Here is a 57,671-nt window from a genome sequence, read left to right as displayed (position 1 = left end):
CCACCGGCGGGGGCGTGCCCCCCGCCGCCTGCAGCCCACCCCGAAGCGGTTCAGCGACCATCAGCCTCTCCCGTCGCTCGTTCGATCCCTGTGCTGTGTTGACCGACCCCGTGTGGACCGAGCCCGTGCGGGCCCGCGCCGAGCTGGCCGGTCCCGTGCCGGCCGCCTGGGGCGTTCGCCCGGCGCCCGTCCCCGGGTGCTCGCGCCCCGGGGCTGCGATGACCCGGACCCTGAGGCCCCTGTGCCCGCGCGCCGGAGCCGCGCGCGGGCGTGGGCTCGCCCTGTCCTCGCCTGGTGAAGCGGGGTCGCGCCGCGCCAGTCGGACCGCGCCGTCGACGCCGCACGGCGGCGGGCGGCCGGGCGGCGGCCAGCCGGTCCCGCACGGGGCCGAGCACCCCGGTGACACCGGTGATCTCGGGGGCTCGCAACGCCGCGGCCAGGGCGAGGAAGGACAGCAGTCCCGCGAGCGTGCCGAGCACCAACGGCGGGAACGCCCCCACGGCGTCCAGGCCCGGGATGTTGGCGGCGAGCCAGGCGGGCACGGCGGCACCCGCCGCGGCCAGCAGCAGCCGCAGCTGGCCGCCGAGGACGGCGCGCGGCCGCACCGGGATGCCGCGTGCCCGCAGGGCCCTGAGCAGCAGGACGGCGGTGACGCTGATGCCGGTGGCGTTGCCGGCCGCGAGCCCGGCCGCGCCTACGTGGGGCGTCAGACCGGCGGCGACCGCGATGGTCACCAGCAGACCGGCGCCCATCGCCCAGATCGGCAGCCAGTCCGTCCGGTCGAGCGGGCGGGCGCGGCCCTCGCCGCCGAAGCCGACCGCCGGACGGGCCGCGAGGTAGGGGCGGATCAGCGCGCCGACCAGGCCCTGGGCCAGCAGGCCGAGGCAGTAGACGCGCATCAGCAGCGCCGTCGCGGCGGTGTCGGCGGCGGTGAAGGCCCCACGCTCGAACAGGACCGCGACCAGCTGCGGCGCGCAGGCGAAGACGACGACCGTGCCGGCCAGCACGACGGCGCCGACGACGCCGAGGTCCTTCTCGACGCGGGTCCGCGCGCCCAGGACGTCGCCCTCGGCGAGCGCGCGGGCGATCAGCGGGAAGGTCACCGTGCAGACCAGGATCCCGATGATCATCACGTTCTGGGCGACCTTCTCGGCGTAGTTCAGATGCGAGATGGTGCCGGGCGGCAGCGAGGAGCCGATGAACCGCTCGACGAAGACCTGCGCCTGCCGTGTCAGTGTGAACAGCACCACCGGCAGCACCGCCATCGGGTTCAGCACCGGTTGCCACCCGCACGACCCGCGCGCCTCGGCGCGCAGTCGACGCACGGTCACCCGGCTGACGTGGCGCGCGAACGCGGGCAGCAGCACGGCCACCATCAGCACGCTGCCGAGCGCCACCCCGCCCGCCGCGGCGCGGACGCCGAGGCTGGCGTGGAGCAGCAGCATCACCGTCAGGATTCCGGCGTTGTAGGCGATGTAGACCGCGCCCGGCAGGGTGAAGCGGTGGTGCGAGCGCAGGCCCGCACCGAGGTAGCCGACGAGGCCGAACGGCAGCACCGTGACGGCGGCGAGCCGGGTGCAGACGACCGCCAGCCGCGGGTCCGCCAGTCCCGGGGCGAGGACGTGGACCATGACCGGCGCGCCGAGCGCGACCAGGGCCGACAGTAGTGCCAGTGCCAGTGCCAGCGGCGGCAACGTCGCAGCGACCAGGGCGCGGACCGGGTCGGCGGCGTCCCCGCCGTGCTCTGCCGACGAGCCGCGCTCCGACGGGCCGCCGTCCGACTGCCCGCGCGCCGCGAGCGCGGCGCTGAAGGCGGGGACGGTCAGGAAGGCCATGCCGTCCTCGATGAGCAGCGGCGCCGCCGTCTCGGGGACGGTCCAGGAGACCAGGAACGCGTCGGTCGCGGAGCCCGCTCCGTAGAAGCGGGCCAGCAGCAGGTCGCGCACCAGGCCGAGGACCGAACCGGCCGCGCTGAACAGCGCGGTGACGCCGAAGGCCTTGGCCACGAAGCCGCGGCCCCGCTCGGCGGCGGGCACGGCCGCCTCCCCGGTCTCCTCCTCGGTCGCGTCCTCCGCGGTGGTGACGCTCACCGCGTCGCCTCCCACAAGCTGGGCTCACTGCGCGGTCCGGGGATGGCCGGCAGTCCGCCCCGGGCCACGGCCGACGCGCACAGGCCCACCACCACCGAGACCAGCACGGTGGTGGTGCCTCCGATGTCGCCGTAGAGGAAGTCGACCAGCTGCCAGATCAGCAGCCCGACCACGACGGGCGTGCGGCGCGCGCCGAGCAACGTCCCGAGCATCAGCGCGGCGAAGGCGGTGATGCCGATCAGGCCCTGCTCGCTGAGGACCAGCATGTACATGTTGTGGGGCGACAGCAGCGGTTCGCGGGAGAAGCCCGCGCCCGCGCCGGCGGTGTCGCTGCCGGAGGAGAGCCGCAGTGGGGCGTGGGCGTCGCGGAAGGCGGGGAACTCCTTGGGGCCGACGCCGGTCAGCGGATGCTCGCGCCAGATCCGTCCGGCGGTGGTCCACAGGTCGTAGCGGTCGGTCACGGACTGGTCGGCCTCACCGGTGACGGAGCCGATGCTGCTGAGCCTGGCCGCCACCGTGCCGTCCCCGCCGTTGCCGTTGCCGACCACGCCTGCGGCGGTGAGCCCGCCGAGCAGCACGACCCCGGCCGCCGCCAGGACGACGCCGCCGCGCAGCAGCAGCCGGACGTCGGCGAGCGCCAGCATCAGCGTCACGGCGACGGCCGTGGCGATCCAGCTGCCGCGGCTGAAGGAGAGCGCGAGCGGCACGGCCAGGGCCGCGGCCGCCAGCGTCCACCAGGCCGAGGCCCTGCGCCGCCGCTCGCGGCGCGCCTCCAACGACAGGCCGAGCGCGGCCAGCAGACCGAAGCTGACCACCACGGACATCGCCATCACGTCCTGCGCACCGAAGGTGCCGACCGCGCGGGAGTCTCCGCCCGCGTAGGACGCGCCGGTTCCGGTCAGGTACTGCTCGACGCCGACCGCGCCCTCGACCAGCGCGGCCGCCGCGAAGGCGGTCAGCGCCAGCCTCAGGTCGCGGCGGTCGCGGACGGCGTAGGCGACGGCGGCCGGCACGATCACGAAGATCTGCACGAAGCGCACGAAGCCCGAGAGGCTCTCGTGCGGGTCCTGCGAGGCAGCGGTCGCCATGCCGACGGCCAGCAGCACGCCGCCGAGGAGCAGCGCCGTCGAGTGGCCCAGGAAGCGCGTCCGCCGCCACAGCGCGAGCGGCAGCGTGGCCGCGACCAGCACCGTCGACCCGACGTCCGCCGGCGTCACGTGCACCGCGGCGGTCACGTCCTGCTCCCCCGTCGGCACGCAGACCAGCAGGATCGTCAGCGCGACCAGCTGCGCCGGGCTCAGCGCCGCGCGCACCCGCGGCAGCAGCCCCGCGGCCGACCCGCCCCGCAGCGCGCCTCCCGGCCGGGCCCGCTGTCCCAGTTGTGGGGACACCCCGTCAACTCCCGTCCGTCCGCAGAACAGCGAGCACCGTGCGGAGCAGGATCTTGACGTCCTGCCACAGGCTCCAGCTGTCGATGTAGTAGTTGTCGAACCGCGCCCGGTCCTCGATGGAGGTGTCCCCGCGCAGGCCGTTGACCTGGGCGAAACCGGTCAGGCCGACCGGGACGCGGTGGCGCTCGCGGTAGCGCGGGTAGGCCTGGGCGAAGCGCATCACGAAGTACGGGCGCTCCGGCCTCGGGCCGACCAGGCTCATCTCGCCGCGCAGCACGTTCCAGAGCTGCGGCAGTTCGTCGAGCGAGGCGCGGCGCAGGAACCGCCCGACCGGGCCGAGCCGGTGGTCGTCGGAGATGTTCCAGCGGGTGGCCGACTCGTGTTCGTCGACCGGCCGGAGCGTGCGGAACTTCAGCACCGTGAAGGGCCTTCCGTCCAGGCCGATCCGCTCCTGACGGAAGATCACCCCGGGGCCGCCCTCGAGCCGCACGGCACCCGCGCAGAGCAGCAGCACCGGGGAGAGCACCAGCAGCCCGAGGCCCGCGCAGCACGCGTCGAACGCCCGCTTGACCGCCCAGCTGGGCCGCTCCATCGGGCTGCTGCCCAGCCGCAGGCAGGGGAAGCCCCACAGGTGGTCGCCGACGGCGGTGCGACGGCCGGCGTGCTCGAAGGCGGCGTAGTCGGGGAAGGACGGCACGAACCAGACGTCACAGCCGAAGTCCGTGGCCGTGCGCAGCATCTGCGGGGCCCAGTCCTCGTCGGCGCCGCCGCCGGTGAGGATCACGTCGCGGATGCCGCCCCGCGGCAGCTCGCGGATCAGGGCCTCCGGTCCGCCGACCACCGGAACGGGGAAGTCGGCGGGCAGGAAGAGCGGGTCGGCGTCGACGAACCCGACCGGGCGCAGCCCGTACTCCGGGTGCTCCAGCAGCGCGGCGGCGACCCGCTGGCCGACGTGGCCCGCTCCGGCGATGAGGGTCGGCCGGGGGGCGCGACGGCGTCGCGCGCGCAGCGACCGGTAGACGGCCGCGCGACCGGCGGAGTCCAGCGCGAGATGGACTCCGAGGAGCAGCGTCAGCACGCGGATGTCGGCCGGGATGACCGTGGGCAGGGCGAAGGGCAGCAACAGGGTCTGCAGGCAGCGTTCCAGGGTGAGCGCGAAGGCGAGGGCGATGGCGGCGCGCCCGGCCAGACCCGGCAGTTCGTCCAGCACCGAGGGCGCGAGACGCAGCCGGTACTGCCCGCCCGTGGAGTACATCAGCACCAGGACCGGCAGCAGTCCGCATGCGGCGCGCAGGGTGGCCACGGCGCCCCCCGGGAGGACCACCGCGAGCGCGCCGACGCCGGCCAGCATGTCGACCGCGAGCAGCGTGACCGGGACGCCGGTACCGCCGCGCACCGCCGGGGTGCTGGCCGGGGAGGAGAGGCCGGAGCCGTGCCCGCGGGCGTGTGCGAGACCCACCGCCCCCATGCCCGTGGGCACTTCCTCGTTGTCGATCGTGGTCATCCGCGCACGTACTCCCCTGCCGGAGGTAGCACCTGCCGCCGTGGTCGGCATCGACGCCGTCTCACGGGGAAAGGAATGATGCAGGCAAATAGGACATTACAGAATTTCTACTCAGAATCTCGGGGGCGGCAAGTGGTTTCACGCCATTGACCATTAGTCAGACTTTCCGACCCGATGGCCCTGCGCGGCCCTCGGCGCGGCGGGCGCGGGAACGCGCCGCGACTGCAGCACCGCCGCATACACCTCACCCATCAACATCCTTGTGGCACGCAGGTCGTGACGTTCCTGGGCGCGGGCACGGGAACGTCGTCCGAGCTCGGCGGCCAGCTCCAGATCCGACATCAGCCGGACGAGTGACGTCGCGAGCGTCCTGGTGTCCCCCACCGGCACCGGAAACTGCTGGTCGCCCAGGATCTCCCGGGCCCCAGCGACGTCCGACAGGACCACCGGACGCGAACAGGCCATCGCCTCCAGCGGCGCCAGCGCCATCCCCTCCCAACGGGACGGCAGCACGGTGATGTCCGAGGCCGCGTACCACGGTCGCGGATCCTCCACCCGCCCGGCGAACACGACGCTCTCCGGCACCGTCAGCTGCGCCGCCTGCTCCTCCAGCGCGCCACGGTCCGGCCCGTCCCCGACCAGGGCCAGCCGCGCGTGCGGCAGCTCCGCCAGCACCTCGCCCCAGGCGCGGAGCAGCAGGTCCTGCCCCTTCTGCCGGCACAGCCGCCCCACACACACCGCCAGCGGCGCGTGCTGGGACAGTCCGAGCCCGCGCCGGGCACGCTGCTTGGACGGCAGTGCGGCCGGATCGTAGCGGGTCAGGTCCACGCCGTTCGGCACCAGCGCCCAGCGGGCCCGCAGCCCCGCGGCCTGGCCGTGGGCCCGCTCCGACTCGCTGACGCACACCAGCCGGTCGCTCCACCGTGTCGCCCAGCGCTCCCACCGCGCGATCGCCTTGGCTGCGGGCCCCGCCACCGCCTCGAACGACCACGCGTGCGGCTGGAACACCGTCGCCACACGGGAGCGGATCGCCATCCGCCCCACCAGCCCCGCCTTGCTGCTGTGCAGGTGCACCAGGTCCGGGCGCGCGTCCGCGACGATGCGCCGCAGCGCGGTGAGCTCCTGCGGCAGCCCCGCGCCAGGGGCGCGTTCCGCGCCCCACGGCACCAGCCGCGCGCCCGCGGCGCTCACCTCCCGCGACAACCGCCCGCCCTCCGGACACGGGCAGGCCACCACCACGGTGTGCCCGTCCGCGACCTGACCGCGCACCAGATCGGCGACGACCTGGGCGACGCCGCCGTCGACGGGCTGCGAGACATGGAGGATGGTCAAGGGTTCACAACTGGGCACGTCGCGCAACCTATGCCGGTGGGCGGGAAAGGAACGCTCGCGCTCACCCGGGCGGTGGATTCTTCTACCGCGACGGGTGATGGAGCGTCACTTGTGAGGGACTTGTGTCGTTAACAGCGACGGACGTTGCACTGTCCAGGGGCGCGGGGCTCGGCCGGTCTGCGGCTCCGCCGCCCTCATCCCACGCAGGTGGGGCTTCGAACGCGCAGGGCTGTGCTCCCCCAGCCTTCCGGCGGGGGCACCGCCATCTGACTGGGATCAGTCGTCGAGGCGGTGGGACAGATGGAGATCCCGTTCCGTGTGGCCGTCCTCGAGGCGGAGGGCGGTGGCGACCGGCGGGTAGCCCGCCGCGATCACGGTGTACTCACCCGGCTCCAGATCGGTGAAACGGAACGCGCCGTCCTCGCCGGTCAGCGCGGCCGCGACCACCGCGCCCGCCGCGTCCAGCAGGGTGACCCGGGCGTCGGCGACCGGCCGTCCGGCCGTGGTGCGGACGGTGCCGCGCAGGGTGCCGCTGCCGGACAGGGTGATGTCCTGGCGCGTCTCGATGTTGGGCGCGACGTCCACCGCCGTCGCCGCCGGGCGGTACGCCCGGGCGCTGACGGTCAGGGTGTAGACGCCGGAGACCAGGTCGCGGAACGCGTATGCGCCGTCGGAGTCGGCGTGGGCGCTGGCCACGACCTCGCCGTGACCGTCCGTCAGCGTGACCGAGGCGCCGGCCACCGGCGCGCCCTCCGCGCTGCGGATCGCGCCCGCCAGGCGGCCGGTGCCGCCGAGGACGACGTCGACCTCGACCGGGCGGCCGCCCACCGTGACCGTGACCGCCTGCGGCTGGTGGCCCGGGGCCGCCGCGATGAGCACGTAATTGCCGTTGCGCGGAGCGGCCAGCGCCCAGCGGCCGTCGCCGCCGCTGCCGGTGCGGGCGATCTGGCGGCCGTCGAGGTCGACCAGGGTCAGCACGGCGCGTGGCACCCCCGTCCGGTCGGTCTGCAGCACGGCCCCGGTGACCGGCGTGCCGGTCGTCGGCGCCTGCGGCGGCACGGAGGACGGAGCGGAGAGGGAGGACGAGGGGGAGGACGAGGGGGAGGTGACGGATTCCGAGGTGAAGTCCTCCGGGCCGGCGTGGGTCACCAACGGTTTCTCCTTCAGCAGGAAGCCGAGCAGGAAGCCCAGCGCCAGCACGGGCGCCAGGTAGAGGAAGACGCGTGGCATCGCGGCGGCGAAGGCCTGCACGTACGCGTCGCGCAGCGGCGGCGGGAGGTGGTGGACCAGCTCCGGGGTGATCGAGTTGTCCGCCCGCAGGCCGCGCTGGGTGAGCTGGTGCGCGAAGCGGGAGGAGAAGATCGTGCCGAAGACCGCTGCACCGACCGAACCGCCGATCTGCCGTAGGTAGTTGTTGGCCGAGGTGGCCGCGCCGATGTCGCCCGGGGAGACGGAGTTCTGCACGGCCAGGACCAGCACCGGGAGCGCGAGTCCCACGCCCAGCCCGAGCACCGCCATGGCCACGCTCTGCACCGCGTAGGAACTGCGGGCGTCCAGCAGGCCGAGCAGGACCATGCCGGCCGCGCCGAGCGCGCCGCCCAGCACGGGGTAGATCTTGTAGCGGCCGGTCCGGCTGATCAGCTGGCCGGTGCCGATGGAGCCCACCACGACGCCGCCCATCAGCGGCAGCATCTTCAGGCCGGAGCCGGTGGCGCTCGCGCCGTCGACCATCTGCAGGAAGCTCGGCAGATAGCTGGCCGCGCCGAACAGGCCGACGCCGACCACCAGGCCGATCAGCCCGGAGACGGTGAAGACGCTGTCGCGGAAGAGCCGCAGCGGGATCGCGGGCGCGTAGCCGTGTCGTTCGGCCAGCCGCTCGACGGGCACGAAGAGCGCTGTCGCCAGCACCGAGCCCCCGATCAGCCCGAGAATGACCGGGGAGTGCCAGGCGTAGCGGCTGCCGCCCCAACTCGTGGCCAGCACCAGGCAGGTGCCGACGGCGGCGAGCAGCAGCGCGCCGGGCCAGTCCAGTCGGCCCGCCTCCCGGGCGCCGCCTCGCCGGGTGCGGCGCGGGAGCACGAGCGTGACGACGAGCAGGGCGATGACGCCGACCGGCAGGTTGACCCAGAAGCACCAGCGCCAGCCGGGCCCGTCGGTGAGCCAGCCGCCCAGCAGCGGTCCGGCGACGGAGGAGAGCCCGAAGACGGCGCCGATCAGGCCCATGTAGCGGCCGCGCTCGCGCGGCGAGACCACGTCCGCCATGATCGCCTGCACGCCGATCATCAGCCCGCCGCCGCCGATGCCCTGGAGGGCGCGGTAGGCGATCAGCTCGTTCATGCTGTGCGAGATGCCCGACAGCGCGGAGCCCACCAGGAAGACGACGATGGCGAACTGGAAGACGGGCTTGCGCCCGATCATGTCGCCGAGCCGGCCGTAGACGGGCAGGCCGACGGTGGAGGCGAGCAGGTAGGCGGTGACGACCCAGCTCATCCGGCTGAGGCCGTCGAGGTCGCCGACGATCCGCGGCAGCGCGGTGGCGACGATGGTCTGGTCGAGGGCGGCGAGCAGCAGCGCCAGCATCAGCCCGACGAAGATCAGCCGGATCCGCGTGGGCGACTCCCGCTCCGCCACGCCGGGAGCCGGGGGCGCCGCCGCCGACTCGAGGGGCTGGACCGCGGCTGCGTCGACCGCGGCTGTGCCGTGCACGGCGTCGTCGATCACTGGCATGCCGCGATCCTTGCAGCCTGCATCCGATCGGCCGGACCGGTGGGATCATCGCACCGAACCGGCCGATCGAGCTTCACCTGCGGCGATGTGACGCCATGTCGACAAATCCGCTTGGGCGATCGGTTGTCAGATTCACCCGTCCGGAGTGCCGGAGGCGGTCCGCGGTCAGGCGACGGCGGTCGCCAGGCGGCCCAGCACCTCGTCGTGGATGCGGTTGAGGCCCTTGGGCGCGAAGGTGCGCTCGAAGAAGCCGCCGATGCCGCCCGCGCCCTGCCAGGTGGTCTCGACGACGACCTTGGACGTGCCCTCGCCCGCCGGGGTGACCGTCCAGGTGATGACCATCGAGGAGTTGGCGTCCGACTCCACCAGACGGCCCGGCGACGGCTCGGTGACGCTGAACAGGCAGTCGCGCACGCGCTTCTCGGTGGCCTGCAGCTTCCAGTGCACGACGGTGCCGGCGCCTCGGCCGCCCTCGCGGACCTGGTACTCGCTGTACTGGGACGGCAGCAGGGTCGGACGGACCTTCTCGTAGTCGGCGACCGCGTCGAAGACCTGCTCGGGGGCGGCCTCGATGACCCGCTCGGTGACGGCGTAGACCTGGCCCATGACGTGCTCCTTGCTCGAAAGAGAGATCCGGAATGTTGGGAGGAAGAAGTTCCGGAACAAGCCAACCACACCGGCCCTCTGGCGGCTTCGGCGCCTCCGCTGCCAAGGTGACCGCATGACGAGCGAACGCCCCCGGCTGACCGTACGTCCCAAGCCCGACGAGTACGCCTGGACCTTCGGCGGGGCGGCGCCCGTGGCCCGCATCACGCCGGGGACGGTGCTGGACCTGACCACGGAGGACTGCTTCGCGGGACGGGTGACGTCCGAGCGCACCCTCGTCTCCGAGGTGTGCGAGTTCCCCTTCCTCAACCCGCAGACGGGCCCGTTCTGGGTCGAGGGCGCCGAGCCCGGCGACACCCTCGCCGTCCACTTCGTCTCCGTCGAACCCGCCCGCGACTGGGCGGCCTCCACCACCGTCCCCCTGTTCGGCGCGCTGACCTCCACGCACGCCACCGCGACGCTCCAGGACCCGCTGCCGGAACGCGTCTGGATCTGGGAACTCGACCGGGCGAAGCGGCTGTGCCGCTTCTCCGCGCACGACAGCGAGCTGGTGCTGGACCTGCCGATGGACCCCATGCACGGCACCGTCGGCGTCGCCCCGGCCAATCTGGAGGTCCGCTCGGCGCTGGTGCCGGACGCGCACGGCGGCAACCTCGACACGCCGGAGATGCGGGCCGGGGTCACCTGCTTCCTCGGCGTCAACGTCGAGGGCGCGCTGTTCAGCCTCGGCGACGGCCACGCCCGCCAGGGCGAGGGCGAGACCTGCGGCGTCGCGGTGGAGTGCGCGATGGAGACGGTGGTCGTCGTGGACCTGCTCAAGGGCGTCGCCACGCCGTGGCCGCGCATCGAGTCGGACACCCACCTGATCTCGACAGGCTCGGCGCGTCCACTGGAGGACGCCTTCCGGATCGCCCAACTCGACCTGGTGCAGTGGCTGGTGGCCGACTACGGCTTCTCCGCGATGGACGCCTACCAGTTCCTCTCCCAGGCGGTGGAGTCGCCGCTGGCCAACGTCTGCGACACCAACTACACCTCGGTGGCCAAGGTCCGGAAGGCCTACCTCCCGCGTGGCCGCGACCCCTACCGGGGCCTGCACGCCCACCTGCGGGAGGTTGCGGCATCCTTGCTGCCGTGACCGAACACCCCGAAGCACCACTGAATGCCGACGAGATCCTCGACGTGGTCGACGCCGAGGACCGCGTCGTCGGCCGGGCGCCGCGCGCCGAGGTGATGGCGAAGCGACTGCGGCACCGCTGCGTCTTCATCCTGGCCACGGACGCGGACGGCCGGGTTTTCGTGCACCGCCGCACCCCGCAGAAGATCGTCTTCCCGTCCCTGTACGACGTCTTCGTCGGCGGCGTGGTCGGCACCGGCGAGTCCTACGACGAGGCGGCCAAGCGCGAGGCGGAGGAGGAGCTGGGCGTCACCGGCATCGAGCCGGAGCACCTGTTCACCTTCCTCTACACCAGCCCGGACCACGCGTGGTTCTCCGCCGTCTACCGCGCGACGACGCCGGTCGACGTCGCCCCGCAGCCGGAGGAGGTCGCCTGGCACGCCTTCCTGACGGAGGCGGAACTGGCGACGGCCCTCCCCGGCTGGGACGTCGTCCCGGACGGCCTCGAGGCCTGGCGCCGGCTGCAGGCCTGGCGCGCCGCGCAGCAGTAGCAGGCGGGCTCACCCGATGGAGGGGAGCCCGATCTCGGTGCGGATCAGGTCGAACTCGTCCTGCAGATCCTGATCCCAGAAGCCGGTCGTCGACTTCATGAACCAGTCCCCCTGAGAGGTGGCTTTGGCGAGGGCGTCGGCACGGGCGGCCTCGGCGAGGTCGTACTGGGCGAGTTGCGCGGACGCCGCCCGCAGGGAGCCGGTGTCCAGCGCCGACAGGGAGCCGAGCGCCGTCGCCTCGGCCCGGTCCGCCACCGCGAGTTGTGCGGCGATCCCTTGGCCGTGGGTCCAGGCGGCCTCGGGGGTGTCCTCGAGCTCGCGACGGAGCAGACCCGTCTGGCGTACGGCGTCCAGGAAGGCCCGCTGCCGGGGACTGAACGTGGACGCCGACTGCCGCAGGTCGCGGTTCAGGTCGGGAAACCCGCTCCGGGCTCCGACCGTGCACCAGACGTCGCCCTCGCCGCTCTGCCAGGCCTGCTCCTCGGGGTAGTAGTAGTGCAGGACGGCGCCGTTGGCGCCCAGCGCCCAGGGGTCGACGTAGTCCCCGTAGAGGGCCTGGTTGCAGAGGATCTGGGACTGCCGCTTCGCTTCGTCAAGGCCCGGATAGGTCCCGGTCACGGTGATCCGGGCGAACAACTGCCGCTGGTGCGCGTCCGAGCAGGGCACGACGGTCACCCAGTCCACGGACTGCGCGTTCGCGGGTTCGTTGTAGCAGGTGCCGAGCGCCATGTCCCCGACCCGCTGGTGCGCGCCCGCGCCGATGCCGGGCAGAGCGGAGCTGTGGCTCTGCGTCATCGAGAGGGAGACCGCGGCGAGGAGCACCGACAGCACGGTTCCCAGCAGCCAGAGGCTGGAGAAGACCACCCCCAGGATCGCGAGGACCTTGCCCCGCTGCCGGGTGCGCCCGATCCGGACCAGGGCGACGATGCCGAGGATCAGGCCCAGCGGGAAGAGGCCCAGCAGGCCCAGCACGAAGGACGCGGTCGCGACCCCGCTCCGACCGCCCGCCGGGTCGGGCATCGGCGGCATCAGGTACCCCGGGGCTGGGTACCCCGGCGCGGGATACCCCGGGGCGGCCCACCCGTGGCCGGGCACGGCGTCCTGGATCGGCGCGCCGTCCGTCACCTCCGGCGGCGGGACGGGTGCACTCGGCGGCGGGACGGCGTCGTTCGGCGGCGGCGTGTCGGTCATGGAACCCCCAATCGGCGGGGCGACAGTACCGGATCACGGGACCACCCATCGCACCAGGTCAGGGCGGGGTTTCCGGTCCGGGGAGCGAATCCGGACGATTCCCGTCAAGCCATCCCGGGGGTCGTGCCCGAACGGCTATTCCGCCCCCGCGAGCGCCTCCACGAACACCCGCGCGGGCTCTGTCGGCGCGCCCGACCAGACAACCTCGGTGCGGTGGAGCAGGCCCGGGTCGGCGAGGGGGACGGCGGTGACGTCGGGGAGCTGCGCGGGCGGGGCAGGGACGAGGGCGAGGCCGAGGCCCGCGGCGACGCAGGCGGTGAGCGCGCGCAGGTCCGGGCCGGTGAGGGTGAGAGTGGCCGGGAAGGCGTCGGAGCCGGTGGCGGTGCGCAGGTCGGTGAGGGGGATCGCGGCGTCCGGGGCGTCGAGCCAGCCGGCGTCGGTGAGGGAGGCGAGCCGCAGGCGGGAGCGCCGGGCCAGCGGGTGGTCGAGCGGGAGCAGCACCGCCAGCGGGCGCTCGGTCACCCGCCGCGCGGTGACGGGCGCGGCGGCGGGGAGGGCGAGCGGGTCGCTGGGGGCGGCGAGCCCGTCGACGACGGCTGCGTCGAGCTCGCCCGCCGCCACGGCGGCGACCGCGGCGGGCCGACCCAGCACGGCCATCTCCAGCTCCGCACGCGGCAGTTCGCGCCGCGTGGCGGCGAGGGCGGCGGCGGTCGGCCCGGGCGCGGCGAGGGCGGTGACGCCGAGCCGCAGGTGTCCCCGGGGGGAGCCGCCGACGCGGGCGACGTCCGCGCGCGCCGCGTCGAGGCGGAGCAGGATGCCGGGCGCGTGCTCCAGCAGCCGCGCGCCGGCCTCCGTCGGGGCGACGGGGCGGCGTTCCAGCAGTGGGGCGCGCAACTCCTGTTCCAGCGCGGCAATCTGCTGCGACACCGCCGACTGCGTGTAACCGAGCTCCCGGGCGGCGGCGGAGAAGGAGGTCAACCGGACGACGGCGACGAAGGTGCGCAGCTGCTGAGGGTCCACGTCCATCAGTATCGCTGATGGACACACCATCGATCATCGTTGGACCTGAACCGCGGTGCCCGCCCACGATGGACGCATGACGACGAACACCACCGCTCCCCGCGTCGCCCTGGTCGGCGACCGCGATCCCAAGGTCCGCTCCCACCAGCGCATTCCGCAGCTGGCCGCCGCCCTGCTGGACCGTGACGGCCTGGCCCTCGACCTCTACTGGATCGGCACGGACGAGGTCGACTCCCCCCAGGCGCTGGACGGCTTCGACGGCGTGTGGCTGCTGCCCGGAAGCCCCTACCGCTCGGAGGCGGGCGCCCTCGCCGCCGCCCGCGCGGCGCGCGAGAACGGCATCCCCTTCCTGGGCACCTGCGCGGGCTTCCAGCACGCCCTGCTGGAGTTCGCACGCGAGGTCTGCGGCCTCACCGACGCCGCGCACGCCGAGAACGACCCCGATGCCGAGCACCCGCTGATCGCTCCGCTGGCCTGCAGCCTCGTCGGCCACGAGCTCCCGATCACACCGGCCCCCGGCACCCTCGCGGAGCGCCTCCTCGGCGCGGAGGCCAGCGTCGAGCGGTACCACTGCAACTACGGGCTCCACCCGGACTTCCCCGCCCGTCTTTCGGCCCACGGCCTCGTCTTCAGTGGCCACGACGCCGCGGGCGACCCGCGCATCGCCGAACTCCCCCCGTCGACCCACCCGTTCTTCCTCGCCACCCTCTTCCAGCCGGAGCTGGCCGGCGACGGCTCCCGCCCCCACCCCTTCGTCGAGGCCTTCGCCCGCGCGGCGACGGAGCACGCCCACGACCACAGCTGACGCGGTCGTGCGCGGGCCGCTCTCTCAGGAGCGATCGAGCTCGGCCAACTCGCTTGTCAGCCAGTCACGTTCGGCCTTGCTCTGGGCCCTCGCCATCACCAGCATGCCGCGGCGGTAGCGGTCGGTGACGTCGGCCGCGCGCAGTGGCCTGCCGTCCTCGTGGAAGAAGCTCGCCGGAGTGGTCAGGAAGTCCAGGCGGCGGCGGAGCACCCGGGCCTGGGCGGCGGGTTCGGGGAGGTGGCCGAGGAAGGCCAGCAGGGTGAAGAAGGACGAGCCGTCGGAGATCTCGATCTCGCTCGGCTCGGCGAGACGCCGGAGAAGCTCCTCGCGGCCGGAAGGGGTGAGGGTGAAGACCTGCCGGGTCGGGCCGGTGCCACTCTCCTCCGCGCGGCGGTCGAGGAGACCGGCCTTGAGGAGCCGGTTGAGGGCCGGATAGAGGGCGCCGTCGCTGACTGGGCGGGCATGGCCCATCAGGTCCGAGATGCGCCGCCGCAGCTCGTAGGCGTGGAGCGGCTCCTCCGCGAGGAAACCGAGGACGGCGAGCGCGAGCAACGACCCTCTCCTTTCCACACCTCGGGGAAGACCATTCTGAGGCTACCTCTATTCGAGACACTCGAATAGAGGTAGCCTCCTGCCCATGCCCTCCCCCACCGACACGTCCCGCACTCCTTCGACGAGTACAGCCCTGCTCGCCCTCGCGGGGCCCGTCTACGTCGAACTGCTGTCGGGCGTCGTCGCCGGGATCGTCGACACGTTCTGGGTCGCCCGCCTCGGGCGGACCGCGATCGGGGCCGTCGCCGTCGCGACCACCGTCGAGAACGTGCTGCTCGGCGTGGTGCTGGCGATCGGCGTCGGCACGACCGTGCTGCTCGCTGCGGAGCGCGGCGCGCTGCGCGCCACCGCGCGGGCGGCCTGGCTGCTCTGGCTGGCCGTCACCCCGCTCGTTGCGCTCGGCGGCTGGGCCGTGCGCGAGCCGCTGGCGGCCGTCCTGACCGGCGGCGAGGGAGCGCAGAGCGGGGCCGCCGCCGCCTTCCTCGCCGTCTCGATGCCGGGCGTCGCCGTCTACTTCGCACAGAACGTCGTGGACGGGATCTTCAAGGGTCTCGGCGACACCCGCACCCCGATGCGGATGGCCCTGCTCGCCAACGCCACCCTGCTGGTGCTCGACCCGGTGCTGATCTACGGCCTGTGCGGCGCGCCGCGCCTCGGCGTCACCGGCGCCGCGCTCGCGCTGGTCGCCTCCCGTGTCGCGCCGCTGCTCGTCAGCCTCCGGCGGGCCCGCCGCCTGCTGCACCGCGCGGAGCCGGCGACCCGCCTGCGGCCCGCCGAGGCCGCCCGCCGCATCCTCCGCGTCGGCCTGCCGACGTCCGCGGACTTCGTCGCGCGGATGCTGATCGGCCTGGCCATGGTCGCCCTGACGGCCCGCTTCGGCGCCGTTCCGCTGGCCGCGTACGGGATCGGCACCAAGGTCATGCTGGTGGCGACGATGGCCTTCTACGCCGTCCGCCAGGCCGCCTCGATCCGGCTGGGCCGCACGCCGGAGGCGCTCGCGTCGATCCGGCGGCAGGCGCTGCAGCTGGCCTGGGCCGCCGCGCTCGTCGCGGACGCGGTCCTGCTGGCCGCGCCGGAGCCGCTGCTGCGGGTGTTCACCGGGGACGCGGCCGTCCTGCACGCCGGCGTGGTGCTGTTCCGCTACCTCGCCGGCTACCTGCTCGCGCTCGCGGGCGTCGTCGCCCTCGCAGGGGCGCTGCTGGCGACGGGGCGTGCGGCCGTCATGCTGCGGATCACCGTGCTCGGCGCGGCCGCGCAGATCCCGCTCGCCTGGGCGCTGGACCGGGTCATGGGAGTCCAGGGCGTGTGGCTGGCGATGCCACTCGGCACCGCGCTCCAGCTCGCCCTCACGTTCGGAGCGCTCTTCCTACCGGGCGGTAAGCGGGGTATCGTTGCTGCACCACCTCCGTCGGCGTTGGGAGCCGCCGCGACGGAAGGTCTGGGTACTTCGTCACGCTGAGCCTGCGCCCTCGGCGTCCTTTGATCTCTTTCACCACGGTCCTCAGTCGCGCCGTGGCCTCTCTTCACCTCTCATCGCCGCCGCGTCGGAGCGGAACGACCGCGGCGTACTCCCTGCTTCCCAGGAGTCACGCCATGACCAGTCCCTTCCCTACCGTCGCCGTCGTCGGCCTCGGCACCATGGGCGCCGGAATCGCCGAGATCACGGCCCGCAGCGGCCGTCAGGTGATCGGCATCGAGGCCACCGCCGCCGACGCGCACGCCGCCCGCGCCCGGATCGAGGAGGCCACCGCACACTCGGTGCGGCGCGGCCGTCTCACCGAGGAGGAGCGCACGGAGCTGCTCGGCCGGATCCGGGTGACCGACGAGCTGGCCGCCGCCGCCGAGGCGCAGCTGGTCATCGAGGAGCTTCCGGAGCAGCTTGAGCTCAAGCGCGAGCTCTTCGCCGAGCTGGACAAGATCTGCCCGCCGGAGACCGTCCTCGCGACCGGCACCACGGCCCTGTCCGTCACCCGGATCGCGGCCGCGACCGGCCGCCCGGAGCGGGTCCTCGGGCTGCACTTCTTCAACCCCGCGCCGGTGATGCAGCTGGTGGAGGTGGTCCGCACGGTGCTGACCGGGCCGCAGGCGGCGGACGACGCGGCGGAGTTCGCCCGCTCGCTCGGCAAGTCGCCGGTCGCGGCCGGGGACCGGGCCGGGTTCATCGTCAACGGCCTGCTCTTCGCCTACCTCAACCAGGCCGCCGCGATGTTCGAGTCGCGCTACGCCAGCCGCGAGGACATCGACGCCGCCATGCGCTTCGGCTGCGGTCTGCCGATGGGCCCGCTGGCCCTGCTCGACCTGATCGGCGTCGACACCGCCAAGACCGTGCTGGAGGCGATGTACGCGCAGTCGCACGACCGCCTCCACGCGCCCGCGCCGATCCTCGGTCAGCTGGCCTCCGCCGGGCTGCTGGGCCGCAAGACGGGCCGTGGCTTCTACACCTACGCCGCCCCCGGCTCCTCCGAGGTCGTCGCCGACCCGGGCGCCGCGGCCAAGCTCCGCGTCGCCGGACGCGAGGTGCGCAGCGTCGGCGTCTGCGGCTCCGGCACGATGGCGACCGGCATCGCGGAGGTCTTCGCCAAGGCGGGCTACGACGTCACGATCGTCGCCCGCAGCCAGGAGAAGGCGGACAAGGCCAAGGCCGCGATCCAGAAGTCGCTGGACCGCATGGTCGGCAAGGGCCGCCTGTCCGAGGAGGACCGCGACGCGGCGCTGGCCCGGGTCACCCCGAGCGGCAGCTACGAGGACCTCCACAGCGTCGACCTGGCCATGGAGGCCGTCGCCGAGGACCTGAACGTCAAGCGCGAGCTGTTCGCCGCCCTCGACAAGATCTGCAAGCCGGGCGCGGTGCTGGCGACGACCACCTCCTCGCTCCCGGTGATCCAGTGCGCGACGGCCACCAGCCGTCCCCAGGACGTCATCGGCATGCACTTCTTCAACCCGGCCCCGGCCATGAAGCTGGTCGAGGTGGTCTCCACCGTCCTGACCGCCGAGGACGTCACCGCGACCGTGCTCGACCTGTGCGGCAAGGTCCGCAAGCACCCGGTGGAGTGCGGCGACCGGGCCGGCTTCATCGTCAACGCGCTGCTCTTCCCCTACCTCAACGACGCCGTGCGGATGATCGAGGAGCACTACGCCTCGGTCGACGACGTCGACACCGCCATGAAGCTCGGCTGCGGCTACCCGATGGGCCCGTTCGAGCTGCTGGACGTGGTCGGCCTGGACGTCTCGCTGACGATCGAGAAGGTGCTGCACGCCGAGTTCCGCGAGCCGGGCCTGGCGCCTGCGCCGCTGCTGGAGCACCTGGTGACCGCGGGCTGCCTGGGCCGCAAGACCGGCCGCGGCTTCCGCGACCACGCGCGTCGATGAGGCCAGGTAGCCTTCCGGTCATGACCACGGAAGAGCAGCTGCTGGAGCAGGCGGGCCTGGACGGCGCCGCGAGCGACGCGGGGACGTCCGGCACGAACGGCGGCCCCGGCCGCCGGGCGACGGCCCAACGCCAGCTGATGCGCCAGGAGCTGGCCGCTGCGGCCATGGAGCTGTTCGCCTCCCAGGGCTACGAGGAGACGACGGTCGACCAGATCGCCGCGGCGGCGGGCGTGGCCCGGCGCACCTTCTTCCGGTACTTCCGGTCCAAGGAGGAGGCGATCTTCCCGGACCACGACGACACCCTGGTCCGCGTCGCCGACCTGCTGGCCAGCGCCGACCCGAGCGAGCATCCGCTGGACGTGGTCTGCCGGGGCATCAAGGAGGTGCTGCGGATGTACGCGGCGACCCCCTCGGTCTCGGTGGCGCGCTACCGGCTGATCCGCCAGGTGCCGACGCTGCGCGAACGGGAGATCGCCGTGGTCGCCCGCTACGAGCGGTTGTTCACGCGCTACCTGCTCGGTCGCTTCGACACCGACCAGGGCGACGACGCGATGCTGGCCGAGGTCTCGGCCGCAGCCGTCGTCGCGGCCCACAACCACGTGCTGCGCCGCTGGCTGCGGGCCGGCGGCCGGGGCGAGGTGGAGGCGCAGCTGGACCACGCCTTCGAGGCGATCCGGCGGACGTTCTGGGGCGACCTCTCCACCCGCCGCGGCGAACGCCCGGCACTCCAGCTGGCACCCAGTGCCGCCAATGGTGGCGACTACGTCATCACCGTGGCCCGCGCAGACGCGCCGCTGGACGAGGTCATGGCCGGCATCCGCGCCGCCCTGACCGGCCAGAACGAGGCATAACCGCAGGTCACACCGGCCACACAGCACCCACGCACAGCAGCCCCTCGCCAGGTCCGGCGAGGGGCTGCTGTGTCGTGTTGCAAGGTGATGACGCTCACGTGACACTGGATGCAATTGGTGGCACGCAGTGTCTTTACGAGTGGCACAGGGTGCCAGTACGTTGTTACCCACTGGTCGCGGCGCCGCGGCTCCCCACCCGGCGCGCCTCGACCTCCCGCCCGCGCGCCACCCCTGCGCAGGCCGCAGTCCCAAGCAACAGCTCGACAGCACCCCGCGACTGACGTAGCCGGCGTCCGCTCCCGGCCACACCGAAGACCGCCCCCCGTCCCACTGACGCACCCTGCACCCCTCACGCAGGTACGCCGCCGCCGGAGGCAGCCATGGCAGCCATGAAGGAAATTCTCGCCGCGATCCAGAACCCGGACACCACCGCCGCTGATTACGCGGCGCTGGAGCTCCCGGAGTCCTACCGCGCGATCACGCTCCACAAGGACGAGCAGGAGATGTTCGCCGGCCTTGAGAGCCGCGACAAGGACCCGCGCAAGTCCCTGCACCTGGACGAGATCGCCCTGCCGGAGCTCGGCCCGGGCGAGGCCCTGGTCGCCGTGATGGCCAGCGCGGTCAACTACAACACCGTGTGGAGCTCGATCTACGAGCCGGTCTCCACCTTCTCCTTCCTGGAGCGCTATGGCCGCCTCAGCCCCGAAGCCGCCCGCCACGACCAGCCGTACCACGTCCTGGGCTCCGACCTGGCCGGTGTCGTGCTGCGGACCGGGCCGGGCGTGCACGCCTGGAAGCCCGGCGACCAGGTGGTCGCCCACTGTCTCAGCGTCGAGCTGGAGAGCGCCGACGGCCACAACGACACGATGCTGGACCCCGAGCAGCGCATCTGGGGCTTCGAGACCAACTACGGCGGTCTCGCGGAGGTCGCGCTGGTCAAGTCCAACCAGCTGATGCCCAAGCCGAAGCACCTCACCTGGGAGGAGGCGGCGTCGCCGGGCCTGGTCAACTCCACCGCCTACCGCCAGCTGGTCTCCCGCAACGGCGCCGGCATGAAGCAGGGCGACAACGTGCTGATCTGGGGCGCCAGCGGCGGTCTCGGCTCCTACGCCACCCAGTACGCCCTGGCCGGCGGCGCCAACCCGATCTGCGTGGTCTCCAGCGAGGCCAAGGCCAAGATCTGCGAGGCCATGGGCGCCGAGGCGATCATCGACCGCAGCGCCGAGGGCTACAGGTTCTGGAAGGACGAGCAGAACCAGGACCCGCGCGAGTGGAAGCGCTTCGGCGGAAAGATCCGCGAGCTGACGGGCGGTGAGGACGTCGACATCGTCTTCGAGCACCCGGGCCGCGAGACCTTCGGCGCCTCGGTCTACGTCACCCGCAAGGGCGGCACCATCGTCACCTGCGCCTCCACCTCCGGCTACATGCACCAGTACGACAACCGCTACCTGTGGATGTCGCTCAAGCGCATCGTCGGCTCGCACTTCGCCAACTACCGCGAGGCGTGGGAGGCCAACCGCCTGATCGCCAAGGGCAAGATCCACCCGACCCTGTCCAAGACCTACTCCCTCGCCGAGACCGGTCAGGCGTCGCTGGACGTCCACCACAACAAGCACCAGGGCAAGGTCGGCGTCCTGTGCCTGGCGCCCGAGGAGGGCCTCGGTGTCACGGACCACGAGCTGCGCGCCAAGCACCTGACCGCCATCAACCGCTTCCGCGGCGAGTAGTCGGTTCGAGTCGAGTAGTCGGAGAGCAGACGAAGATGACTGTCCATCGGGACCGGCCCTGGCTGATGCGGACCTACGCGGGGCACTCCTCCGCGGCCGCCTCGAACGAGCTGTACCGGAAGAACCTGGCGAAGGGTCAGACGGGCCTCTCCGTCGCCTTCGACCTGCCGACACAGACCGGCTACAACCCCGACCACGTCCTCGCCCGCGGCGAGGTCGGGCGGGTCGGGGTCCCGGTCAGCCACGTGGGCGACATGCGGACCCTCTTCGAGGGCATCCCGCTGGAGCGCACCAACACCTCGATGACCATCAACGCCACGGCCATGTGGCTGCTGGCGATGTACCAGGTGGTCGCCGAGGAACAGGGCGCGGACATCGCCAAGCTGACCGGGACCACCCAGAACGACATCATCAAGGAGTACCTGTCGCGCGGGACGCACGTCTTCCCGCCCGGGCCCTCCATTCGGCTGACCACCGACATGATCGCGTACACGGTCGCCAACATCCCCAAGTGGAACCCGATCAACATCTGCAGCTACCACCTGCAGGAGGCCGGGGCCACGCCGGTGCAGGAGCTGGCCTTCGCGATGTGCACGGCCATCGCCGTGCTCGACGCGGTCCGCGACAGCGGCCAGGTCAAGCCGAACCAGATGGGCGAGGTGGTCGGCCGGATCTCCTTCTTCGTCAACGCGGGCGTCCGCTTCGTCGAGGAGATGTGCAAGCTGCGGGCCTTCTCGCAGCTGTGGGAGAAGGTGACGCTGGAGCGTTACGGCGTCACCGACCCCAAGCAGCGGCGATTCCGTTACGGCGTCCAGGTGAACTCGCTCGGCCTTACCGAGGCGCAGCCGGAGAACAACGTCCAGCGCATCGTGCTGGAGATGCTCGCGGTGACGCTGTCGAAGGACGCGCGGGCCCGGGCCGTGCAGCTGCCGGCCTGGAACGAGGCGCTGGGCCTGCCCCGGCCCTGGGACCAGCAGTGGTCTCTGCGGATCCAGCAGGTGCTGGCCTTCGAGTCGGACCTGCTGGAGTACGGGGACCTGTTCACCGGCAGCGTCGTGGTCGAGGGCAAGGTCGCCGAGCTGGTCGAGGGCGCCGAGGCGGAGATCGCCAAGGTGCAGGAGATGGGCGGGGCCGTGGCCGCCGTCGAGTCCGGCTACCTCAAGGCCGCGCTGGTGGCCTCGCACGCCGAGCGCCGCGGGCGGATCGAGTCGGGCGAGGACAAGGTCGTCGGCGTCAACTGCTACGAGACCACCGAGCCGAGCCCGCTGACGGCCGACCTGGACACCGCGATCATGGTCGTGGACGGGGACGCCGAGCGCGCCGTCGCCGAGGCCTTCGCGAGCTGGGTGGCCGAGCGGGACGAGGCCGCCGCGCAGGCGGCGCTGGCCGAGCTCAAGGCGCAGGCCGCCACCGACGCCAACCTGATGGCCGCCACCCTGGACTGCGTCCGTGCGGGCGTCACCACCGGCGAGTGGGCCGAGGCGCTGCGCGACGTCTTCGGCGAGTACCGCGCGCCCACGGGCGTCGGCGGCGCGCCGATCACCGGCGTGATCGACCCGGAGAGCGGTTCCGAACTCCTGACGGTGCGTGAGGCGGTCGCCCGCACGGCCGAGGAGCTCGGGAGTGGCAAGCTCCGGCTGCTGGTCGGCAAGCCCGGCCTGGACGGTCACTCCAACGGCGCCGAGCAGATCGCCGTCCGGGCCCGCGACGCCGGCTTCGAGGTCGTCTACCAAGGCATCCGGTTGACGCCTGAGCAGATCACGGCCGCGGCCATCGCCGAGGACGTCCACTGCGTCGGCCTGTCGATCCTCTCGGGCGCCCACGCCGAGCTGGTGCCGGACGTGCTCCACCGGCTGCGACGCGCCGGGGTGGAGGACATGCCGGTCGTCGTCGGCGGGATCATCCCGGCCGCGGACGAGCAGGCCCTGCTTGCCCAGGGCGTGGCGGCGGTGTTCACTCCGAAGGACTTCGGGATCACCGCGATCATCGGCCGTATCGTCGACGAGATCCGTCTGGCCAACGGCCTGGACCCGATCTTCACCACCACGGACATCAAGGAAGAGACCCTCGCCTCATGAGCACTGTGAACCGCTTGCGTCCGCGCCGTTCCTGCCTGGCTGTCCCGGGCTCCAACCCGCGCTTCCTGGAGAAGGCCCAGGGCCTCCCCGCCGACCAGGTCTTCCTGGACCTGGAGGACGCCTGCGCGCCGCTGGCCAAGGAGGGCGCCCGCCACACCATCGTCGAGTTCCTGAACAACGGCGACTGGACCGGCAAGACCCGCGTGGTCCGCGTCAACGACTGGACCACGCACTGGACCTACCGTGACGTCGTCACCGTCGTCGAGGGCGCGGGCCAGAACCTGGACTGCATCATGCTGCCCAAGGTCCAGGACGCCCAGCAGATCGTCGCGCTGGACCTGCTGCTGACGCAGATCGAGAAGACCATGGGCTTCGAGGTCGGCAAGATCGGCATCGAGGCGCAGATCGAGAACGCGCGTGGTCTGATCAACGTCGACGAGATCGCCCAGGCCTCGCCGCGGCTGGAGACCATCATCTTCGGCCCGGCCGACTTCATGGCCTCGATCAACATGAAGTCCCTCGTCGTCGGCGAGCAGCCGCCCGGCTACCCGGCGGACGCCTACCACTACATCCTGATGCGCATCCTGATGGCCGCCCGCGCCAACGACCTGCAGGCCATCGACGGCCCCTACCTGCAGATCAAGAACGTCGACGGCTACCGCGAGGTCGCCGGCCGCTCCGCCGCGCTGGGCTTCGACGGCAAGTGGGTGCTGCACCCCGGCCAGGTCGACGCCGCCAACGAGGTCTTCTCCCCCTCCCAGGAGGACTACGACCACGCCGAGCTGATCCTGGACGCCTACGACTGGTGCACCTCCGAGGCGGGCGGCAAGAAGGGCTCCGCGATGCTCGGCGACGAGATGATCGACGAGGCCTCCCGCAAGATGGCCCTGGTCATCGCGGGCAAGGGACGCGCCGCCGGCATGCAGCGCACCACCAAGTTCGAGATCCCGGAGTAGAGCATGCAGTTCGGACGCACCTACGAGGAGTTCGAGGTCGGCGCGGTCTACAAGCACTGGCCAGGAAAGACCGTCACCGAGTACGACGACCACCTCTTCTGTCTGCTGACCATGAACCACCACCCGCTGCACATGGACGCGAACTACGCGACCACCACCGTGCAGGGCAAGAACGTCGTGGTCGGCAACTACATCTACTCGCTGCTGCTCGGCATGAGCGTGGAGGACGTCTCCGGCAAGGCCCTGGCCAACCTGGAGATCGAGTCGCTCAAGCACGTCGCGCCGACCTTCCACGGCGACACCATCTACGGCCAGACCGAGGTCCTCGACAAGAAGATGACCTCGAAGCCCGACCGCGGCATCGTGTACGTCGAGACCAAGGGCTACAACCAGGACGGGACGCTCGTCTGCGTCTTCCGCCGCAAGGTGATGGTCCCCACCGAGCAGTACCTCAAGGAGCGCGGCGGCGACCAGCCCGGTCGCCCCGAGCTGCGCGAGCAGCCGTAACCCTCCCCACAGTGCTCGAGCGCTCCACGGTGTATGCCACGCCCGTGGGGCGCTCGGACAGAAGAGAAGGACACGACCCATGGGACGCCTCGCCCAGACCGAAGGTCTCAACGAGATCCAGCAGGAGATCCTCGCGACCGTTCGCAGCTTTGTCGACAAGGAGATCATTCCGGTCGCCACCGAGCTGGAGCACCGCGACGAGTACCCCACCGACATCGTCGAGGGCCTCAAGGAGATGGGGATCTTCGGCCTGATGATCCCGGAGGAGTACGGCGGCCTCGGCGAGTCGCTGCTCACCTACGCCCTGACCGTGGAGGAGATCGCCCGCGGCTGGATGTCGGTGTCCGGCATCATCAACACCCACTTCATCGTGGCCTACATGATCAACGCCCACGGCACGCAGGAGCAGAAGGACTACTTCCTGCCGCGCATGGCCATCGGCGAGATCCGCGGCGCCTTCTCCATGTCCGAGCCGGGCCTCGGCTCCGACGTCTCCGCGATCTCCACCAAGGGCGTCAAGGACGAGAGCGGCGAGTTCTACGTCCTCAACGGCCAGAAGATGTGGCTGACCAACGGCGGCACGTCCTCCGTGATCGCCTGCCTGGTCAAGACGGACGAGGGCCACTCCTCCCCCTACAAGAACCTCACCACCTTCCTGATCGAGAAGACGCCGGGCTTCGGCCCGAACGAGACGGTCAAGGGCCTGACCGTCCCCGGCAAGATCGAGAAGATGGGCTACAAGGGCGTCGACACCACCGAGCTGGTGCTCGAGGACGTCAGGCTGCCCGCCGACCGCATCCTGGGCGGCGTCCCGGGCCGCGGTTTCTACCAGATGATGGACGGCGTCGAGGTCGGCCGCGTCAACGTCGCCGCCCGCGGCTGCGGCGTCGCGCAGCGCGCCTTCGAGCTGGGCATCCGCTACGCCCAGCAGCGCCAGACCTTCGGCAAGAAGATCGCCGAGCACCAGGCCATCCAGTTCAAGCTGGCCGAGATGGCGACCAAGGTCGAGGCCGCGCACCAGATGATGGTGATGGCCGCGCGCAAGAAGGATTCCGGCCAGCGCAACGACCTCGAGGCCGGCATGGCCAAGTACCTGGCCTCGGAGTACTGCAAGGAGGTCGTCGAGGACTCCTTCCGGATCCACGGCGGCTACGGCTTCTCCAAGGAGTACGAGATCGAGCGCCTCTACCGCGAGGCCCCGATGCTGCTCATCGGTGAAGGTACTGCGGAGATCCAGAAGATGATCGTGGGTCGCCGCCTGCTGGAGGAGTACAAGCTCGCCGAGTAGTCCAGACTTGCCGGGAGCGCAGGCTGGGGAGCATGGCGCACTTGGCAGCACGGGGGCGTGGATCGAAATGGTCCACGCCCCTGCTTCCTTGTAGTGACCAACTTTCCCCGGCGCCAAGAGGAGGCCAAGAAAGGCCGATGAACTGGCCAATGATCTGAGGGGTTTGTCACCGTTCGCCTACAACCCTTGGACCTGGCCGCTCAAGCGGCTTACCTTGGCGGAGCAAGAGAAAGCCGAGAGAAACGCGGGAGCACCCCACTAGGGTTCCCGGAGCTTGCTTCGGCACCACCCGCTGCCGATAGCATCCCCTCGGACGGCCAAGTGTCATCAAGGCCGCAGCCGTCCCCGAACCCCTCGACACCGCGACCTTGTCGGTCGCGACAAAGGTCTTCGATGCCCCTTCGTCCGTCCCATCCGACCGACGCCCCCCGGCCGCGCGTGACCCTGGCCCGCGGAGCGTCCCCTTGGCTCGTCCCCACCGTGCTCACGGCCGCCGCATGCACCGCCCTCACCCGGCGCAACGGCAGATGGGCACTGGCCGCGGTGCCGGCCTCCGCGCTGAGCGCGGGCATGCTCTGGTTCTTCCGCGACCCCGAGCGTGAGCTCGGCGCCGGCCGGGTGATCTCCCCGGCCGACGGCGTGGTCCAGAGCATCGACGCCTGGCCGGACGGCCGCACCCGTGTGGCGATCTTCATGAGCCCGCTCAACGTGCACGTCAACCGCGCCCCGCTGGACGGCGTGGTGCGCTCCGTGGAGCACGTCCCCGGCGGCTACGTGCCGGCGTTCAACAAGGACAGCGACCGCAACGAGCGCGTCGTCTGGCACTTCGACACCGAGCTCGGCGACATCGAGATGGTGCAGATCGCGGGCGCGGTGGCCCGCCGCATCGTCCCCTACGTCACCAGCGGCACCAAGGTCCAGCGCGGCGAGCGGGTCGGCCTGATCCGCTTCGGCTCGCGCGTGGACACCTACCTCCCTGCGGGCGTCCAGCCCGGCGTCGAGGTGGGACAGAAGACGACGGCAGGGGTGACTCGCCTTGACCGTGACTGACCCCGAGCGGTTCGAGCAGGGCTACGCCGAACAGGACGACGAGGAGCAGGAGCGCGTCGCGCGCCGGCTGCGCTGGGCCCGCGACCGCGAGCTGCGCCGCCCGCTGTCCCCGCAGCACCTCTCCACGGCCGACCTGTTCACCCTGGGCAACGCCGTCTGCGGCTTCCTGGCGATCTACTGCACCACGACGGGCGTCCTCATCCCGCACCTCACCGGTGTGGCGACGAGCGGCGACCGCCGCAGCGCCGCGGCCGCGGTCACGCTGCTGCTGATCGGCTCCATGTGCGACCTGTTCGACGGGCTGGTGGCGCGCAAGCTGCGCTCGTCCGCGCTGGGCGCGGAGCTGGACAACCTGGCCGACCTGATCAGCTTCGGCATCGCGCCGGCCTACTTCGTCGTGGTCTGGGGCATGACCGCCGGCGGCGCGCACCAGCGCGTCAGCGCGGGCATCGCGATCATGGTGCTGCTGGCCGTCGTACTGCGCCTGGCACGCTTCTCCTGCACGGCCGCCCGTCCCGGCGTCTTCCAGGGCATGCCCTCGCCGATGGGCGCGCTGACGGTGATCTCCATCGTGCTGCTGAACCCGCAGTTCGTGCTGGGCGCGGTCGGCATCGTCGCGGTCTCGGCGCTGATGGTCAGCCAGGTCGAGTACCCGAAGCCACAGGGCAAGCTGGCCACGGCCACGCTGGTGTGGATCGTCGTCTCCATGGGCTGCCTCGCCGCCTGGGCGACGGGTCTGCCGGGCGGTGCGACGCTGCTCCAGATCGGCGCCTCGCTCCAGGTCACCCTGGCCCTGATGGCCCCGCTCATGGTCATCCGCCGCAAGGTCGGCGACGTCCGCGCCAAGCGCGCGGAGGCGCGCAGCGCGACGCACTGAGCGAACACGTTCCGCCATCACGAGGGCGCCCGACCGTACGACGGTCGGGCGCCCTCGCGCATGCTCCCGTTCCGGTGACGGCGCCGAGGAGGCCCGGATGACGCGCACGATCAACCTCTGGCGGCAGCGGCTCGACGAGGTCCCGGAGGAGGTGTGGGCCGATCCCGACGTGCAGGTGCTGATCCTCGCGGACACCGGGATCGGCTCGCTCCCGGCGCGGATCGGTGCGCTGCGGCGGCTGCGGGTGCTGGACCTGGGACACAACGCACTCACGTCCGTGCCCGAGGAGCTCGGGCTGCTCGGTGGGCTGTCCGACTGCCTGTACCTGCACGACAACCGACTGACCGCGCTGCCGGAGGCGCTCGGGCGGCTCACCGCCCTGCGGTACCTCAACGTCGGCGAGAACCCGCTCGGCGCGCTGCCGGAGGCGGTCGGGCGGATGGCCGGGCTGGTCGAGCTGCGGGCGCAGGACTGCGGGCTGACGGCGCTCCCCGACGCGGTCGGCGAGCTGGGGCGACTGCGGGAGCTGCACCTGCGCGGCAACGCGCTGACCGCGCTGCCGGACTCGTTCCGCGCGCTGCGCGAGCTGCGGGTGCTGGAGCTGCGGGACAACCGCCTGGACGCCGTGCCCGGGGCCCTGCGGGGGCTCCCGCGGCTGCGCCACCTCGACCTTCGCGGCAACCGCCTCACCGCCCCGCCGGGGTGGATCGCCGAGCTGCCCGCCCTGGAGAAGCTCGACCTGCGCTGGACCGGAGTGGAGCCCGCTCCGGAGCTGCTGGCCGCCCTGGAGACGCGGGGCTGCTTCGTCCTGAGCTGAGACCGGCGGAACGCAATGGAAAGACTTCTTTCGAAAGAAGTCTTTCCATTGGCGTGCCGACTCGCTACGCTCAACCCATGAGCCGCACCGAGCCGAACCCTCCCCTCCGGTCCGTCCGCGATCCGCGGAGCCTCCGGGCCCTGGCGCACCCCGCACGGATCGCGTTGCTGGAGGCCCTGGCGCTGCGCGGGACGCTCACCGCGACGGAGGCCGCCGAGATCATCGGCGGGAACGCCTCGAACGCCTCGTACCACCTGCGGACGCTCGCCTCGCACGGCTACGTCACCCAGGCCGAGGGCGGCGTGGGCCGCGAGCGGCCCTGGCGGCTGGACGGCGCCGGGATGAGCATCGACGAGAACGACGAGGACCCGAACGTCGCGCAGGCAGCCCGCGCCCTGACCGCGGTGTTCAGCGAGCGCTGGGACGAGCGGCGGCGCCGGTACCAGGCGACGCGCGACCAGTACCCCGAGACCGTCCGCCGGGCGACCGGCGAGGGGCAGGCGCTGCTCTTCGTCACCCCTGAGGAGATGGCGCAGGTCAAGGACGAGATCGTCGCCATCCTGCTGCGCTACCAGGACCGGATCGAGGATCCGGCCGCCAGGCCGGAGGGCACGGTGCCGTTCGAGGTCGTCGTCTCGAACATCCCCTTCGCCCTCGAGCCCGAGTCAGCACCGGAGTCAGAACCGGAGTAAGCACCGGAGAGCCGAGCGCTCCGCCGAACGTCCAGCACCAACCCCGTCTCCCGGCGAGGGTCTGTCTGTCATGCCCATGCCCTGCCCATGTCTCCCGGAGGGGATCACCCACCCATGCGCACCCTGCTCTCGCAACCCCGCATGCGCCTGTACTTCCTCGGCAACACCCTCAGCACCATCGGCGACTACGCCCTCTGGCTCGCCTCGGGCGTGTGGGTGAAGGAGCTCACCGGGTCGACCGCCCAGGCGGGCCTGTGCATGCTCAGCCTGATCCTGGGGACGCTGCTCTCCCCCGTCACCGGATACGTCGTGGACAGGACGCGGCGCAAGCCGCTGCTGATGGCGACCAACGCCGTGACCGGTCTGGCGGTGCTCGCGCTCACCCAGGTGCACGGTCCGGACGACGTATGGCTGATATATGCCGTCATGTTCGTCAACGGCCTGGCCGTCTCGCTCACCGACTCCGCGATGACGGCCCTGCTGCCCGCCATGGTGGAGCCGGAGCAGCTCGCCGCCGCCAACGGGCTGTCGCAGGCGCTGACGCAGGGCCAGCGGCTGATCACGCCCGCTCTGGGCATCGGTCTGCTGACCGCCTTCGGCGGCGGCGCGGTGGCCGGGATCGACGCCGCCTCGTTCGCGGCGGGCCTGCTGTGCTGGGCCTTCGTCAAGGTCGACGACCCGCGTCCGGCGGCCGACGGCGTCAGCCGTCGCGGGCAGACCACCGCCGGCTTCCGGTTCCTGCTGCGGACCCCGTCGCTGCGGCAGCTCAGCACCACGCTCTTCGTCGGACTGTTCGTAGCGGGCATGTTCGAGACCCTGGGCTTCGCGGTGGTGACCGTCGGCCTGCACCGCGCCCCGACGTGGATGGGCGTGCTGGTGACGGTGATGGGCGTCTCCGGCATCGTCGGCGGACTGCTGGTCGGCTCGCTGATCAAGCCCCTCGGCCCCGGGCGGCTGACCGCCCTCGGTCTCGCCCTCTGCGGCGCCGGAGCGCTCGCCTTCGCGGCTCCGCTGACGGCGGTCGTCCTGCTCGGCGCCCTGTGCATGGGCTTCGCCCTGCCGTGCATCATCGTCGGCTCCATGACCGCGGTTCAGCTCACCACTCCCAAGGAGCTGCTGGGCCGCGTGTCCGGCGCGGACATCTTCCTGACGACGTGCGGCCAGGCCCTCGGCATGGCGACCGGCTCGGCCCTCATCACCGCGGTCTTCTACCGCGACATCGCCTACGCGGCCGCCGCGCTGCTGGCCGTCAGCGCCCTCTACCTGGTCACCCGCCGCGAGCAGCGCCTGCCGCAGGCCGCGGCGACGGACGCCGCGAGCGAGCCGGTCACGCCCGACGCGCCGCTCCCGGCCGAGGGCCGCGTCTGACCCCTCGGCAGGCCGCCGGTGACCGCCTCCGCTTCGCGGACGGCGGTCACCGGCGTTCCAAGGCCTTCACTCGCCCGGGCCGGGCGTCCGGCTCTCGACGTTCCGCAGCGGGCGCGACCTCCCGCTCGAACTAGCGGGAGCAGCGCAGACCGGGGCGCCGAGCCGCCCGGGCCGGGCCTCCGGCTCTAGACGTCCGCAGCGGGCGCGACCTCCCGCTCGAACCAGCGAGAGCAGCGCAGACCGGGGCGCCGAGCCGCCCGGGCCGGGCCTCCGGCTCTAGACGTCCGCAGCGGGCGCGACCTCCCGCTCGAACCAGCGGGAGCAGCGCAGGGCAGGGCGCCGAGCCCGCCCGGGCCGACGACGGGCGCGGAAGCCTCACTCGCCGCCCCCGCAGGGCGGAGCCGCCCGCTCACCCCAGCGGGGGCAGCGCCTCCTGGGCGTGGCGGCCGAGCTCGTCCAGGCCCGCGATGGTGGCGGCGAGCTGCTCCGGCTTCAGGACCTCGAAGACGTGCTCGTCGATGGCGGCGGCATGTCGGCGCGCCGCCTCGGCGAGCTTGCGCTCGCCGAGCGGCGTGATGGTGACGATCTGGATCCGGCGGTCCGTCCGGGAGCGCTCGCGCAGCACCAGGCCTGCCTCGACCATCCGGTCCACCAGGCGGGTCGCCCCACCGCTGGTGAGGACGGCGTCACGGGACAGGTCCCCCATGGTCGCGCCCTCGGGCGCGGCGGCGAGCCGGAGCAGCACCTCGAACATCGCGTGCGAGATGCCGCTCTCGCGTTCCATCGCCGCCCCGAGCAGTCGCTCCAACCTTGCGGCCGCCGTCAGCAGAACCCCGAACGCCTGGACGCGTTCGTCGGCGACGGCGTCGGCGGCGGTCTGGATGCTGATGCTGGCAGCGGTCATCGTGCGGCTCCTTCCCCAGGGGATCGTGCAAACGTTACCGCCCGTTCGTCGCCGACTACCCTCCGGGGCGAGTCCGGGTCGGTGACTATCGGCCGACGGTGAAGCGACGACCGAGGTGGGCGGGCCGCTCGATCTCGTCGACGAGGGCGACCGCGTAGTCCTCGGTGCTGATGTGGCTCTCGCCCGCGGAGTCCACGACCAGCTGCTCCGTGCCGGTGCGGTAAGCGCCGGTGCGCTCGCCGGGCTGTATGAGCGCGGCAGGGCTGAGCACGGTCCAGGTGACGTCGTCGACGGTGTTGTAGTACGCCTGCGCGTCGCCGTGGGCGTGCATGATCTGCAGCAGCCAGTCCGGCAGGCCGGGCGCGTCCCAGACCCGCACACCGGGCGCGGTCTCCAGGCTGCCGGCCCCGCCGACGGCGATCAGGCGCGGCGCGCCCGTGCCCAGCCCGCGCAGGCCCTCGACGAGCGCCTGCGCCGCAGGCTCGATGAGTGCGGCGTGCCCCGGGCCGTCACCGCCGCCGACGGCGCTGACCAGTACGTCCTGCCCGGCGGCGATCTTCGCGACGGACGCGGGGTCGAGTGCGTCCCCGGCGAGGACGGCGGCGACGCCGTCCTCCGGGCGGTAGGCGGCGGGGTCCCGTACGACGGCGGTGACCTCGTGGCCCCGGAGCAGGGCCTCGGCAACGACCCGGGACCCGATGGCACCCTTGGCTCCGAGAACGGCGATCTTGGCCATGAGCTGCGCCTCCATGTCATGAGCGACGGAATCTCCGCGCTTCCGCCCCTCATAACATCTGACTACTCAGATAAATTCCGGCTCCGGCGACCTGCTCAGCGATCCCTGGTGAGCAGCGGCTTGACGTCCAGGATCGGCGTCCCGTCGATCGCTTCGAGGTTGCGGACGTGGACCCGCGTGCCCTCGACGGCGAGGACGTGCACGTCGTGCAGACCGATCGGGTTGGGCCGGTCGGGCGCGCGCGTGGCGAAGACGCCGGTGAGCGGCCGCGCGGCGTCCCCGCGCGGGCGCACGGCCAGCGTGTCGCGGTCCGCACGGTCGAGCCAGGTGAGCAGCAGCACGTCCATGCCCGCCGCCAGCCCGTCCAGGGCGGCGGCGTACACGTCGTCGAAGACCAGCCAGGCGTCGGGCGCCCCCTCGTCGGGCTGGCGCGGCGCCCCCGCCCGGTCGGCCAGGACGGACTCGACATGCCCGACCGGGCGCAGCTCGTATGCGGTCAAGGGTGCGGATCTCCTTCCGTGAGCGCCCTCGGGGGCCGCTCTCGACCGCCTGCGGGCTGCTACGCACCGACCGGGTGGACGGAGCGGTAGGTGGCGCGGTCGAGTTCGGTGATCTCGACCGCCAGCGAGGCCGGAACGGTCACATGGGCCTGGAGCAGGGCGAGGACGCGGGCGGACAGGTCCGCGCGGAGGTCGGCGCTGCGACCGGAGAGGAGCTTGATCTCCAGCAGGACCACGGGGTGCCCGGCGGAGCCGTCGCCGACGAAGGACTCGGGGGCCGGACGGAAGACCGTCTTGCACTCGGAGATCCTGGCGTCGATCACCTCGGCGATGAGCGGGTGCAGGTCCTTGGCGAAAGCCCTGCGGTCGAAAGCGAGTTCGGCGGAGTGGTCGACGAGGATCTGCGGCACGGGAGCCTCCCGGGGCAGGCGACAGGGTGCTTCGACGCTACCGGAAACCGCGCGGCCCCCGTCCGCCAAAGGCGGACGCGGGCCGCGTGGGCGCGCCGGGGGTTCAGCCGCGGCCGAGGTCGCGCAGGTCGATCGCGTAGATGCCGCGCCCGTGGGTGGCCGCGTAGACGCGGCCGTCGGGGCCGAGCAGGATCTGGTCGACCGAGACCGCCGGGAGTTCGGCGATCGCGCGCCACTGGCTGCGGCCCGGGGCGCGGTAGACCGCACCGAGGTCCGTGCCGACGAGCAGGCCTCCGGCCGGGGTCAGCGCGATCGAGTCGACCGGGACGTCCGGCAGGTTGGCCGAGACGTCCGTCCAGGTCGCGCCCGAGTCGTGGGTCTCGAAGACGTGGCCGACGCCCGAGCCCGGACCCTCGTTCCAGTCGCGGGAGAAGCCGCTGAAGGTCAGGTAGGCGTGCGAGCTGTCCGCCGGGTCGACGGCGATGTCGCTGATGTAGCGGTTCGGCAGGTTCGCCGGCAGGGCGAGCTGCTGCCAGCCGGTGCCGTCCGCGTTGCCGACGGCCACGCCGTGCGTGAAGCCCTGGCTGTTGCACGGGCCGCACCAGGCCGCGTAGACCTTGCCGCCGGAGGAGGCGACCGCCGTCGCCACGTGCCCGGCGCCCAGGTCGAAGGCGCTGGTCCAGGCCGAGGACGAGCGGATGGCGAAGCCCTGGTTCTGCACCCAGACGTGCTGGCCGCCCGCGACCCACAGGTTCGGGTTCTTCAGGTCGGTCGCCAGCGGCGCGATGAAGCGCGCCGCGGAGGTGGCGTTGTCCGGCGGCGGCACGTCGTAGGTGGTCGGCGCACCCAGGCCGTTGTTGGCGGCGCAGTCCTGGGTGACGTTGATCTCCAGGTAGACGTACTCCTGGGCCTCGTTGCAGCCGTTGGTCGGGTCGACCAGCGTCATGCCGCCGTCGCCGCCGAAGTTGGAGCCCATCACCGTGTCGACGGCCCTGGATCCGTAACCCCGCAGCACCGACTGGCCGTTGTCCTGCAGACCGCCGGTGACGACCTCGCCCTTGCCCGCCGGGTCGGCGCCGACGCCGACCGAGTAGAACTGCAGGGTGTCGATGGTGCCGTCGTTGAGCGAGGTCCAGTCGGTGGCGTGGCCGAGGGAGTTGGCCTGCCCGTCCACCGGACGCTTGTACAGGCCGCCGTCGTTGGCGGCGAAGACGTAGCTCTGGCCGTTCATGCTGCCGATGGCCAGGCCGTGCTGGTCCGGGTGCGTGGTCTGCGGGCAGGTGCCGCTCTGCGCGTTCGGGTCCAGGCTCCAGCAGGACAGCGGGAAGTTCCAGTACGGGCCGGGGGTGGTCCAGGTGGCACCGCCGTCCTTGGTCTCGAAGACCTCCTCCAGGCCCGCGTAGACGTGGTCGTGGTCCTTCGGGTCCACGATCAGCGACTCGTCGTACCAGGACTGGTTCCCGGGGCTGTCCAGCACCGATCCGGACCCGGCCAGCGAGGAGGCGTCCGCCAGCTTGGTCCAGGGGCCGAACGGCGAGCCCGACTTGGAGACGTAGATGCCGCCCAGCCCGGCGCCCGCGTTCAGCGAGTTCGGCGACTGGGTGAGGGCGTAGTAGCGCTGGTGGTCAGCGGAGGCGGCGAAGGTGACCGCACCCACGTCGTCGGCGTCCGTCGGCAGGTCGCCGAGCCCGGAGGTGACGCGCTGCCAGGTGCCGCCGGTGTTGCTGTAGTAGCCGCCGTAGTCGGAGCCGTTGGGCAGCGCGCCCGAGCGCCAGCCGATCGCCGCCAGCACGTGGTTCGGGTCGGCCGGGTCGAACGCGATGTCGCTGACGATGTTCTCGTAGGCGGCGTTGGAGTCGCCGGCCAGGGAGTGGCCCGGCAGGTAGTCGGGGTTCGGCGCGAACTCCAGCTTCCACGGCCCACGGAGGTTGGTGACCGAGTGCGACCACAGGCCCTCGGTGGTGGCCGCCCAGATCTTGTCGCCCGAGATGCGCAGCTCGTGGATGCTGCTGCTCTGCAGCTCGTCGCCACCGACGCGCTCACGCGGGGAGAAGCTGCCGCGGGAGGGGTCGTCCAGCACGTAGACGCCGCTGCCGAGGTAGGCGTCCGCGTTGGTGGTCGCCTCACCGGTGCCGAGCCAGAGCCGGCCCCTGCCGTCCAGGGTGAGCGCGCCGGTCGCCTGCGCGGGCAGCCGGTCGCTGATGGACTGCCAGTGGCCGCCACCGCTGGTCGAGCGCCACACGCCGCCGCCGGCCGCACCCTCGTACACGTCGCCGTGGCTGTCCGCGGCGACGGCCGCGGCGCGGCCGGTCACCAGGCCCATGCCGGCGGTCGAGTTGGAGTTGTAGTCGCGGTAGCGCGGGTCGTCCGAGTTGTACGGGAGCCGGGTCACCTGGCGCCAGTCGCCGCCGGTGCGTTGGAGGTTCTCCATCGCCGCCCAGGCCGCGCCGTACGCTCCCGGCTGCACGACGCCCGGGGAGTTGCGCTCCTCGGCGCGCTGGTCGGCGCCCTCGGCTATCTCGTCCGACTCCTCCCCGCCGTCACCGTCGCCGCCGGTGCTCACCTGGGCGTGCACACCGCCGCTCACGGGGTGCACGTGGTGGACCGGCATGCCGATCGCGGGAGTCGTGGCCGCCAGCGCGCCTGCTGCGGCGGTGGCGGTGGCGAGCAGGACAAGGCGCCTGCGGCCGTGGTGCGGGATCGTCAACGGGTCCTCCCCGGAAGTGTGGATGTCCACCGGTTCGTTGCGCCGTGCCGGCCTGCGTACAGGCCGCAAGGGACTCGACCACACTCACGGGGGTGGCAGCTACGGGAAGGAACGACGGGTTACCCAACCGTTATGCCGGGTGATGAAGTGACGGGATATCAATTCAGCTTCAAATGGGACGTTCCAGCGCGTTCAAGAAAGTCCGTACAGTCTGCGGGCGTTCCCGCCGCCGACGAGCGCGGCGATCCGGGCCGCCTCGGCCGGGACCGGCACGGCCTCGGCGAGCCAGGCGTCGAGCGCGTCGGCGAAGGCCGCCACGCCCACCAGGTAGAGCTCGGGCAGGCCGTAGGCGTCGGTGGAGAACAACAGCTTGTGGAACGGCGCGAGTTCGAGCGTCTCCGCGAGGACGCGGCGTGCCGCGGTGCCGACGTAGGTGAGGGTCAGCCCGAGGTCGCAGTACACGTGCGGGAACGCCTGGGCGAGCCAGGCGGCCTGGCGGTGGTAGGGCCAGCCGTGCAGCAGCACCAGCGGCGTGCCGAAAGGCTCGGCGGCCCTGATGAAACCGGTCAGCAGCGACGGGTCGCTGCGGTGCAGCACCAGGTCCGGATCGCCGAAGCCGGTGTGCAGTTGGAGCGGCAGACCCAGCTCCAGCGCCTCCCAGAGCAGATGGCGCAGCAGCACCGGGTGCGTGAGCCGCCCGCCGCCGGACGCCAGGTGCAGCGCCGCGGCGTTGGCGACCTCGGCGGGGGCGGGCCGCCTCGGCTCGAAGTCCAGCCCGCAGCGGTACGCCACCACGGACTTGAGCCCCACCGCGCGCCCGGCGGCCCGCCTCAGCGCGGCGCCGACGGTCGCGGCCCACGCGTGCGCGCCCGTGCCGGGCGGCGCGGCCTGCTCGGCGACCCGCTCGATCCGCACGATCTCGCGCACGTCCGCGTGCGCGAGGCCGCCGAGCTCCTCGGGGGAGAGGAGCGGCACTCCGGCGGCCTCCGTCAGCCCCGTGTCCACGAGGCAGACGCCGAGCCCCGCCGCCCGCAGCAGCCGCCGGGTCGCCTCGGCGACCCCGAGCTCCCGCCTGCGCTCCAGGTACGCCTCGACGGACGCGAACGGCTCCAGCCCCAACTCCGGCGCACACCACCGCCTCACGGCCAGCCCGACAGCCGAGTCCCACGGTGTCGCCCCCACCGCTGGCGGCCGGTCCGACTCACTGAGCAGCGAAGCGAACGCCCCCGCCCCGAGCTCGGCCCCGACCACGCTGTGACAGTGCTGATCGACCAGCACAGGCCGTCCCGGCAGCCGGGGCACACCGGATCGTGCCTGATGGGCGACCACGGGCGGCTCGGCCGGGCACATCAGTAGCGCCACTTCGTGGCGGCGACGACGTCCTCGGGTTGACGCGTGCCGTAGGCCGCGCTCTCGGCGGCGCGGACGGAGGCGATCGCCTCGAAGAGGACGTCGCCGAGGGCGTCGCGGAGGACGGTGGAGGCGCGGAAGGCCGTCAGGGTCTCGTCGAGGGTGGTGGGCAGACGGGCGGGCCTGCGCTCCGGTGGCAGCAGGGCCGGATCCCCCTGGACGGGTTCGGGCAGCGTCGCCCCGGCCTCCAGGCCCGCGAGACCCGCCGCGATCACGCCGCCCACGGCGAGATACGGGTTGGCCGCCAGATCGAAGCACTTGACCTCGACGTTGGCCTGCTCGTCCCCGCCCTGGACGAGCCGCAGCGCAGCCTCGCGGTTCTCCACGCCCCAGCACTGGAAGCAGCCGGCCCAGTGCGAGGGAACCAGCCGCAGGTAGCTCGCGGGGCTGGGCGCGCCGAGCGCCAGCAGCGCGGGCAGCTCCCGCAGCACCCCGGCCAGGAACGCCGCGCCGTCCCCGGAGGGCTCCGCTGCGGCCAGCAGGTTGCGTCCGTCGCGCCAGGCGCTGAGATGCAGATGGCCGCCGTTGCCGACGCCGCCGGGCTCGAACGCCGGGGCGAAGGACGCGCGCAGGCCGTGCTGCGCGGAGACCCCGCGGATCGTGGTGCGGACCAGCACCGCGTCGTCCGCCGCGCCGAGCGGGTCCCCCGCGGCGACGGAGACCTCGAACTGCCCCGGCGAGTACTCGGGGTGGACCTGGAGGACGGTCAGCCCGGCGGCCTCCAGTGCCAGCAGCACATCGCGCAGGTAGTCGGAGCAGTCGGTGATCCGGTGCAGGCCGTAGGCGGGGCCGTCGGTCGGGTAGGAGCCGTCCTCGGCGCGCTGGACGATCCACTCGGTCTCGAACGCGGCGCGGAAGGTGATCCCGCGCTCCTCGGCGCGCTCGACGGTCCGCGCCGCGAAGGCGCGCTGGCAGGCGGGGTGCGGCAGACCGTCCTGCCGGTAGCGGTCGGCGGGCACGAAAGCCCAGCCGGGCTGGGCCGCCAGCGCGACGGCCCGGTCCAGCGCCGGGAAGAGCCTCAGATCGCCGTCGGGGCCGCCCAGGTGGCGGCTGCTGGTGATCGCGTCGTCGACCAGGAAGACGTCGAAGACCGGCGACATGCCGACCCCCTCCACCGCGGCCTCCGGCAGCCGCCGCAGCGGCAGGCCCTTGACCCGGGCGACGCCCGCGTTGTCGATCCAGGTGAGGGCGAGCGCGACGACGCCCTCGTCGCTGAGCCGCGCGGCGGTCAGTCGCGCCTCCGCGCGGGCCTCCTCGCGTGACTGGTCGTGCGGCGCCTCCGGCACGCGTGGCCTCTGCGGCCCACGCGACGAGCCCGGCCCGCGCGACACTCCGTCCTGGTCCACCGTCGGCCCCTCTCCGGGTCGCGACCCGACCATCGTCGGGCCGGTCGTCATGCCGGCCGTCGGGCCGGTGGTCAGGCGCCGCCGTCGTGCACGCTGAACGCGCTGCGCCGGGCGGCCCTCGCCACTCCAGGATCGGGGTGCGCGGACGCCACGGCGGCCAGGACATGCCCGGCGCGCGGGTGACCCACCTGGCGCGCGAGTGCGAAGAGGCGCCCGGGGTCGCCGTCGGCCGCCCCCTGCACGTGGCGGACCAGCATCCCGGTGTCGCCGTGCTCCAGCACCGCCGCGCCCGTGTCGACCCAGAGCCAGGCGGCGTCCTGCTTGCCCAGCACGTCCGCGGGCAGCACGCCCTCGTCGCTGTGCTCGGCCAGCCACAGCAGCGCGTACGGGCGCAGCATCGCCTCCTCGACGGCCTGCCGCACGGACGGCTCGGCCGACTGCCCGGCGACGCGCAGCGCCTCGAAGGCGAGGCCGCGCAGCAGCGCGTCCTCACCGCGGGCCACGTCCAGCAGGTCGGCGACGGCGCGGTCCACCTGACGCGCCGCCAGCCAGGCCCGGTACTCGGCGCGGGCCGGCCCGGGCGAGTAGCCGGCGCAGGCGGCCAGCAGCTCGTGGGCGGACTGCTCGATGTGACCGGCGGCGGTCTGCGCGACGGTGCAGATCTCCTCCAGCTTGGCGCGGACCGCCCAGTGGCCGAGCGGGGTCAGCTCGAAGCTGTCCTCGACATCCTGCTGTCCGGTTCTGCGGACCACGGCCCCGACGGCTCTGAAGCCGTCCAGCATCCACCGCAGCACGGCCACGATCTCGCCCTGCGAGGGGGGTTGGCCCGCCTCGCCGTCCCGCGCGTCGGCGCGGACGGCGGAGACGGCGAGGGCGGCGTGCGGCACCGGGGTGGCTGCGGTCGGGTGCAGACCGGCGTGCCACTGCTCCTCCAGGCCGCGGCGCAGCAGCTCCAGCAGCTCGGTCTCGGCGACCGGGGCGTCCACCAGGTGCAGGAAGGAGAGCAGTTGCGGCGCGTGGTCCACGGCCTGTCCGGCGAGCCGGGTCAGCGCCCGGTCCGGGACGGAGACCAGCAGCGTCCACGCGTCGAACAGCGCGGCCCAGCCGCGCAGCACCGCCTCGTCGTCGTGCGCCCAGGCGTGCAGCCGCCAGCCGGGGCCCGCCCCGGCGCCCCGCAGCTCGACCAGCCCGGTCAGCCGCGCCCGCTCCCAGGCCGCAAGGGCCTGGTCCACGGTCAGGTCCAGCGCCGTCGCCGCCTCCGCGGCATCGGTCGGCAGCAGGTCCCCGCGCCGGTCCACCGCGGCGAGTTCGCCCGCCCAGCGGGCGACGCGCACCGCGTCGGCGAGCAGACGCCGCGCCGGGGGCGCGAGGCTGCCCGGTCCGGGCAGATCAGCCGGCGGCGTCCGGCGCACCTGCCCCTTCGGGCGGGGCAGCCGGGCCACACGGGCGGCAGGGATATCGGCATCACGGTCACGCGGATTCCGGGACGTCACGCGGTGCAGTCTTCCCCGTCATACGGCAACTTGTCACATTCTCAGGCGTGGCGCAGTTCCGCCTGCGGCGGGCGGGACGAGAGAGCAGGGAAGTTGCACTCCGCACACCGTGACCGGGGAGTAGGGTTCGCGCACCGCGGGCCCGGCACGAACCTCGGCGCCGACCGGGCAAGGGACCTCCGCGGCCGCCCAAGGAGCGCCGGGTCCTACAGCAGCGGCGTGACGAACCGTCGCAGGACGTCCTCGTAGCCGTGCGGGTCGGCGTTCCACAACGCCTCGTGCTCCGTGCCCGGGAACTCGCGGAAGAGGACGAGGTCGTCGCGGCGGCGGGCGAGGCGGCGGACGGGTTCGATCGGGGCGATGGTGTCGTCGGGGCTGTGCAGGACCAGGGCCGGGACGTGGAGGCCGTCGCCGGAGGCGAGGTGGTCGAAGCCGGCGGTGTCGACGTCGGCGCGGCCCTGGGCCGCCAGTGTGCCGAGCTCCGCGAGGGGCTGCGGGACGCCCAGCCGGGTGGCCCGTCGCCGCGTCGAGGTGCGGAAGTCGAGGACCGGGGAGTCGAGGACGAGGCCGCGCACGTAGTCGCGCCAGGCGGAGCGCTCCGCGGCGTACATGGCCATCGTCGCGCCGAGGCCCCAGCCGTACAGCAGGACGCGGCTCGCGCCGGAGTCCACGGCCAGGCGGATCGCCGCCTCGACGTCGCGCCACTCCGTCTCGCCGAAGTGTCCGATGCCGTCGGGCGACGGCGGGGCGCCGGGGTCGTTGCGGTAGCTGACGCTCAGCACCGGCAGCTTGAAGTCCTCGAAGACCGGCAGCAGCGGCAGCACCTGGGCCCGGTCCGCGCCCATGCCGTGGACGGCGATCACCCACGGGTCGCGCAGGCCCGGGAGGTACCACGCGGGCATCGCGCCCAGCTCGGTGGCGACGGCCGTCTCGGAGAAGTCCAGCCCCAGCGCGGAGCGGGGATCCCCGCGCAGCACCCACGGCGTCAGCACCACCTTCTCGCCGGGCTCCGGCAGCGCCGTGCCGCCCGGAAGGACCGCGCGGACGACGGTCTGCGCGGTCCGGGCGAGCACGTCGCCGACGACGACATGGCCGTCGGCGCCCCACTCCAGCGCCCAGACGCCCGGGCGCTCCGTCTCGGGGGCGCGGGTGAGCTCCACCCGGTCCGGCTCCACGGAGTGCACGCGCAGGCCCCCGGCCGAGGCGGGCGCCGCGCCGCCGGCCCGCACCGAGATCTCCGAGACCACTCGTCCCGCGATGAGCGCCACCACACCCGCGCCGACGGCGGAGGCGGTGACCACGACGGCTGCCTTGCCCCAACGCATGTCGCTCTCCCGATGGACGCTCGCGGATGTTCTCTCCATCCCAGTACCCCGGGAAGCCGCCCGCCACCGGGAGAGGTCCTAACGGGGCGGGTCGACACGCCGCCCGTCCAGTCGACGGTTTGTCCGAAGAACTCGCCCGGACCTTGACACTCTGTGCATTGCCGCAGCTCGCAGGCCCGGATAGCGTGCCCGCACCCGAGCAGGACAGCAGCAAGACAGCCAAGACAGCTCAGCCGAGTTGCAGACGGAAGCAGGTCTTACGTGGCCACGTCCACCACCGTCAACGGCGGTGTCTCCTTCTGGTACTCCGCCATCGGCCTCCCCGTGCCGCGCGCCGCGCTGGAGGGCTCCACCGAGGTCGACGTCGCCGTCGTCGGCGGCGGCTACACCGGCCTGTGGACGGCCTACTACCTCAAGCAGGCCGATCCCGCACTCCGGGTCGCCGTCCTGGAGCAGCGCTTCTGCGGCTACGGCGCCTCCGGGCGCAACGGCGGCTGGCTCTACAACGGCTTCGCGGGGCGTTCGGTCTTCGCCAAGCGCTACGGCAAGCCGCGCGCCGTCGCCATGCAGCAGGCGATGAACGCCTCCGTGGACGAGGTGCTGCGCGTCTGCGCCGCGGAGGACATCGAGGCGGACCAGACCAAGGGCGGCGTCCTGGAGGTCGCGCTCACCCCCGCGCAGGTCGAGCGCCTCGACGCCTTCGTGGCCGGCGAGCACGCCTACGGCGAGACGGAGGTGCAGCGCCTGACGGCCGCGGAGGCGTCCGAGCGGATCGCCGTCTCCGGTGTCCTCGGGGGGAGTTGGACGCCGCACGGCGCCCGCATCCAGCCCGCCAAGCTGGTCCTCGGCCTCGCGCGGGCGGCCGAGCGCCTGGGCGTGAAGATCTACGAGCAGACGGCGGTCACCGAGATCCACCCGACCCGCGGCACGGTCCCCGCCCGCGCGGTCACCGGACGCGGCACCGTCTCCGCGAAGTTCGTGCTGCGCTGCACCGAGGGCTTCACCGCCAACCTGCAGGGCGAGAAGCGCTCGTGGCTGCCGATGAACTCCTCCATGATCGTCACCGCGCCGCTCCCTGCCTCGTTCTGGGACTCCGTCGGCTGGGACGGCCGCGAGACGCTGGGCGACTTCGCGCACGCGTACATGTACGCGCAGCGGACCGCGGACGACCGGATCGCCCTCGGCGGGCGCGGCGTCCCCTACCGCTTCGGCTCGCGCACCGACAACGACGGCTCGACCCAGCCGAAGACCGTCGAGCAGCTGACGGAGATCCTGACCCGCTTCTTCCCCGCGGCCGAGGGCGTCGCCGTCGACCAGGCCTGGTCGGGCGTGCTGGGCGTGCCCCGCGACTGGTGCTCGACGGTCGCCGCCGACCCCGCGACCGGCCTCGGCTGGGCCGGCGGCTACGTCGGCAGCGGCGTCACCACGACCAACCTCGCCGCGCGGACGCTGCGCGACCTGGTGCTGGGCGAGCACACGGAGCTGACGGCGCTGCCGTGGGTGGACCACAAGGTCCGCAAGTGGGAGCCGGAGCCGCTGCGCTGGATGGGTGTCCACGGTATGTACGCGGCCTACCACTTCGCCGACCGCCAGGAACGCGACGGCCGCGCGCACACCTCCCCCGTGGCGAAGGTCGCGGACGCGATCTCAGGCAGGTACTGACCGCAGGGCGCGACCCCCCGCCCCTGGTGGTTCCCCAAGGTGCAGAAATGTTCCGTTTGTCGGACGCTTGTGGAAGGACGGATCGGGGTCCGTCCAGGCCGCAGCAGCATTCGACACCTTGGGGTGCCCATGTCTGTCATCTTGTGCCTGCTTGTCGCCCCGCTGGGACTCTTCCTCATCCTCGGTCTCTCCTGGTTCGAGGATCATGTCCTCCGTCCGCCCGCGAGCCCCGCCGATCAGGCCCTCCAGAAGGCCGTGGAACTGCTCAACAAGCCGCGCTCCTGACAGTGACCGGTGACACCGGCGGGGCCGGTTGACGCTGCCTCCGGCGACATGGTGGGATCTTTACGCCAATCGGAGGCAAGGAGAGGAAGCCGGTGCGAATCCGGCGCGGTCCCGCCACTGTCACCGGGGAGCACCTGCGAACGACGGTCACGGCAGCGCCATGCTGCTGGAAGGCCCGCCGGTGCGTCGATCCGGAAGCCAGGAGACTCTCGCCTTCGGATCGTCGATCCAGGGCGCGGACCCTGAGTGAGGACACGCACCGGTGCGCAGTCGCGCGCGCAGCGCTTATGCCTTCGCGTTCGGGGCCCTGGCGGGTTACGCCGCCGACGCCGTGTTCGGCGACCCCCGACGTGGTCATCCCGTAGCGGGCTTCGGACGGTTCGCTGGCGCGTTGGAGAAGCGCCTGTACCGCGACCATCGCGGCGCGGGAGCCGCCTTCACACTCGCCGCCGTCGGCAGCGTCACGGCCGCCGCGCTCGTCGCCCAGTGCGCGACGCGGCGCTCCCCCGCCGCGCAGGCGGCCCTCGCCGCCGCCGCGACGTGGACCGTGCTCGGCGGCGCGTCGCTCACGCGTGAGGCGCGCGTCATCGCGGGCGCGCTGGAGCGCGGGGACGTCGAGGCAGCGCGCGGCCGCCTGCCGCACCTGTGCGGGCGCGACCCGAGCCGGCTGGACGAGCAGCAGCTCGCACGCGCCGTCGTGGAGTCCGTCGCCGAGAACACCGCCGACGCCGTCGTCAACGCGCTCGCCTGGGGCGCCCTCGCCGGGACGCCCGGCCTGCTCGCCTTCCGGGCCGTCAACACCCTGGACGCGATGGTCGGTCACCGCTCGCCGCGGCTGATCCGCTTCGGGTGGGCCTCGGCCCGCCTGGACGACGTCGTGGGGTGGCCGGGCGCGCGGCTCACCGCGCTGCTGACCGTCGCCGCGAGCGAGGACCGGGGCCGGACCTGGCGGGTGTGGCGGCGTGACGCCGCGTCACACCCGAGCCCGAACGCCGGGCATGCCGAGTCGGCCTTCGCGGGCGCGTTGGGCGTCCGCCTCGGGGGCACGCTCCAGTACGGGGACAGAACCGAACACCGACCGGTGCTCGGGGCCGAGTTGCGACCGGTCGCGGTCGCGGACGTGGAACGCGCCTGCCGGCTGTCGCGCCGGGTCGGGGCGCTGGCGCTGGCGGCCACCGTGACGGTGGCCCTGCTGAAGGGGGCGAGGAAGTGAGCGGCGCACTGCTGGTCGCCGGGACGACATCGGACGCGGGCAAGAGCGTCGTCACGGCGGGCATCTGCCGCTGGCTGAGGCGGCAGGGAGTCAAGGTCGCGCCGTTCAAGGCACAGAACATGTCGCTGAACTCCTTCGTCACCCTGGACGGCGCCGAGATCGGCCGCGCGCAGGCGATGCAGGCGGCCGCGGCCGGGCTCGAGCCGGAGGCGGCGATGAACCCGGTGCTGCTCAAGCCCGGCGGCGACGGGCGCAGCCAGGTCGTCGTGCTGGGCAAGCCCGTCGCCGAGGTCGGCGCGCTGGACTACCGCGACCGCAAGCCCGCGCTGCTGCGGATCGCCCTCGACTGCCTCGCCGACCTGCGCAGCCGTCACGACGTGGTGATCTGCGAGGGCGCCGGCTCCCCCGCCGAGATCAACCTGCGCGACCGCGACATCGCCAACATGGGCCTCGCCGTCGCCGCCGACCTGCCCGTGGTGGTAGTCGGTGACATCGACCGCGGCGGCGTCTTCGCATCCATGTTCGGCACCCTCGCGCTGCTCTCCGCCGAGGACCAGGCGCACATCGCCGGGTGGCTGGTGAACAAGTTCCGCGGCGACGCGCGGCTGCTCCGGCCCGGCCTGGACATGCTGCGCCAGGTGACGCACCGTCCGGCGCTGGGTGTGCTGCCGATGCTGCCCGGCCTGTGGCTGGACGCGGAGGACTCCCTCGACCTGGCCGGGGTCATGGCGCGCGGCTCCTCCGGTCCTGCGGTCGGCTCCGACGTGCTGCGGGTCTCCGTGGTGCGGCTGCCGCGTCTGTCGAACTTCACGGACATCGACGCGCTCGCGCAGGAGCCGGGCGTGCTGGTCCGCTGGGCGACCCGGCCCGAGGAGCTGGCCGACGCCGACCTGGTCGTCCTGCCCGGCACCCGCGCCACCGTCGCCGACCTCGCCTGGCTGCGCGACCAGGGCCTGGACCGGGCCGTCGCCGAGCGGGCGGCGCGCGGCCTGCCCGTGCTGGGCGTCTGCGGCGGCTACCAGATGCTGGCGCGGACGATCGACGACCGCTTCGAGTCGAAGCAGGGCGCGGTGGACGGGCTCGGACTGCTGCCCGTGCACATCACGTTCGCGCGGGAGAAGACGCTGGCCCGGCCGGTCGGCGAGGGCTACGGCGAGGTCGTGCACGGCTACGAGATCCACCACGGCGTCGCCGCCGTCGAGGGCGGGGAACCGTGGCTGGACGGCTGCCGCGCGGGCTCCGTCTGGGGCACGACCTGGCACGGCGCGCTCGAGAACGACGGCTTCCGCCGCGCCTTCCTGCGCGAGATCGCCGCGGCCTCCGGACGGGACTTCGTCCCCGCGCCCGACACCTGCTTCGCCGCCGCCCGCGAGGAGCGGCTGGACCGGCTCGGCGACCTGATCGCCGAGCACGCCGACACCGACGCGCTGTGGCGGCTGATCGAGGACGGCGCGCCGCAGGGCCTGCCGTTCGTCCCCCCGGGGGCGCCCGCATGAGCACCGAGACCACATCGACAAGCACTGTGAACAAGGGAGTTGACCGGGTGGCCCCTACCCAGGAAGCCAGGTCCCAGGAAGCCGGGAGTCGGCAGGACGGCGCGGCGGAGCGCGGGACCACCGTCCTGCTGCTGTCGACCGCCGACACCGACCTGCTCGCGGCCCGCGCGTCCGGCGCGCGCTACCTGATCGGCAACCCGACCAGGACGGACGTGGCCGCCGAGCTCCCCGGGCTGCTCGCCGACGCGGACGTGGTCGTGGTCCGCCTGCTCGGCGGCCGCCGCGCCTGGGAGGACGGACTGGCGGCGATCGCCGCGTCCGGTCTGCCGACCGTGCTGCTGGGCGGCGAGGCGGTGCCCGACGCCGAGCTGATGGGGATGTCCTCGGCCCCGGCCGGTGTCGTCGCCGAGGCACTGCGCTACCTCGTCGAGGGCGCCCAGGCCAACCTCGCCGAGCTGGCCCGGTTCCTGTCCGACACGGTCCTGCTGACCGGCGAGGGCTTCGCCCCGCCCGAGGCCATGCCGCAGTTCGGCGTTCGGGGGGACGCTGAACTGCGGGATGGCCGCCCCACCGTGGGGGTGCTCTTCTACCGCGCCCACGAACTGTCCGGGAACACCGCCTTCGTGGACACCCTGACAGAGGCGATCGAGGCCCGGGGCGGCAACGCCCTGCCCATCTACTGCGGTTCGCTGCGCGGCGCGGACGCCGGGCTGTTCGAGCTGGTGGGGAGGTGCGACGCGTTGGTCGCGACCGTGCTGGCCGCCGGTGGGACCGTGGCCGCCGACGCGTCGGCGGGCGGGGACGGCGAGGAGAGCTGGGACATCGGGCAGCTCGCCGAGCTGGACATCCCCGTGATCCAGGGGCTCTGCCTGACCACCTCGCGCGCGGTCTGGGACGAGTCGGACGCCGCGCTGTCGCCGATGGACGCGGCCATGCAGGTCGCCATCCCCGAGTTCGACGGCCGGCTGATCTCCGTCCCGTTCTCGTTCAAGGAGACCGGCGCCGACGGCATCCCCGTCTACGTCGCCGACGAGGAGCGCGCCGCGCGGGTCGCCGGGATCGCGCTGCGGCACGCGGCGCTGCGCCACAAGCCGAACGCCGAGAAGAAGCTCGCGATCGTCTTCACCGCCTACCCGACCAAGCACTCCCGCGTCGGCAACGCCGTCGGCCTGGACACCCCGGCCTCGGCCGTCCGCCTGCTCGACGCGCTGCGCGGCGCGGGCTACACCGTCGACGGCTACCCCGCGGGCGGCGACGAGCTGATCCACTCGCTCATCGCGGCGGGTGGCCACGACGTGGAGTGGCTGACGGAGGAGCAGCTGCGGGCCGCGCCCGCGCGCGTCCCGCTCAAGGACTACCAGCTCTGGTTCGACGCGCTGGACGAGGAGCTGCGCGAGGGCGTCCTGGAGCACTGGGGCGAGGCCCCCGGCCAGCTCTACGTCGACGGCGACGAGATCGTGCTCGCCTCGCTCGCCTTCGGCAACGTGGTGCTGATGATCCAGCCGCCGCGCGGCTTCGGCGAGAACCCGATCGCGATCTACCACGACCCGGACCTGCCGCCGTCCCACCACTACCTGGCCGCCTACCGCTGGCTGGAGGCTGCGACGTCGTCGGGCGGGTTCGGCGCCGACGCGGTCGTCCACCTCGGCAAGCACGGCACGATGGAGTGGCTGCCGGGCAAGGGACTCGGCCTGTCGCGCGGCTGCGCGCCGGACGCGGTGCTGGGCGAACTGCCGCTGATCTACCCGTTCATCGTCAACGACCCGGGCGAGGGCACGCAGGCCAAGCGACGCGGCCACGCGACCATCGTCGACCACCTGGTGCCGCCCATGGCCCGCGCCGACACCTACGGCGACCTGGCCAAGCTGGAGCAGCTGCTCGACGAGTACGCGCTCGTCAGCGACCTGGACCCGGCCAAGGCCCCGGCCGTGCGCGCGCAGATCTGGACCATCGTCAAGGCCGCCGAGCTCCACCACGACCTGCACGTGGACGAGCAGCCGGACGACGCCGAGTTCGACGAGTTCGTCATGCACATCGACGGCTACCTGTGCGAGATCAAGGACGTGCAGATCCGCGACGGCCTGCACATCCTGGGCGGCGGCCCGGAGGGCGAGGCGCGGGTCAACCTGGTGCTGGCGGTGCTGCGTTCGGCGCAGATCTGGGGCGGGCGCGCCGACGCGCTACCGGGTCTGCGGGCCGCGCTCGCCTCCCACTTCGGGCTGGTCGAGAAGGAGTTGCTCGCCGAGCCCGGCGCCGTCGTCGCCGTGTCGGAGGCGCTGGGCGCACTGGTGGACGGCCCCGCCCGGACCGGTGCGGACGCGCTGGACCTGCTGGAGCAGCTGTGCCGCCGGCTCGCCGAGGGCATGGAGGCGCGGGACTGGGCCGTCGAGGCCGCGCCCTCCCTGGTCCTGGAGGTGCTCGGCGGCCCGCTGGACACCGCCGTCGCCGTGCTGGAGTTCGCAGCCGAGGAGGTCGTGCCGCGACTCGCCCGCACCACGGACGAGTTGGATCACATCCTGCGCGCGCTGCGCGGCGGCTACGTTCCGGCCGGGCCGTCCGGCTCGCCCACGCGCGGGCTGGTCAACGTGCTGCCCACGGGCCGGAACTTCTACTCGGTCGACCCCAAGGCCATCCCGTCGCGTCTGAGTTGGGAGGTCGGGCAGGCGCTCGCCGACTCACTCGTCGCCCGCTACCTGGACGACACCGGCGCCTACCCCAAGTCCGTGGGCCTCACGGTCTGGGGCACCTCCTGCATGCGCACCCAGGGCGACGACATCGCCGAGATCCTGGCGCTGCTCGGCTGCCGCCCGGTGTGGGACGACGCCTCGCGCCGGGTCACCGGCTTCGAGGTCGTGCCGCTGGACGAGCTCGGCCGTCCGCGCATCGACGTGACCGTCCGCATCTCCGGCTTCTTCCGCGACGCCTTCCCGCACGTCGTCGCCCTGCTGGACGACGCGGTGCGGGCCGTGGCCGAGCTGGACGAGCCCGCCGACGCCAACTACGTGCGCGCCCACGTCGACGAGGACACGGGCGAGCACGGCGACCGCCGCCGCGCGACGGCCCGCATCTTCGGCTCCAAGCCCGGCGCCTACGGCGCCGGCCTGCTGCCGCTGATCGACGCCCGCAACTGGCGCTCCGACGCCGACCTGGCCGAGGTCTACGCCGTCTGGGGCGGCTACGCCTACGGACGCGGCCTCGACGGCCAGGCGGCGCGCGGGGACATGGAGCAGGCGTTCCGCCGCATCTCGGTGGCCGCGAAGAACGTCGACACCCGCGAGCACGACCTGGTCGACGCGGACGACTACTTCCAGTACCACGGCGGCATGGTGGCCATGGTCCGCCACCTGACCGGCGAGTCCCCCGCCGCCTACGTCGGCGACAGCGCCACGCCCAGCCAGGTCAAGACCCGCACGCTGGGCGAGGAGACGCACCGCGTGTTCCGCGCCCGCGTGGTCAACCCGCGCTGGATGGCGGCCATGCGCCGCCACGGCTACAAGGGCGCGTTCGAGATGGCCGCGACCGTCGACTACCTCTTCGGCTACGACGCCACGGCGGGCGTGGTCGACGACTGGATGTACGAGAAGCTCGCCGCCGAGTACGTCTTCGACCCCACCAACCAGGAGTTCATGCGCAGGTCCAACCCCTGGGCGCTGCGCGGCATCACCGAACGGCTGCTGGAGGCGGCGGAGCGCAAGCTCTGGGCGGAGCCGGACCAGGAGACCCTGGACCAGCTGCGGGCCACCTACCTGGAGCTCGAAGGCGATCTGGAAGGGGACGAGTGATGACCGACCTGACCGATGCCCGTTACCCCTTCACCGCCGTCGTCGGCATGGACGACCTACGGCTCGCGCTGCTGCTGAACGCGGTCTCGCCGCAGGTCGGAGGCGTGCTGGTGCGCGGCGAGAAGGGCACCGCCAAGTCGACCATGGTCCGTGCGCTGGCGGGGCTGCTGCCAGCGATCGGCGTCGTGGCCGGCTGCCGGTTCGCCTGCGACCCGGCCGCGCCGGACCCGCAGTGTCCGGACGGGCCGCACGTCGTCTCCTCGGTGAGCGAGCGGCCGACCTCGCTGGTCGAGCTGCCCGTCGGCGTCAGCGAGGACCGCATCGTGGGCTCGCTGGACCTGGAGCGCGCGCTCGCCGAGGGCGTCAAGGCCTACGAGCCCGGCCTGTTGGCGGCCGCCCACCGCGGCGTGCTCTACATCGACGAGGTCAACCTGCTCCACGACCACCTCGTCGACCTGCTGCTCGACGCGGCCGCCATGGGCCGCTCCTACGTCGAGCGCGAAGGCGTCTCCGTGCGGCACGCGGCGCGCTTCCTGCTGGTCGGGACGATGAATCCCGAGGAGGGCGAGCTGCGGCCGCAGCTGCTGGACCGCTTCGGGCTCACCGTCGAGATCGCGGCGACGCGCGAGCCGGAGCAACGGGCCGAGGTCGTGCGGCGGCGTCTCGCCTACGACGCCGACCCGGACGGCTTCGCCGCCCGCTGGCGGGAGGACGAGCGGGCGCTCGCTCAGCGCATCGTCACGGCGCGGGAGTTGCTGCCGCAGGTGCTGCTGGGTGACGCCGCGCTGCGGCAGATCACCGCCGTGTGTGCGGCGTTCGAGGTGGACGGGCTGCGCGCGGACATCGTGATGGCGCGCACCGCCGTCGCGCTCGCGGCCTGGGCCGGGCGGACGCAGGTGCTGGCGGAGGACGTGCGCGTCGCCGCGCAGCTCGCGCTGCCGCACCGGCGGCGTCGCAACCCGTTCGACGCACCGGGGTTGGACGAGGAGAAGCTGGACGAGACGCTCCAGCAGTTCGCCGGGGAGGACCCCGAGACCGATCCGGAGGGCGATCCCGACGGCGACGGGCCGGACGGTCCCGACAACGGGGGCGGCGGAGGCGGGGGCCAGGACGCGCCGAACGGGCCGGAGCTGGAGTCCTCCGCCCCGGAGAGCCCGGCCGAGGCGCCCGCCGACCAGCCGCAGCAGCCCGCCGCCGGTGCGCCCGCGCCGCGCGAGGCGGCGCCCGTCGCGGCCGACCAGCCCTACCGGACGCGGCTGTTCAAGGTCCCCGGCACCGGCCAGGGCGTCCAGGGACGCCGCTCACGTGCCGAGACGGACGGCGGCCACACCATCCGCGCCGCGCGTCCCTCGGGCGCGCTCCAGCGCCTGCACCTGGCCGCCACGCTCCAGGCCGCCGCGCCGCACCAGCTCGCGCGCGGCCGCAGCGGGCGGGCGCTGGTGCTGCGCCGCGACGACTTCCGCCAACAGGTCCGGGAGGGACGTGAGGGCAACCTCGTGCTGTTCGTCGTCGACGCCTCCGGGTCGATGGCCGCGCGGCAGCGCATGTCGGCGGTCAAGGGCGCGGTCCTGTCGCTGCTGATGGACGCCTACCAGCGGCGGGACAAGATCGGGATGATCTCCTTCCGGGGCGGGTCCGCCGAGCTGCTGCTGCCGCCCACGTCGTCCGTCGAGGCGGGCGCGGCTCGACTGGAGCTGCTGCCCACCGGCGGGAGGACCCCGCTGGCGGCCGGGCTGCTGCGCGCCCACGAGACGCTGCGCGTCGAGCGGCTGCGCGACCCGCTGCGCCGCCCGCTCGTCGTGCTGGTGACGGACGGCCGCGCCACCGGCGCCCGCTCCGCGCTGGACGACGCGCGACGCGCCGCCGGGCTGCTCGCTTCCTCGGGTGCGGCGAGCGTCGTGGTGGACTGCGAGAGCGGTCCGGTGCGGCTCGGCCTCGCCGGCGAGCTGGCCAGGCACCTGCAGGCCCCGGCCGTCCGGCTGGACGACCTGCGCGCGGACACGATGACCGCGCTGGTACAGACGATGACGATGCAGAAGAAGGCGGCGTAGCGATGCCCCAGGGACAGCCGACCAGCGTTCCCGACGACGGCCTGACCACGCGTCAGCGCCGCACCCTGCCCGTGCTCGCCGTCCACACCGGCCCCGGCAAGGGCAAGTCGACCGCAGCCTTCGGGATGGCGCTGCGCGCCTGGAACCAGGGCTGGCCGATCGGGGTGTTCCAGTTCGTCAAGTCCGCCAAGTGGAAGGTGGGCGAGGAGCACGCGCTGAAGGTGCTGGGCGCGAGCGGCGAGGGCGGGACCGTCGCCTGGCACAAGATGGGCGAGGGCTGGTCCTGGGTCCAGCGCGAGATCGCCGAGTCCGAGGACGCGGCGCGCGAGGGCTGGGAGCAGGTCAAGCGCGACCTGGCCGCCGAGACCTACCGTTTCTACGTGCTCGACGAGTTCACCTACCCCCTGCACTGGGGCTGGATCGACGTGGACGAGGTGCTGGAGGTGCTGGCGAACCGGCCCGGCTCGCAGCACATCGTGATCACCGGCCGCTACGCCCCCGAGAAGCTCGTCGCGGCCTCCGACCTGGTGACGGAGATGACCAAGGTCAAGCACCCGATGGACGCGGGCCGCAAGGGGCAGCGGGGCATCGAGTGGTAACGGCCGTGCCGCGCGTCGTCCTGGCCGCGCCCGCGTCGGGCACGGGCAAGACGACCGTGGCGACCGGCCTGATGGCCGCGCTCACGGCGCGCGGGCTGCGGGTCTCGCCGCACAAGGTCGGACCGGACTACATCGACCCGGGCTACCACGCGCTCGCGACCGGGCGTCCGGGGCGCAACCTCGACGCCTTCCTGAGCGGTCCGGAGCGGATCGCGCCGCTGTTCCTGCACGGCGCGGCGGGCGCGGACGTCGCGGTGGTCGAGGGCGTCATGGGCCTGTTCGACGGCGCGGGCGGCCGGGGCGAGCTGGCCTCGACGGCGCATGTCGCGAAGCTGCTGCGGGCGCCGGTGGTGCTGGTGGTGGACGGCTCCTCGCAGAGCCGCTCGGTGGCGGCGCTGGTGCACGGCTTCGCCTCCTGGGACCCGGAGGTGCGGCTGGGCGGGGTGATCCTGAACCGGGTCGCCTCCGACCGGCACGAGGCGCTGCTGCGGGAGGCCCTGGAGGAGGGCGGCGGCGTGCCGGTGCTGGGCGCGCTGCGGCGGTCCGACGCGGTGGCGACCCCGTCGCGCCATCTCGGGCTCGTGCCCGCGGTGGAGCGGGACTCCGCCGCGTTGCAGGCGGTCCGGGAGATGGGCGAGCTGGTCGCGGCGGGGGTGGACCTGGACGCGCTGCTCGCGCTCGCCCGCAGTGCCCCCGCACTGCCCGACCTGCCCTGGGATGCGGCTGACGAGATCGCTGCTCTCCATTCGGACGCCCCGTCACAACCGCGACCGGTGGTCGCGCTTGCGGGCGGTGCAGCGTTCTCCTTCTCCTACGCCGAGAACGCGGAGCTGCTGACGGCGGCGGGCGCGGAGGTCGTCACCTTCGACCCGCTTCACGACGAGAAGCTCCCTGAGCGCACGTCCGCGCTGGTCATCGGGGGCGGCTTCCCTGAGGTGTACGCCACCGAGCTCTCCGCGAACCGGGCGCTCCGCGACGAGATCACCGCTCTCTCCGCGTCCGGAGCACCGATCGCGGCGGAGTGCGCCGGTCTCCTCTACCTCTGCCGTGCACTCGACGGCCGGCCGATGTGCGGCGTCCTCGACGCCGAGGCGGAGATGTCCCCCCGCCTCACCCTTGGCTACCGGGAGGCCGTCGCCCTCGGCGACAGCCCCCTCGCCCCGGCCGGCCTGCGCCTCCCCGGCCACGAGTTCCACCGCACCCGCACCACGCCGGGCTCCGGCCCCTCCCCCGCGTGGGGCTGGCGCACTCACGACGGCAAGCTGACCACGGAGGGCTTCACCGCCGCGTCCCTCCACGCCTCCTACCTCCACCTCCACTGGACGGCCGCCCCGTCCGTCGCCCTCCGCCTCGTCCAGCACGCCGCCGCCCACGCGGCAGAATGACGCCATGACCACCAGCTCCACCGCGCCCTGCCCCTGCGGCACGGGCAAGCCCTACGCCTCCTGCTGCGGCCCCTTCCACGCGGGCACCGCCCAGGCCCCGACGGCGGAACAGCTCATGCGCTCCCGCTTCGCGGCCTTCGCCCGCCACGACGCCCCCTACCTCCTGCGCACCTGGGCCCCGGAAACCCGCCCCGCCTCCCTCGACCTCGACCACCGCCTGCACTGGGAGCGCCTGGAGATCCTCTGCACCACGGAGGGCGGCCCCTTCCACCAGGAGGGCACGGTCGAGTTCCGCGCCCACTACCGCGAGGGCAGGTCAACCGGCGCCCTCCACGAACACAGCCGCTTCCGCCGCGACCACGGCGCATGGGTCTACATCGACGGCGACATCCGCGACTGACCGTGGCGTGGATCGCCTACGCGGGAACCGGACACCCGAAAGCGACCGAATGACCCTTCACGCCCTGGTCGGTGGGCGCATCTGACGTGTTTTCATGGGAGGTGTGGGGGAGCACGCCGGGGGGCGGCGCCGGAGGCGCGGTGGGGTGGTGGTCGGGCTGGTGGTGCTCGGCTGCCTGCTCGCGCTGTGGCGGGCCAGTGGGACGCCGGTCGCTGGGGGCGGAGGCGTTGGCGCGACGGCGCCCGGGTGGGGGTTCACGCACACCCAGTACAGCGCCGACGGCAACGCCGCCGCGCAGCGGCTGATCGCGGAGCAGCCGCTGCCGCAGGTGCAGGCGCTGATGGGCTGGGGCGCCGACAATCCCGAGCCGTCGCCCGGGGTCTACGACTTCGCGCGGCTCGACGCGCGGGTCGCGCTGATCACCCGCAGCGGCGGCACGCCGATCATCACGCTCTGCTGTGCGCCGGACTGGATGAAGGGCGGCAAGCCCGGCGCCACGGACTGGTCGACGTTGGAGACCGCGCCCTCCCCCGCCCACGACGCGGACTTCGCCGCGCTCGCGGCGACCGTCGCCCGCAGGTACCCGCAGGTGCGCGACTTCGTCGTGTGGAACGAGTTCAAGGGCTTCTTCGACAATGGCGCGGACCAGTGGGACGCGGCCGCGTACACCGCGCTCTACAACGACGTGTACCGCGCGCTCAAAGCCGTGCGGCAGGACATCGAGGTGGGCGGCCCCTATCTCCCCATGGACAGCTTCGCCTCCGGAACCGCCGCCGAGGACGAGGGCCACGGCTCGTCGGTGAACGGCCGTTGGGGGATGCTGGACGAGCGAGTGGTCACCGCGTTCGACTACTGGCTCCAGCACAAGGCCGGGGCCGACTTCGTCGCCGTCGACGGCTCGACCGTGCCCCGTGACGCCCGCGACGCCGAGCAGGGCCCGTTCGCCGCCACGGCGAAGTTCACCGCCGTCAGCCAGTGGATCCACGCCCGCACGTCGCTGCCGCTGTGGTGGACGGAGTGGTACGTCGAGCCGTCCGGCTCGGGCTGGTCGGAGCCGGAGCGGGACGCGGTCCTGGCCGCCGGGATGATCGCCCTCGCGCAGGGGCACGTCGCCGCCGCGTTCTACTGGAACCCGGAGACCGGCACCGCCGCCTGCCCCGGCTGCCTGTGGAGCAGCACGGGGACGGCTCTGCCGCCCCTCGCGCTGCTGCAGGGGTTCGCCCGCTGGTTCCCGCCGACGGCGGACCTGGTGCCGCTCGAAGCGGCCGACCCGCGCGTCCTGGTGCTGGCCCAGGCCGCGCGCGGCGTCGCCGTGAACACCACCGCGCAGGCCGTCCGCACCTCCGTGGGCGGCCGCACACTCGCTCTCCCCCCGTACGGCATCGTCTGGTTCACCCCGTGAGAGCCACGGCTACCGCAGGGTGAGGAAGCGCTCCACGACGGCCACCAGGAACCCGCCGACCAGCCCTCCGCCCAGCAGCAGGAACGCCCACCTCGCGCGCCCGGCCGGCGCCGCGCCCGCCCGCAGCCGGACCGCCTCGTACCAGAGCAGCAGGGGCGCCAGGACCGCGAGCAGGGCCCCCTCCGCGATCGTCCAAGCCGTCCAGTGGACGAGCGGACCGACAGGACCGACGCCGATGTCCGTCGGCACCGGACCGGGCGGGGGCGCGGCCAGACGGTAGAGGGCCGCGTCGGGAGCGCTGACGACGGGGACCAGACGAGGGTCGGTGTCGAGGGCCGTGCGGGCGCGGGCGTACCAGTCGGCGGCGTAGCCGTCGTTCGCGGTGAGGTCGGCTCCCTCGGTGCTGGTGACGACGAGGTAGCTCTGCGGTCCAGCCGCCCGGAGCGCCGCCTCCAGCGATCCGACGTCGGCGGGGTCGACCGGGGCCGCCGCGCCCACGTACGCGATGGTGTCCATGCCGCGCTGGTTCCACGGGATGGCGGGCGTGGTGCTGGGGTTCCCGACCGGTCCGAGGTACAGCACCCGCGCACTGGGCTGGTCGTGCCGGTAGACCCAGCCCAGCGCCGCGAGTTCGCCGCCGGTGACCCGTTCGAACTGCTCGTTGCCGTAGCGGGCGACGCCGAACCCCGCCACCGCGACCACGGCCCAGCCGACGGCCAGCGCGGACATCGCCCGGCCGGGGCGCGGCCGCCGTTCGGAGGGGTAGAAGAAGCAGGCGGCCAGCGGGGCGACGCCGGGCAGCGCGAACAGGAAGACCCGCAGGGCGATCTCGCCGCCGTAGCTCTGCATCCCGAGGGTGAAGAACGGCATGAACGCCAGCACCAGCAGCGTTCGTTCGCCGTGGCCGGCGCGCCTGCGGCGCCACCAGCCGAGCACGGCGAGGCCGAACCACGCGCCGCTGAGCAGCACGCGCAGGTAGAGCACGGCCTGGTGCGCCGGGTCGCCCCTCACCCGGTCCGCGACGCCGCTGCTGACGTTGCCGCCGAGCTGCCCCAGGCCGCCGAAGATGGTGTCGAGGTGGCCGGACCAGAAGCCCTCCGCCGCGAGACTGATCCAACCGGCCGCCAGGGCGGCCAGCAGCACGGCGAACCAGAGGCTGAGCGTGGTGCGCCGGGCCAGGCGCAGCGTCCCGACGGCCGCGATCATCACGAAGGGAGTCAACTGGTGCGCGGTGACGGCGGCCAGGAACAGCGCGGTCAACAGGCCCAGCAGCAGGGCCCGTTCGAACCGGCCGAGGCTCCGCGAACCCACCGCCTCCGGGGCCCGGAAGGCGGTCGACACCACGGCCAGGAAGGCGAGGTAGAGCGCGTAGGTGAACGCCTGCGGCGAGAAGTAGTCCTGGCCGACCCAGGAGGCCACCACGAAGAACCACAGCGCGCACCAGCGCGTCCGCCGCGGCAGGCCCAGCGAGCGCAGCAGCACCGCGAGCGCCGCCAGGCAGAGCAGTTGGGAGCCGACCTGGCTCCAGCGCAGCACCGGCAGCGGGTCGTCGACGCCGCCCGTGCGCAGCAGCAGTGCGGCCAGCCCGAAGAAGCCGGGCCAGCTGAAGCGGGCGTCCCAGAGCGGCAGGGTGTGCCCGGTGCGCTCGATGTAGTCGACGAAACCCAGGTGCTGGTAGGCGGTGGGGAAGCGCGGCACCGGCTCGACCAGCGCGGCCGCGCCGTGCAGCGCGAGAACCGCCGCCAGCAGCAGGAAGAGCTGGAGTCCCGGTCGCGCCACGACGGAGTTGAGCGCCAGGAAGAACAGCACGCCCAGCGCGCAGGCCGCGGCCGGCGCGACCGGCGGGAGCACGGAGACGAGCCCGAGTCCGCCCATCCGGTCCAGGGCAGCCGGGGCGACCCGGGTCAGCGCCCACAGGTAGGCGGCGAGCGCGAGCAGGCCGGCGGCCCACAGCGCGACGCCGAAGCGGCTGATCCGAAGGCGTGGCGCGGCTGCGCCGGAGGCGGGCGACGCGCGGTCCGGGCCACAGGACGCGGGCACGGCGGCAGGCCCGGACGCGGGCGACTCGTCCCGGTCCCGTCCGCCGTCCCGATCCGGGCCCA

Annotated in this window: 45 protein-coding genes, 1 pseudogene and 1 riboswitch (1 of these 47 only partly in view); of the genes and pseudogenes, 26 read left to right on the top strand and 20 right to left on the bottom strand. The window is 73.1% G+C overall.

Features of this window, described 5'->3' with window-relative positions; translation table 11 throughout:
* The 7 genes from TR49_RS01415 to TR49_RS01385 form a co-directional block, all read right to left on the bottom strand.
* A protein-coding gene (locus TR49_RS01415) for a polysaccharide deacetylase family protein (protein WP_236653161.1) crosses the window boundary here: on the bottom strand, positions 1–4 show its start. The gene continues 782 nt to the left of window position 1, outside the view; the window shows 4 of its 786 coding nt (coding positions 1–4); it begins with the start codon at positions 2–4; the stop codon falls past the left edge of the window.
* A 46-nt stretch (positions 5–50) separates the two neighbouring features.
* Positions 51–2,090 carry a murein biosynthesis integral membrane protein MurJ gene (gene murJ, locus TR49_RS01410; protein WP_152627006.1) on the bottom strand — a complete coding sequence of 680 codons (2,040 nt, stop codon included), beginning with the start codon at positions 2,088–2,090 and terminating at the stop codon, positions 51–53.
* A complete protein-coding gene (locus tag TR49_RS01405) occupies positions 2,087–3,481 on the bottom strand; it encodes an O-antigen ligase family protein (protein WP_042376119.1) in 1,395 nt (464 codons plus the stop codon). The genes murJ and TR49_RS01405 overlap by 4 nt, the downstream gene beginning before the upstream one ends.
* 4 nt (positions 3,482–3,485) lie before the next feature.
* Positions 3,486–4,985, bottom strand: a complete 1,500-nt coding sequence (locus tag TR49_RS01400; RefSeq protein ID WP_052433862.1) for a sugar transferase — start codon at positions 4,983–4,985, stop codon at positions 3,486–3,488.
* Positions 4,986–5,138: 153 nt separating this feature from the next.
* Positions 5,139–6,317 (bottom strand): glycosyltransferase family 4 protein, encoded by a 1,179-nt coding sequence (locus TR49_RS01395; protein ID WP_063769998.1) that lies wholly within the window; start codon positions 6,315–6,317, stop codon positions 5,139–5,141.
* Positions 6,318–6,593: 276 nt separating this feature from the next.
* Entirely contained in the window at positions 6,594–9,044 is a 2,451-nt protein-coding gene (locus TR49_RS01390; protein WP_052433859.1) for an MFS transporter, read from the bottom strand.
* A gap of 165 nt (positions 9,045–9,209) precedes the next feature.
* A complete protein-coding gene (locus TR49_RS01385; protein ID WP_042376116.1) occupies positions 9,210–9,650 on the bottom strand; it encodes an SRPBCC family protein in 441 nt (146 codons plus the stop codon).
* A 115-nt stretch (positions 9,651–9,765) separates the two neighbouring features.
* Between TR49_RS01385 and TR49_RS01380 the strand changes: the two genes are divergently transcribed.
* Positions 9,766–10,785 carry an acetamidase/formamidase family protein gene (locus tag TR49_RS01380; RefSeq protein WP_042376115.1) on the top strand — a complete coding sequence of 340 codons (1,020 nt, stop codon included), beginning with the start codon at positions 9,766–9,768 and terminating at the stop codon, positions 10,783–10,785.
* Positions 10,782–11,315, top strand: coding sequence for an NUDIX domain-containing protein (locus tag TR49_RS01375; RefSeq protein WP_042376114.1), 534 nt, complete (start codon positions 10,782–10,784; stop codon positions 11,313–11,315). The genes TR49_RS01380 and TR49_RS01375 overlap by 4 nt, the downstream gene beginning before the upstream one ends.
* A 9-nt stretch (positions 11,316–11,324) precedes the next feature.
* On the opposite strand, the gene TR49_RS01370 is transcribed toward TR49_RS01375, so the two are convergent.
* A complete protein-coding gene (locus TR49_RS01370) occupies positions 11,325–12,506 on the bottom strand; it encodes a DUF4190 domain-containing protein (protein WP_042376112.1) in 1,182 nt (393 codons plus the stop codon).
* Positions 12,507–12,641: 135 nt separating this feature from the next.
* On the bottom strand, positions 12,642–13,532 hold the full coding sequence (locus tag TR49_RS01365; protein WP_042376110.1) for a LysR family transcriptional regulator: 891 nt from the start codon (positions 13,530–13,532) through the stop codon (positions 12,642–12,644).
* 70 nt (positions 13,533–13,602) lie between these two features.
* On the opposite strand from TR49_RS01365, the gene TR49_RS01360 reads away from it, so the two are divergent.
* A complete protein-coding gene (locus TR49_RS01360) occupies positions 13,603–14,331 on the top strand; it encodes a CTP synthase C-terminal region-related (seleno)protein (protein WP_042376109.1) in 729 nt (242 codons plus the stop codon).
* A 24-nt stretch (positions 14,332–14,355) separates the two neighbouring features.
* Here TR49_RS01360 and TR49_RS01355 read toward each other — a convergent pair whose 3' ends face one another.
* Positions 14,356–14,883 carry a PadR family transcriptional regulator gene (locus tag TR49_RS01355; protein WP_042376108.1) on the bottom strand — a complete coding sequence of 176 codons (528 nt, stop codon included), beginning with the start codon at positions 14,881–14,883 and terminating at the stop codon, positions 14,356–14,358.
* Positions 14,884–14,968: 85 nt separating this feature from the next.
* Between TR49_RS01355 and TR49_RS01350 the strand changes: the two genes are divergently transcribed.
* The 13 genes from TR49_RS01350 to TR49_RS01290 all read left to right on the top strand — a co-directional run bounded on the left by TR49_RS01350 (position 14,969) and on the right by TR49_RS01290 (position 30,463).
* Positions 14,969–16,342 (top strand): MATE family efflux transporter, encoded by a 1,374-nt coding sequence (locus TR49_RS01350; RefSeq protein ID WP_063769997.1) that lies wholly within the window; start codon positions 14,969–14,971, stop codon positions 16,340–16,342.
* Between the two features lie 134 nt (positions 16,343–16,476).
* Positions 16,477–18,252 (top strand): 3-hydroxyacyl-CoA dehydrogenase family protein, encoded by a 1,776-nt coding sequence (locus TR49_RS01345; RefSeq protein ID WP_042376107.1) that lies wholly within the window; start codon positions 16,477–16,479, stop codon positions 18,250–18,252.
* A 20-nt stretch (positions 18,253–18,272) separates the two neighbouring features.
* Positions 18,273–19,103 carry a TetR family transcriptional regulator gene (locus TR49_RS01340; protein ID WP_084724438.1) on the top strand — a complete coding sequence of 277 codons (831 nt, stop codon included), beginning with the start codon at positions 18,273–18,275 and terminating at the stop codon, positions 19,101–19,103.
* A gap of 389 nt (positions 19,104–19,492) precedes the next feature.
* On the top strand, positions 19,493–20,830 hold the full coding sequence (gene ccrA / locus TR49_RS01335; RefSeq protein WP_042376385.1) for a crotonyl-CoA carboxylase/reductase: 1,338 nt from the start codon (positions 19,493–19,495) through the stop codon (positions 20,828–20,830).
* Between the two features lie 35 nt (positions 20,831–20,865).
* Complete coding sequence (locus TR49_RS01330) at positions 20,866–22,908, top strand: protein meaA (protein ID WP_084724437.1); 2,043 nt, start codon at positions 20,866–20,868, stop codon at positions 22,906–22,908.
* Positions 22,905–23,864, top strand: coding sequence for an HpcH/HpaI aldolase/citrate lyase family protein (locus TR49_RS01325; RefSeq protein ID WP_042376102.1), 960 nt, complete (start codon positions 22,905–22,907; stop codon positions 23,862–23,864). The genes TR49_RS01330 and TR49_RS01325 overlap by 4 nt, the downstream gene beginning before the upstream one ends.
* A 3-nt stretch (positions 23,865–23,867) precedes the next feature.
* On the top strand, positions 23,868–24,371 hold the full coding sequence (locus tag TR49_RS01320) for a MaoC family dehydratase (RefSeq protein WP_042374384.1): 504 nt from the start codon (positions 23,868–23,870) through the stop codon (positions 24,369–24,371).
* 79 nt (positions 24,372–24,450) lie between these two features.
* Positions 24,451–25,659, top strand: coding sequence for an acyl-CoA dehydrogenase family protein (locus TR49_RS01315; RefSeq protein WP_042376100.1), 1,209 nt, complete (start codon positions 24,451–24,453; stop codon positions 25,657–25,659).
* Between the two features lie 393 nt (positions 25,660–26,052).
* Positions 26,053–26,709 carry a phosphatidylserine decarboxylase gene (locus tag TR49_RS01310; RefSeq protein ID WP_042374382.1) on the top strand — a complete coding sequence of 219 codons (657 nt, stop codon included), beginning with the start codon at positions 26,053–26,055 and terminating at the stop codon, positions 26,707–26,709.
* Complete coding sequence (pssA, locus tag TR49_RS01305; RefSeq protein WP_063769996.1) at positions 26,696–27,586, top strand: CDP-diacylglycerol--serine O-phosphatidyltransferase; 891 nt, start codon at positions 26,696–26,698, stop codon at positions 27,584–27,586. The genes TR49_RS01310 and pssA overlap by 14 nt, the downstream gene beginning before the upstream one ends.
* 97 nt (positions 27,587–27,683) lie before the next feature.
* Positions 27,684–28,403 (top strand): leucine-rich repeat domain-containing protein, encoded by a 720-nt coding sequence (locus TR49_RS01300; RefSeq protein WP_174501533.1) that lies wholly within the window; start codon positions 27,684–27,686, stop codon positions 28,401–28,403.
* Between the two features lie 77 nt (positions 28,404–28,480).
* A complete protein-coding gene (locus TR49_RS01295; RefSeq protein ID WP_042376098.1) occupies positions 28,481–29,095 on the top strand; it encodes an ArsR/SmtB family transcription factor in 615 nt (204 codons plus the stop codon).
* Positions 29,096–29,209: 114 nt separating this feature from the next.
* Positions 29,210–30,463: an MFS transporter gene (locus TR49_RS01290; protein ID WP_052433857.1), complete on the top strand. Its 1,254-nt coding sequence runs from the start codon at positions 29,210–29,212 to the stop codon at positions 30,461–30,463.
* 409 nt (positions 30,464–30,872) lie between these two features.
* Here the strand turns inward: TR49_RS01290 and TR49_RS01285 are convergent, their stop codons facing one another.
* From TR49_RS01285 to TR49_RS01245, 9 genes are all read right to left on the bottom strand, one after another.
* Entirely contained in the window at positions 30,873–31,367 is a 495-nt protein-coding gene (locus TR49_RS01285; protein WP_052433855.1) for a MarR family winged helix-turn-helix transcriptional regulator, read from the bottom strand.
* An 85-nt stretch (positions 31,368–31,452) separates the two neighbouring features.
* Positions 31,453–32,103, bottom strand: coding sequence for an NAD(P)-dependent oxidoreductase (locus TR49_RS01280; RefSeq protein WP_042376368.1), 651 nt, complete (start codon positions 32,101–32,103; stop codon positions 31,453–31,455).
* A 95-nt stretch (positions 32,104–32,198) separates the two neighbouring features.
* Entirely contained in the window at positions 32,199–32,603 is a 405-nt protein-coding gene (gene tsaA, locus TR49_RS01275) for a tRNA (N6-threonylcarbamoyladenosine(37)-N6)-methyltransferase TrmO (protein ID WP_042376097.1), read from the bottom strand.
* A 59-nt stretch (positions 32,604–32,662) separates the two neighbouring features.
* Positions 32,663–33,013: a 5-carboxymethyl-2-hydroxymuconate Delta-isomerase gene (locus tag TR49_RS01270; RefSeq protein ID WP_042376095.1), complete on the bottom strand. Its 351-nt coding sequence runs from the start codon at positions 33,011–33,013 to the stop codon at positions 32,663–32,665.
* A 103-nt stretch (positions 33,014–33,116) separates the two neighbouring features.
* Complete coding sequence (locus TR49_RS01265; RefSeq protein ID WP_042376362.1) at positions 33,117–35,720, bottom strand: glycosyl hydrolase; 2,604 nt, start codon at positions 35,718–35,720, stop codon at positions 33,117–33,119.
* 192 nt (positions 35,721–35,912) lie between these two features.
* Positions 35,913–36,839, bottom strand: coding sequence for an amidohydrolase family protein (locus TR49_RS01260; RefSeq protein WP_236653160.1), 927 nt, complete (start codon positions 36,837–36,839; stop codon positions 35,913–35,915).
* 230 nt (positions 36,840–37,069) lie between these two features.
* A complete protein-coding gene (locus TR49_RS01255) occupies positions 37,070–38,416 on the bottom strand; it encodes a type I glutamate--ammonia ligase (protein ID WP_042376093.1) in 1,347 nt (448 codons plus the stop codon).
* 131 nt (positions 38,417–38,547) lie between these two features.
* Positions 38,548–39,888 carry a hypothetical protein gene (locus TR49_RS01250; protein WP_042376359.1) on the bottom strand — a complete coding sequence of 447 codons (1,341 nt, stop codon included), beginning with the start codon at positions 39,886–39,888 and terminating at the stop codon, positions 38,548–38,550.
* A gap of 287 nt (positions 39,889–40,175) precedes the next feature.
* Entirely contained in the window at positions 40,176–41,294 is a 1,119-nt protein-coding gene (locus TR49_RS01245; RefSeq protein WP_042376092.1) for an alpha/beta hydrolase family protein, read from the bottom strand.
* 261 nt (positions 41,295–41,555) lie between these two features.
* Here TR49_RS01245 and TR49_RS01240 point away from each other — a divergent pair, with 261 nt between their 5' ends.
* From TR49_RS01240 to TR49_RS01200, 10 genes are all read left to right on the top strand, one after another.
* Positions 41,556–42,956 carry an NAD(P)/FAD-dependent oxidoreductase gene (locus tag TR49_RS01240; protein ID WP_042376090.1) on the top strand — a complete coding sequence of 467 codons (1,401 nt, stop codon included), beginning with the start codon at positions 41,556–41,558 and terminating at the stop codon, positions 42,954–42,956.
* 129 nt (positions 42,957–43,085) lie between these two features.
* Positions 43,086–43,241, top strand: coding sequence for a hypothetical protein (locus tag TR49_RS43460; protein ID WP_160311070.1), 156 nt, complete (start codon positions 43,086–43,088; stop codon positions 43,239–43,241).
* 56 nt (positions 43,242–43,297) lie between these two features.
* Positions 43,298–43,472, top strand: a riboswitch (cobalamin riboswitch).
* A 31-nt stretch (positions 43,473–43,503) separates the two neighbouring features.
* Positions 43,504–44,454, top strand: a complete 951-nt coding sequence (locus TR49_RS01235) for a cobalamin biosynthesis protein (protein ID WP_042376089.1) — start codon at positions 43,504–43,506, stop codon at positions 44,452–44,454.
* Positions 44,451–45,950 carry a cobyric acid synthase gene (locus TR49_RS01230; protein WP_042376088.1) on the top strand — a complete coding sequence of 500 codons (1,500 nt, stop codon included), beginning with the start codon at positions 44,451–44,453 and terminating at the stop codon, positions 45,948–45,950. Before TR49_RS01235 ends, TR49_RS01230 begins: the two co-directional genes overlap by 4 nt.
* Positions 45,951–46,081: 131 nt before the next feature.
* A complete protein-coding gene (gene cobN, locus TR49_RS01225; protein WP_236653179.1) occupies positions 46,082–49,732 on the top strand; it encodes a cobaltochelatase subunit CobN in 3,651 nt (1,216 codons plus the stop codon).
* A complete protein-coding gene (locus TR49_RS01220) occupies positions 49,732–51,783 on the top strand; it encodes a putative cobaltochelatase (protein WP_042376086.1) in 2,052 nt (683 codons plus the stop codon). The genes cobN and TR49_RS01220 overlap by 1 nt, the downstream gene beginning before the upstream one ends.
* Positions 51,784–51,785: 2 nt before the next feature.
* Positions 51,786–52,382, top strand: coding sequence for a cob(I)yrinic acid a,c-diamide adenosyltransferase (gene cobO / locus TR49_RS44870; protein WP_042376084.1), 597 nt, complete (start codon positions 51,786–51,788; stop codon positions 52,380–52,382).
* Positions 52,383–52,387: 5 nt separating this feature from the next.
* A complete protein-coding gene (locus TR49_RS01210) occupies positions 52,388–53,767 on the top strand; it encodes a cobyrinic acid a,c-diamide synthase CobB (protein ID WP_236653159.1) in 1,380 nt (459 codons plus the stop codon).
* Positions 53,768–53,771: 4 nt separating this feature from the next.
* Entirely contained in the window at positions 53,772–54,167 is a 396-nt protein-coding gene (locus tag TR49_RS01205; protein ID WP_042376081.1) for a YchJ family protein, read from the top strand.
* A gap of 94 nt (positions 54,168–54,261) precedes the next feature.
* A complete protein-coding gene (locus tag TR49_RS01200) occupies positions 54,262–55,569 on the top strand; it encodes a GH39 family glycosyl hydrolase (protein WP_052433853.1) in 1,308 nt (435 codons plus the stop codon).
* A gap of 9 nt (positions 55,570–55,578) precedes the next feature.
* On the opposite strand, the pseudogene TR49_RS43455 reads toward TR49_RS01200, so the two are convergent.
* Positions 55,579–57,671: pseudogene (locus tag TR49_RS43455) on the bottom strand (lipopolysaccharide biosynthesis protein); the annotation flags it as partial.

This window comes from Streptacidiphilus melanogenes, from assembly GCF_000787835.1.
Lineage (GTDB): Bacteria > Actinomycetota > Actinomycetes > Streptomycetales > Streptomycetaceae > Streptacidiphilus > Streptacidiphilus melanogenes.
The sequence above is the reverse complement of the archived record's forward strand: the minus strand, read 5'-3'. Positions and strand labels throughout refer to the sequence as shown.

Coding starts and splice junctions, on each gene's coding strand:
- TR49_RS01245 (WP_042376092.1), bottom strand. CDS start 41,294: ATGCGTTGGGGCAAGGCAGCCGTCGTGGTCACCGCCTCCGCCGTCGGC.
- TR49_RS01285 (WP_052433855.1), bottom strand. CDS start 31,367: ATGACCGCTGCCAGCATCAGCATCCAGACCGCCGCCGACGCCGTCGCC.
- TR49_RS01295 (WP_042376098.1), top strand. CDS start 28,481: ATGAGCCGCACCGAGCCGAACCCTCCCCTCCGGTCCGTCCGCGATCCG.
- TR49_RS01390 (WP_052433859.1), bottom strand. CDS start 9,044: ATGCCAGTGATCGACGACGCCGTGCACGGCACAGCCGCGGTCGACGCA.
- TR49_RS01385 (WP_042376116.1), bottom strand. CDS start 9,650: ATGGGCCAGGTCTACGCCGTCACCGAGCGGGTCATCGAGGCCGCCCCC.
- TR49_RS01320 (WP_042374384.1), top strand. CDS start 23,868: ATGCAGTTCGGACGCACCTACGAGGAGTTCGAGGTCGGCGCGGTCTAC.
- TR49_RS01315 (WP_042376100.1), top strand. CDS start 24,451: ATGGGACGCCTCGCCCAGACCGAAGGTCTCAACGAGATCCAGCAGGAG.
- TR49_RS01400 (WP_052433862.1), bottom strand. CDS start 4,985: ATGACCACGATCGACAACGAGGAAGTGCCCACGGGCATGGGGGCGGTG.
- TR49_RS01300 (WP_174501533.1), top strand. CDS start 27,684: ATGACGCGCACGATCAACCTCTGGCGGCAGCGGCTCGACGAGGTCCCG.
- TR49_RS01360 (WP_042376109.1), top strand. CDS start 13,603: ATGACGACGAACACCACCGCTCCCCGCGTCGCCCTGGTCGGCGACCGC.
- TR49_RS01205 (WP_042376081.1), top strand. CDS start 53,772: ATGACCACCAGCTCCACCGCGCCCTGCCCCTGCGGCACGGGCAAGCCC.
- ccrA (WP_042376385.1), top strand. CDS start 19,493: ATGAAGGAAATTCTCGCCGCGATCCAGAACCCGGACACCACCGCCGCT.
- TR49_RS01330 (WP_084724437.1), top strand. CDS start 20,866: ATGACTGTCCATCGGGACCGGCCCTGGCTGATGCGGACCTACGCGGGG.
- cobO (WP_042376084.1), top strand. CDS start 51,786: ATGCCCCAGGGACAGCCGACCAGCGTTCCCGACGACGGCCTGACCACG.
- TR49_RS01380 (WP_042376115.1), top strand. CDS start 9,766: ATGACGAGCGAACGCCCCCGGCTGACCGTACGTCCCAAGCCCGACGAG.
- TR49_RS01310 (WP_042374382.1), top strand. CDS start 26,053: ATGCCCCTTCGTCCGTCCCATCCGACCGACGCCCCCCGGCCGCGCGTG.
- TR49_RS01340 (WP_084724438.1), top strand. CDS start 18,273: ATGACCACGGAAGAGCAGCTGCTGGAGCAGGCGGGCCTGGACGGCGCC.
- TR49_RS01345 (WP_042376107.1), top strand. CDS start 16,477: ATGACCAGTCCCTTCCCTACCGTCGCCGTCGTCGGCCTCGGCACCATG.
- TR49_RS01220 (WP_042376086.1), top strand. CDS start 49,732: ATGACCGACCTGACCGATGCCCGTTACCCCTTCACCGCCGTCGTCGGC.
- TR49_RS01290 (WP_052433857.1), top strand. CDS start 29,210: ATGCGCACCCTGCTCTCGCAACCCCGCATGCGCCTGTACTTCCTCGGC.
- TR49_RS01325 (WP_042376102.1), top strand. CDS start 22,905: ATGAGCACTGTGAACCGCTTGCGTCCGCGCCGTTCCTGCCTGGCTGTC.
- TR49_RS01280 (WP_042376368.1), bottom strand. CDS start 32,103: ATGGCCAAGATCGCCGTTCTCGGAGCCAAGGGTGCCATCGGGTCCCGG.
- TR49_RS43460 (WP_160311070.1), top strand. CDS start 43,086: ATGTCTGTCATCTTGTGCCTGCTTGTCGCCCCGCTGGGACTCTTCCTC.
- TR49_RS01200 (WP_052433853.1), top strand. CDS start 54,262: ATGGGAGGTGTGGGGGAGCACGCCGGGGGGCGGCGCCGGAGGCGCGGT.
- TR49_RS01350 (WP_063769997.1), top strand. CDS start 14,969: ATGCCCTCCCCCACCGACACGTCCCGCACTCCTTCGACGAGTACAGCC.
- TR49_RS01370 (WP_042376112.1), bottom strand. CDS start 12,506: ATGACCGACACGCCGCCGCCGAACGACGCCGTCCCGCCGCCGAGTGCA.
- TR49_RS01365 (WP_042376110.1), bottom strand. CDS start 13,532: ATGGACGTGGACCCTCAGCAGCTGCGCACCTTCGTCGCCGTCGTCCGG.